This is a genomic window from Streptomyces sp. NPDC111507 (assembly GCF_055638955.1).
The window spans coordinates 774,345-832,015 of the sequence record NZ_JBVKBU010000002.1 but is presented as its reverse complement, the minus strand read 5'-3'; the positions used below and the strand labels follow the sequence as shown (position 1 = coordinate 832,015).

Here is a 57,671-nt window from a genome sequence, read left to right as displayed (position 1 = left end):
ACAACCAGCAGGTACGCGGCCACACACTGGTCTGGCACAGCCAGAACCCGAGCTGGCTGACGAACGGCACCTGGACGTCCGCCCAGCTCGGCTCGCTGCTCCAGGACCACATCACCACCGAGGTCACCCGCTACAAGGGCAAGCTGGCCGCCTGGGACGTGGTGAACGAGCCCTTCAACGAGGACGGCACCTACCGCTCGACCCTCTGGTACAACGGCCTCGGCTCCGACTACATCGCCCAGGCCCTGACCTGGGCGCACGCGGCCGACCCGAGCGCCAAGCTCTACATCAACGACTACAACGTCGAGGGCGTCAACGCCAAGAGCACCGCCCTCTACAACCTGGTCAAGTCGCTGAAGGAGCGCGGCGTCCCGATCGACGGGGTCGGTCTCCAGGCCCACCTCATCCTCGGCCAGGTGCCGTCCACGCTCCAGCAGAACATCCAGCGCTTCGCCGACCTCGGCGTCGACGTGGCGGTCACGGAGCTCGACATCCGTATGCAACTCCCCTCCGACAGCGCGAAGCTGACGCAGCAGGCCGCCGACTACAAGTCCGTGATCGACGCGTGCGTGGCGGTGTTCCGGTGCTACGGCGTCACCGTCTGGGGCTTCACCGACTCCGACTCCTGGATCCCGGACGTCTTCTCCGGCTACGGCGCGGCGACCCCGTACGACGAGAACTACCTGCCGAAACCGGCGTACTACGCGATCGCGGGCTCACTGGGCGGGACCACGACACCACCGCCCACGGGGGCCTGCACGGCGACGTACAGCGTTCAGAGCCAGTGGAACACCGGGTTCACGGGGCAGGTGAGGATCGCCTGTTCCGGGGCCGCGCTGTCGTCGTGGAAGGTGAACTGGACGTACGGCGCGGGCCAGCGGATCACCCAGGCCTGGAACGCCGACTGCACCCAGTCCGGTGCGGCGGTGACGTGCGCGAACGCCTCCTACAACGGAACGGTACCGAACGGCGGATCAGTGACGTTCGGGTTCAACGCGTCATGGAGCGGGAGCAATCCGGTGCCCACGGTGACGCTGGGCTGAGGGCGACGTGAGAAGTCTTAGATTTTCCGAAGGAAACCCCAGAAGAGGTTCCTGCTCGTAATAATTCGGACTTACGTTCCTCCGCGTGACTGCAGAAGAGGAGCGCGGGGGCAGACGTGGGGCCGGGCGCGGGGACGAGGTCGAGAGCGGGGACGGGAACGAGGGCGCCGCGAGACGTGCCGGACGGCGGAGAGGTCTGCTGAAGGCCGCCGGCATCACGCTCGCCGGCGTCCTCGTGCTCTCCGCGGCGGGGGCGGGCTGGGTCTACTGGCATCTGAACCAGAACATCAAGAGCGTGGACATCAACAGCGCGCTGGGCGACGACCGTCCGGCGAAGGCGGTGTCGGCCCCGTCCCCGTCCGCGTCCGCGTCCGCGTCCGCCTCGGCCGCCCCGCTGCCGAGCGGCGCCGTGAACATCCTGGTCCTCGGCTCCGACTCGCGCAGCGGGAAGGCGAACGCCGCGCTCGGCGGCGGTGACAGCTCGGGCGCCCGTTCCGACACGGCGATGGTCGTCCACATCGACGAGGGCCGCACCGAGGCGACGGTGGTGAGCATTCCCCGGGACACCCTGGTGACCCGCCCGTCGTGCCCGACCGCGTCCGGCGGGGCGACCTCGGTGGCGTACAACGCGATGTTCAACAGCGCGTACTCGGTGGGCGGTCCGGTCTGCGCGGTGAAGACCGTCGAGTCCCTCACCGACGTCCGCATGGACCACTACATCGAGATCGACTTCTCCGGCTTCGCGAAGCTGGTGGACGCGCTCGGCGGCGTCACGGTGACGACGGACCAGAACATCGACGACGACAAGAGCCATCTGCACCTGAAGGCGGGCACGCACCACCTGGGCGGCACCCAGGCCCTGGCGCTGGCCCGCACCCGGCACGGCATAGGCGACGGCAGCGACCTCGGCCGCATAGGCCTCCAGCAGAAGCTGGTGAAGGCACTGCTGGAACAGATGGCGTCGACGTCCCTGCTGACCGACCCCACCAAGCTCTACAAAGTCGCCGACGCCGTCACCGGCAGTCTGACGACGGACACGGGGCTCGACTCGCTCGGCGAACTGATGAAGCTCGGCCAGAGCCTGAAGTCCCTCTCCTCCGACAAGGTCAAGACGATCACCATGCCGGTGGTGACGGCTCCGTCGAACCCCAACCGGGTAGTGGCCGACGAGCCGGAGGCGAGCGACTTGTGGGCCTCGCTCAAGTGACCCGGTCGACCCCGCCGACCCGGTACGTCAACAGATAACGCCAGTAGAGGAGTTGGCGGACGCGGGAGCCGGGCAGCAGCCGGTCCGCCTCGCTCCGGACGTCCGCCAGCGACATCCGCGGCTCGCGCACCGGCGCCCGCAGGGGCACGGCCTCCTCTCCGCGCAGCCGCTCACCCATCGCCACCCTCGCCCGTGCCACCGCATGGGCGGGCACGGCGGCTAGATCCCACCAGGTGATCCCCGCGTAGCAGCCCAGCACCAGCAGCACCCCGCCGGGCGCGAGCGCCTCCCGGAACCTGGTCACCGTGCCGAACGGCATGTGGTGCAGGCTCGCCAGACAGGTGATGACGTCGTAGTGCCCCTTCGGCAGCCCGGCGGAGGCCACGTCCGTCCGCCGGAACCGGGGGCCACCGCCGATCCGCCGCGCCGCGGCGATCACCTCGGCGGACGGATCGACGGCGTCGACCTCATAGCCGCGCGCCGCCATCCGTCGCGCGAAACCCCCGGTGCCACATCCGACGTCGAGGGCGATGCGCCCGTGCTCCGGTAACTTCCGCAGCAGCATCCGGTGGTAGTGATCGTTGTGGTCGAAGGGCATAGGAGGACCCTGCCCACACGGAGCCCGGGGCAGCGCCCGGCGAGAAAGTTCAAAGAATTTCGGGGACGGTGTCGAAACAGGTGTCTCCCGTTCGACGCACGGGTGAGAGGCAGGGAGAAGCCCCGCCTCCGAGGCACCACGGACACGAGGAGTCACCATGCCGCGTTATCTGTCGCTGGTCCAGATCGACGAGAGCACCGCGCCCGCCGAGGGCCCGAGCCCGGAGCTGATGCAGCGGATGGGCGAGCTGATCGAGGAGATCACCAAGGCGGGGGTCATGCTCGACACCGCCGGACTGACGCCGTCCGCCCAGGGGAAGCGGGTGCACTGGTCGGGCGGGCAGCTGTCCGTCACCGACGGGCCCTTCACCGAGTCCAAGGAGGTCGTCGGCGGCTACGCGCTCATGCAGTGCAAGGACATGGCCGAGGCCCTGGAGTGGACCAAGCGGTTCCTGAAGGTGCACGAGGAGCACTGGACGGTGACCTGCGAGGTGCGGGAGATCGCCGAGGGCTGAGCGGCTCCTTGGTCTGCGGCCGTCGCGGGTGTCTGATGGTGGGTTGTGGAAGAGCAACAGCCCACCGTCACGCCCGTCACGCAGCCCGTCGCGTCCGGGGCCACCGGAGGTGCCGACGAGGCCGACGAGACCGTCGGAGCCGTCGAAGCCGTCGAAGCCGTCGAGACGATCTTCCGGATCGAGTCGCCCCGCGTCATCGCGGGCGTCTCCCGCATCGTCGGCGACGTCGGCATCGCCGAGGAGCTCGCGCAGGACGCCCTGGTCGCGGCGCTGGAGCAGTGGCCGCGGGAGGGCGTCCCGGACAACCCGGGCGCCTGGCTGACGACCACGGCCAAGCGCCGCGCGATCGATCTCGTACGCCGCCGGGAGAGTTACGCGCGCAAGCTGGCGGAGGTGGGGCGGGACCTCTCTGTGACCGCCCCGCACCACCTCGACGAACCCTCCGACCCGGACGACATCGACGACGACCTGCTGCGGCTCGTCTTCACCGCCTGCCACCCCGTCCTCTCCGCCGAGGCCCGCATCGCCCTCACCCTGCGCCTGGTCGGCGGTCTGACCACCCCCGAGATCGCCCGCGCCTTCCTCGCCCCGGAGGCGACCGTCGCCCAGCGCATCGTGCGCGCCAAGCGGACCCTGGCGACGAAGGGCGTCCCCTTCGAGGTCCCCTACGGCCCGGACCGCGAGGCGCGCCTCGGGTCCGTGCTCGAGGTCATCTACCTGGTCTTCAACGAGGGATACGCGGCCACGGCGGGCGACGACCTGCTGCGCCCCGCCCTGTGCGAGGACGCGCTGCGACTGGCCCGCGTGCTCGCCGAGTTGATGCCCAAAGAGCCCGAATTGCACGGTCTTGTGTCCCTGTTGGAGCTCCAGGAGTCCCGCGCCGCCGCCCGCACCGGCCCCTCGGGCGAGCCCGTCCTCCTCAAGGACCAGAACCGGCGCCGCTGGAACCGCCTGCTGATCCGCCGCGGCTTCGCCGCCCTCGGCCGGGCGAGCGCCGTCACCACCGGACCCCCTGGCCCGTACGCCCTCCAGGCCGCCATCGCCGCCTGTCACGCCCAGGTGTACGCGTACGAGGACACGGACTGGCCGCGGATCGCCACCCTGTACGGGCTGCTGGCGACCCGTTCCCCGTCTCCCGTGGTCGAGCTGAACCGTGCCGTCGCCGTCTCCATGGCCGAGGGCCCCGCCCCGGCGCTGGAGATCGTCGACCGGCTGGTCGGCGAACCGGCCCTGCGCGACTACCACCTGCTGCCCAGCGTCCGAGGCGACCTGCTGGCCCGCCTCGGCCGTACGAAGGAGGCCCGCGCGGAGTTCGAACGAGCCGCGGGCCTGGCCCGCAACGAACGGGAACGCGAGCTGCTGGAGACGAGGGCGCGGGACTGTCGCCGGGCCGGTCCGCCGGACAGGCTCTAGGTCCTGTCGTCAAATTCCCGTCGTCCGCCCGAAGGGCGGGCCCGGCGGCGTCAGGAGTGCTCTCGGCGTGCCGGGCACAGGCCCTCGTACTGGATGTACTCGGGTCTGTGCCCGGTGCGGCGCGAGTGCGTGCATGGCGTCGCAGGGCAGACGGGAATTTGACGACAGGGCCTAGGAGGCGTGCCGCTGGGCCGGGTGGCCGAGCAGCATCGTCGGTGCCCCCGCGACCCTGGTCAGGAAGACGGTGGCCGAGTGGGGGCCGTGCGACTTGGGCAGGGCCTTCTTGCGGAGTTCCTCCGGTTCGACGGCCGACCCCCGCTTCTTCACCGTCAGTACCCCGACCCCCCGCTCCCGCAGCAGCGCCTTCAACTTCTTGACGTTGAAGGGAAGTCGGTCGGTGATCTCGTAGGCGGCGGCGTACGGCGTCGGGCGCAGCTCGTCCGCCGTGATGTACGCGATCGTCTCGTCGACCAGGCCGCCGTCGACTTCCTCGGCGACCTCGGCGACCAGATGGGCGCGGATGACGGCGCCGTCGGGCTCGTACAGGTAGCGCCCGACCTCTCGTACCGCGGGGTCGGGCAGGCCGCGGCCGCGCAGCTCGCGCGGGCCGGGCAGCAGGGTGGCCCGCACCAGCCCCGGCTCGGTGCCGAACCACAGCACCGCTTCCTTCACGTCACCGGCGTCCGAGATCCACTCGGCCTCGGCCTCGGCGGGGACCGCCTCGTGGGGGATGCCAGGGGCGATCTTCAGGGCGGCGAGCGGGGCCTTCAGAGCGGCCGCGATCGCCCAGGAGAGCGGGGGCGAGTACGCCTCCGGGTCGAAGATCCGGCCGCGTCCACCGCGCCGCGCCGGGTCCACGAAGACCGCGTCGTACGTCTCCGTGCCGACCTCGGTGACATCGGCCTCGCGCACCTCGATCAGGTCGGCGAGCCCGAGCGCCTCGGCGTTCGCGCGCGCCACCGCCACCGTCAGCGGGTCGCGGTCGACGGCGAGGACGCGGATCCCGGCACGGGCCAGCGCGATCGCGTCGCCGCCGATGCCGGAGCACAGATCGGCGACCGAGCGCACCCCCAGGGATCGCAGCCGCCGCGCACGATGGGTGGCGACCGTGGTGCGCGTCGACTGCTCGACCCCGTTCGGGGTGAAGTACATCCGCTCCGCGTCCTCGGCGCCGAACTTCGCCGCCGCCCGCTGCCGCAGCCGCGCCTGCCCGAGTGCGGCCGAGACCAGTTCGGCCGGGTGGTCGCGGCGCAGCCGGGTGGCGACGGCCAGCTCCTGGGCCGGTTCGGTGCCGCGCACCTCGTCGAGCAGGGCGTGGCCCTCGGGGGTGAGGAGAGAGGCGAAGGAGACGTCGTTCACCGGCCCATTGTCGGTCAGCGCGGGTGGGTGTGGGCCAGTCGGTGGACGGTGCGCCCCCGGTCGCGGTGTCGGAGCCCTGGACGGGCGGTGGCCTGCGAGGATCCGACACCATGCGATCAGTACGACAAAAGTACAAAAATAACGCAAAGAGGGCGCGCGTATGGGGCGGAGTGGCCGTCCTCGCCGTCGCCGCCCTCGCGTCCGGTTGCGCCGACGACGACACCAACGGCGCCCGTCCCGTCGAGGGACCCCAGCAGGCGCTGCACGCGCCCCCGGCCCGCGCCCTCGACTCCTACGCCGCCAGACTCCGTGCGCAGCAGGCCGCCCGGGCCGTCGCGGCCAGGCACTGGGGGCTCGCGAAGGTCCCGCTCGCCGCACCGCCGGCCCCGGCGAGGAAGCCGGTCATCGGACCCCGCGACGGCTTCGAGGTCACCGATCAGGAAGAGCTCGGCCTGCCGCCGGTCTTCACGACCGTCCCCACCAAGGACAAGGTCGTCTTCCTCACCATCGACGACGGCTCCGAGAAGGACCCGGCGTTCCTCAGGATGATGAGCGACCTGAAGATCCCCTACACCGCCTTCCTGAGCAACTACCTGGTCAAGGACGACTACGGGTACTTCCGGAAGATGCGCGACCGGGGCGTCACCCTCAACAACCACACCCTCACCCACCCCTACCTGCCGGGGCTGTCGTACGAGGAGCAGCGCCACGAGATCTGCGGCATGCAGGACATCATGGAGAAGCAGTTCGGCAAGCGTCCGAAGGTCTTCAGGCCGCCCTACGGCAACTACAACCGGGACACCCTGCGTGCCGCCAAGTCCTGCGGCATCAAGTACGCGCCCATCTGGGACGAGGAGGTCTTCGTCGACCACTGGGAGTACCGCGACTGGGACCGCGACCTGCACCCCGGCGACATCGTCCTCACCCACTTCCGCGGCAGGGAGGACTGGGACGGCACCATGCCCGACATGATCCGCCGCTTCCTGAAGCTGGTCACCGACAAGGGGTACGCGGTGGCACGGCTGGAGGACTACCTGTGAGAACGCGGGCGCTGGTCGCGGGGGCGCTCACCGCGGCGCTCCTGACCGGCTGCACCGGCTGTGCCCAGTCCGTCGACCCGATCGAACGGCTGGGCAAGAAGGCCGCACAGGAGGTGCGCAGGTCCCGGCCGAACGGGCCGACCCCGTCGACGTACCGGCACTGGGGGCTGCCCACCCCGCTCGCCGCCGCGCCGCGGCGGCCCGCCCGGCCCGCCCTCCGCGGCGCGGCGCCGGGGCTGGCCCCCGTCGTGGACCGCGTACCCACCCGCGACAAGGTGGTCTTCCTGACGTACGACGACGGTGCCGAGCGTGATCCGCGGTTCGTCGACATGGTCCGTGACCTGCGGCTTCCGGTCAGCATGTTTCTCACGGACAGTGTCGTCGGGCCGGGGTACGGGCACTTCGCCCAACTGCGGACGGTCGGCGCGAGCGTGCAGAACCACACCCTCCATCACGCCTCGCTGCGCGGACTGCCGTACGCGGGTCAACGGGCCGAGATCTGCGGCCAGCAGGAGAAGCTCAAGGCTCGCTTCGGCGTCCGCCCCCGGCTCTTCCGTCCGCCCTACGGCACCTACGACACCACCACGCTGCGCGTCGCCGCCGACTGCGGGGTCGCGGCCGTCGTCCTCGGCCGGGAGCCCGACGCCCGCCGCCTGCGACGGGGTGACATCCTCTCCGGTTTCGAGGAGCCCAACCTCACGGAGGCGACGGTCAGACTCCTGCGACGCATCCAGGCGGAGGGCCTCACACCGGCGCGTCTTGAGAACTACCTCTGACCATTCGGCTCGGGGGGGGCATCAATCAGCCCGTCCGGCGTTTGAGGACGAGGCCGGCCAGGCCGATAAAGGGGGGTCTGGGGGCGCAGCCCCCAGGGGTGCGCCGACACGCACGCCGGGTGCCCAAAACCCCACGCCACGCCGGAGGCTTTGGCACTCCGCTTGACCGAGTGCTAATCGCGGTCATAGTCTCGGCCCTGGCACTCCCCCCTGGAGAGTGCCAATAGCGACGGGCAGGTCCGGCACCCGCGACGACGGATCCACCTGGTCGCCACCTCAGACAGTTAACCCCGTGAGATCTCCGAAGGGGGAGGTCGGATCGTGACGACCACCAGCTCCAAGGTTGCCATCAAGCCGCTCGAGGACCGTGTTGTGGTCCAGCCGCTGGACGCCGAGCAGACCACGGCTTCCGGCCTGGTCATCCCGGACACCGCGAAGGAGAAGCCCCAGGAGGGCGTCGTCCTCGCTGTGGGCCCGGGCCGCTTCGAGAACGGCGAGCGCCTGCCGCTCGACGTCAGCACCGGCGACATCGTGCTGTACAGCAAGTACGGCGGCACCGAGGTGAAGTACAACGGCGAGGAGTACCTCGTCCTCTCGGCTCGCGACGTGCTCGCGATCATCGAGAAGTAGTTCACCGAGCTTCACCGTTTCACCCAGTTTTGCAGTGAACTGCGCCCCTGGCCCCCGCGACCATCACCAGCCGGGCGTCGGGGGCGCGGTTCGTTCACCCCAGTTTTCCGAGAGGGCTGAATCGCTCCCATGGCGAAGATCCTGAAGTTCGACGAGGACGCCCGTCGCGCCCTCGAGCGCGGCGTCAACAAGCTTGCCGACACGGTCAAGGTGACGATCGGCCCCAAGGGCCGCAACGTCGTCATCGACAAGAAGTTCGGCGCACCCACCATCACCAACGACGGTGTCACCATCGCCCGCGAGGTCGAGCTCGACGACCCGTACGAGAACCTCGGCGCCCAGCTGGTGAAGGAGGTGGCGACCAAGACCAACGACATCGCGGGTGACGGTACGACCACCGCCACCGTGCTGGCCCAGGCGCTCGTCCGCGAGGGCCTGAAGAACGTCGCCGCGGGTGCCTCCCCGGCGCTGCTGAAGAAGGGCATCGACGCGGCCGTCAAGGCGGTCTCGGACGAGCTCCTCGCCACCGCGCGCCCGATCGACGAGAAGTCCGACATCGCCGCCGTCGCCGCGCTGTCCGCCCAGGACCCGCAGGTCGGCGAGCTCATCGCCGAGGCGATGGACAAGGTCGGCAAGGACGGTGTCATCACCGTCGAGGAGTCCAACACCTTCGGCCTGGAGCTCGACTTCACCGAGGGCATGGCCTTCGACAAGGGCTACCTGTCGCCGTACATGGTGTCCGACCAGGAGCGTATGGAGGCCGTCCTCGACGACCCGTACATCCTCATCCACCAGGGCAAGATCAGCTCCATCCAGGACCTGCTGCCGCTGCTGGAGAAGGTCATCCAGTCCAACGCCTCCCGGCCGCTGCTGATCATCGCCGAGGACGTCGAGGGCGAGGCCCTGTCGACCCTGGTCGTGAACAAGATCCGCGGCACGTTCAACGCCGTCGCCGTGAAGGCCCCCGGCTTCGGTGACCGCCGCAAGGCCATGCTCGGCGACATCGCCACCCTCACCGGTGGTCAGGTCATCGCCGAGGAGGTCGGCCTCAAGCTCGACCAGGTCGGTCTGGACGTGCTGGGCACCGCCCGCCGCGTGACCGTCACCAAGGACGACACCACCATCGTCGACGGTGGCGGCAACTCCGAGGAGGTCGTCGGCCGGGTCAACCAGATCAAGGCCGAGATCGAGAACACCGACTCCGACTGGGACCGCGAGAAGCTCCAGGAGCGCCTCGCGAAGCTGGCCGGCGGCGTGTGCGTGATCAAGGTCGGCGCCGCCACCGAGGTCGAGCTCAAGGAGAAGAAGCACCGTCTGGAGGACGCCATCTCCGCGACCCGCGCCGCGGTCGAGGAGGGCATCGTCTCCGGTGGTGGCTCCGCGCTCGTCCACGCCGTGAAGATCCTCGAGGGCAACCTCGACAAGACCGGCGACGAGGCCACGGGTGTCGCGGTCGTCCGCCGCGCCGCCGTGGAGCCGCTGCGCTGGATCGCCGAGAACGCCGGCCTCGAGGGTTACGTCATCACCTCCAAGGTCGCCGAGCTCGACAAGGGCCAGGGCTTCAACGCGGCCACCGGAGAGTACGGCGACCTGGTCAAGTCCGGTGTCATCGACCCGGTCAAGGTCACCCGCTCCGCCCTGGAGAACGCCGCCTCCATCGCCTCCCTGCTCCTCACGACCGAGACCCTGGTCGTCGAGAAGCCGGCCGAGGAGGAGGCCGACGCCGGTCACGGCCACGGCCACGGGCACTCCCACTGAGTCTCGTACTCCCGAAGAAGCCCCCGTTCCGCACGGAACGGGGGCTTCTCCCGTACCCGGCACTACCGACCACCGACTACCGACTGTTCGACGGCCGACTCCGCGCCACCGACCACCGCACTACTGCTCCAGCGCGTCCAGCGCCCCCAGCTGAGCCAACAGCCCCAGCCGGTCGTACTGCCACCAGCCCTCGGCGATCTTCCCGTCCTCCTGACAGCGGAAGACGGTCGTGCCGGTCATGGTGACCTGCTTCCCCGTCGCCGGGATCCCCATGAAGTCGCCTTTGTGGGTGCCGTTCCAGGCCCACCGGGTGCAGACCCGGTCGCCCTGGGTGAGCTGGTCCTCGACGGTGAACGTGAAGTCGAAACCGCCGCGCCACATCTCGATCTCGCGCCGCATCGCGTCGAGGCCGATGGTGTCCTGCTCGTTGGCGGGATCGTGGTCGTGGTAGCTCTCCACCATCAGGCCGTTGAGCGGCGGCAGTTCACCCAGGCCGGCCAACGTCTCGAAGAACCTGCGGATGTTGGCCGCGAACAACTGCTCGTCCCGGACCACGTCCAGGTCGGTGAACGTCGGCAGCCCGTCGCAGAGCGCCACCATCTCCTGGAAGACCCTGTCGGTCTCGGGGAGGTTCGAGTTCCGCATCGCCTCCTCGAACGAGGGGAACTCCACGATCTCTATGAAGTGGGTCGCGTCGGAGCGGTCCTTGCCGATCACACTGTGCGTCGCGGTCCGCTTGCCCCTGGTCTTCTCGACCCATGTGTCCATCAGCTGGTTCATCTCGTCGAACCGGCTGGTCCTGCAATCGATGAGCTGTACGAATGTCATGGCGTCGCCTCCGGCCCCCTGGGTCCGGTTGAACACCCTCAGTTTCCCACCGGAGGGACGACACCACCCACTGCGCGGTGGCCCTTACTGGGGGCCGTACTTCCGGCCCGTCTTCGACGTCACCCCGCCCAGCAGTCCTCGCGGCGCCACCTTCACCAGGCCCATCAGCGCCTTGTAGCGGGGGTCGGGGACGGACAGCGACTTGCCGCGGGCCAGGTCCGCGAGCGCCGCCGCGACCAGCTTGTCCGCATCCAGCCACATCCAGTTCGGGATGTTGTCCGTGCCCATCCCGGCCCGCTGGTGGAACTCGGTGCGGACGAAGCCGGGGGCCAGCGCCATCAGCCGTACGCCGGTGCCCGCCAGATCCCGCGCCGCGCCCTGCGTGAACTGCACGACCCACGCCTTGGACGCCCCGTACGTACCCCGCGGCACGAACGCGGCCACCGACGCGACGTTGACGACTCCGCCCCGGCCGCGCTCCCGCATGCCCTCGGTCGCCGCCGACGTCAACCGCAGCACCGCCTCGCAGTGCACCTTGAGCATCGTCAGCTCGTCGGCCATCGACACCTCGAGATAGCGGCCCTTGTTGCCGAAGCCCGCGTTGTTGATCAGCAGGTCGACCGGGTTCTTGCGGTCGGAGAGGCGGGCGGCCACTGCCTCGATGCCCCCGTCCGTCGCCAGGTCGGCGGTCAGCACCTCCGCCTCGATGCCGTGCCGGTCGTGCAGTTCGGTCGCCTGCTCGCCCAGCCGCTTGGTGTCGCGCGCCACCAGCACGAGGTTGTGCCCGTCAGCCGCCAGCCGCCGCGCGAAGGCGGCGCCGATGCCCGCGGTCGATCCCGTAATCAGAGCCGTTGTCATGGCCCAAGGCTAGTGACCTGACCAGACCCACCGCGCCCCCGCCACCCAACGCCCGAGCTTGCTCCACGAGTCCCTCGCACACTCCGGACGCCCCCGCCCCGCGCCCCGCTCCGAGCGGCTGAGCGGGTCGGGCGAAGTCCGCTGCGGTTCGGCGGCGCCCTGAAGGGGCGCGGGGAACTGCGCGACCGGCCACGATGGAGCCGCAGACGATCGACGGCACCTCCCCGCACTTCCAGCGGAGCGCTTAGTCGCTGTGCCGTGCCACGTACTTCTCCGCCATCTCCAGCAACTCGGGGTGCAGCGCGTCGCCCGCGGCCAACACCCTTGGCAGCAGCGTCCGTTCGGTCGTCCCGGCGCGGAAGGCGAGGGCGACCGTCACCTCGTGGTCGGGCCGGTGCACGACCTCGATCGGGTCGCCCGCCCGGATCTCGCCCGGCTCGATCACCCGCAGATAGGCGCCGGGCGCCCCCTTCTGGGTGAACCGCTTCACCCAGCGCTGCTCACCGACGTGCTCCTGGAACGTACGGCAGGGGATGCGCCCGCAGGTGACTTCGAGGACCACCTCGGAGCCGACGCGCCAGCGCTCGCCGATCCGCGCGCCGGACACGTCGAGCCCCTGGGTCGTCAGGTTCTCGCCGAACGCGCCGCTCGCCAGCGGCCGGCCGAGCTCGCGCCCCCAGCCGTCGAGGTCCTCGCGGGCGACCGCGTACACCGCCTGGTCGTTCCCGCCGTGATGGCGCAGGTCGCACACCGCGTCCCCGGCGAGGCCGCTCGCGCCGACCCCCTTGGGCCCGGGTGCCGCCACCCGCACCGGCCCGTCCACCGGTCGCTTGTCGATGCCGGTCACGCCCTCGGGCTGGTCCGTGTACGGGACGGCCCGAGGGCGGCCGATGTTCAAGGACAGAAGCTTCATGACAGCACGCTAGGCGATGAGAACCAAAGCAGCGACGCGATATTCGCCGCCGCACCCAAGGCTCACTTATGCTCGAGAGGTGATCGAGGCCCGTCATCTCCGTGTTCTGCGCGCCGTCGCCGCCACCGGCTCCTTCTCGGCGGCGGGGCGTGAACTGGGCTGCACCCAGCCCGCCGTCAGCCAGCAGATGAAGGCGCTCGAATCGTCCGTCGGCACCCCGCTGCTCGTCCGCACCGGCCGCGAGATGCGCCTCACCCAGGCGGGCGAGGCGCTGGTCCGGCACGCGGCGGGCATCATCGCGGGCCTGACCGCGGCCGAGGAGGAGGTCGCCGCGATCGCGGGCCTGCGCGCGGGCCGGGTCCGGCTCGTCTCCTTCCCCAGCGGCAGTTCCACGCTCGTCCCCACGGCCCTCGCCGCGCTGCGCGCCGCGCATCCCGGCACCCGGGTCTCCCTGGAGGAGGCCGAGCCGCCGGAGTCCGTCGAGAAGCTCCGGGCCGGGGACTGCGACCTCGCCCTCGCGTTCCGCTACGAGGGAGCCGCGGGTGCCGAGGAGTGGGACGACCTGGTCGTACGGCCCCTGCTGCGGGACCGGCTCGTCGGGCTGGTCCCCGAGAAGCACCGGCTCGCGCGGGCCGGTTCGGTCGCGATCGCCGAACTCGCCGGGGAGCCCTGGATCGCGGGCTGCCCGCGCTGCCGCGGACAACTGGTGGAGGTCTGCCGCGCCGCGGGCTTCGTGCCCCGCATCGACTTCGCCACCGACGACTACCCGGCCGTGGTCGGGCTGGTCGGAGCGGGCCTCGGGGTCGCGGTCCTGCCAGAGCTCGCGATCGAGTCCGTACGCCCCAAGGGTGCACGCACCGTGACGGTGGAGCCGCCGGTGCGGCGCGAGATCGTCGCGCTCACCCTGCCGGACCTGGCACAGGTGCCGGCGGTGGCGGCGACGCTCGACCAACTGGCGCGGGCCGCGAGCCGCTGACGTCGCCCAAAAGCGGCTGACGCCATCAAAAAGCATGGGCACGCGTGCGCGTGCCCGACGGTGGACCAAAAAGCAGAAACGTTCCTTCAGTTGTTCGAAGCGGGATCGCCGCTCCCGGTGGTCGACGCCACCACCAGCCGGTTGCGCGCCCGCCCCATGAGTTCCTCGCGCTCATCCTCGGTCAGGCCGCCCCATACGCCGTACGGTTCGCGCACCGCCAGGGCGTGTGCCGCGCACTGGGCGCGTACCGGGCATCGCATGCAGACCTCTTTGGCCGAGTTCTCGCGAGCGCTCCGTGCCGCACCGCGCTCGCCCTCCGGGTGGAAGAAGAGCGAGCTGTCGACCCCGCGGCAGGCCGCGAGGAGCTGCCAGTCCCAGAGGTCCGCGTTCGGACCGGGAAGGCGGGAGAAATCTGCCATTGCTTGTCCCCTTGTTGCCGTTCTGGGCTGCTCTGTGCCCACCGACCGTACATCTACGATCTAAGGAGATGAAAATATGACTCATTGCGAATCTAGCCGCAGACACCAGCAAAGGGGAAGAAAACAGGCTGAATGGGGCATAGGTTGTGATGAAACGTTGAGGGTCCGTTGCGCATGTCTGCCTCGTGTCCGCGCCCTCACGTAGAGTGCCGAAGGCGACCGACTGCCCCGTAACTCTTTCGAGTGACCATCGTTGAGAGGGCGGAGGCGGTTGAAGGAACAAGCGCTCGGGCAGACGGCAGTTCCGTCGGCGAGTGTCGACCGCACAGATGACGATTCGTACCAGCCTGGAGGCTCAAGGTGACGCGCATCAGCTGCGGAGGGCGGCCATGACATCCGTCCTCGTCTGCGACGACTCCCCGCTTGCCCGAGAGGCGCTCCGCCGAGCGGTGGCGACCGTGCCCGGCGTCGAGCGCGTGACGACGGCAGCCAACGGCGAGGAAGTCCTCCGCCGCTGGGGTGCCGACCGCTCGGACCTGATTCTGATGGACGTACGCATGCCCGGACTGGGTGGCGTCGAGACCGTCCGGCGGCTGCTGTCCGCCGACCCCGGTGCGCGCATCATCATGCTCACCGTGGCCGAGGACCTGGACGGTGTGGCGCTCGCCGTCGCCGCCGGGGCCCGCGGCTATCTGCACAAGGACGCCTCCCGCGCCGAGCTGCGCGCGACCGTGACCCAGGCGCTCGCCGATCCCACCTGGCGGCTCGCCCCGCGCAGACTGCGGTCGGCCGAGATGGGCGCGGCGCCGACGCTCACGGCGCGTGAGATCCAGGTGCTGGAAGGCATGAGCCACGGTCGCTCCAACGCCGAGATCGGCCGCGAGCTGTTCCTCTCCGAGGACACCGTGAAGACGCACGCCCGGCGGCTGTTCAAAAAGCTCGGCGCCTCGGACCGCGCGCACGCCGTGGCGCTTGGTTTCCGGTGGGGTCTGGTCCGTTAGGTGAGCCGTCGCGGGGGTACGACGCACCCCGCCCACCTCAGGGTGGGCGGGGCCGACAACAGCGCCCGCCGAGTGCCCGCTGCTCGTTTCGCCGCGGATGCCGCATGCTTGAGGTGTGGAGTTCCTCGGGGACGAGTCGGTCGAGCGGAAGGGGAGGGCGCAGGAGATGAGTTCCGGCGCACCTGCTCATAACGCTTCGGTGCACAACTATGGACGCGGTGCCACGGACAAGACGACGCCGAGGCACCATGGACCGATGCGCGACGACGAGACGACGGTGATCGGTGCGCTCGTCCATCGCGCGGTCGACGGCGACGAGCAGGCCACGCACGACCTGCTCGCGCATGTACATCCCTTGGCGTTGCGCTACTGCCGCACCCGCCTCTCCCGGCTTCCGGGCGACGCGCGGCACTTCGTCGAGGACCTGGCCCAGGAGGTCTGCGTAGCGGTGCTCCTCGCACTGCCGCGCTACAAGGACACCGGGCGCCCCTTCGAGGCGTTCGTCTTCGCCATCGCCGCGCACAAGGTCGCCGACCTGCAGCGCGCCGCGATGCGCCACCCCGGTTCGACGGCGGTTCCCTCGGACGAGATGCCCGAGCGCCCCGACGACTCCCTCGGCCCGGAGGAGCGCGCTCTCCTCAGCAGTGACGCCGAGTGGGCCAAGAAACTCCTGGCCAACCTCCCCGAGAACCAGCGCGAGCTGCTTCTGCTGCGCATCGCGGTGGGCCTCACGGCCGAGGAGACGGGCCAGATGTTGGGAATGTCACCGGGCGCCGTTCGGGTGGCCCAGCACCGCGCACTGAGCCGGTTGCGGGCGCTGGCGGAGCAGTAGGCGCGTCTCAGGGGCCTTTGACACCCGGGACCTCTGGGGGCGCGTCGGCCGGCGCGACGGGTCCGCCCTCCCAAGGGGCGGACCGGTTTTTTCCCGGGCGTGGGGTGCGCGTCGTTCTCCCGCGGGGACCGGGCCCCGGCCCACAACTGAACGGCATCGCCACCCCGCCCGTACGAACCTACGAAGCCCGAGGGTGATCCGAACCGTGGAATGGGAGCCCCCCGCTTCCCGTTAGCATGGACATCCGCACCGATCAAGGCCATTTGGGGAAGGTGTCATGACTGCCAACGTCGACGGAGTGCCCGCCAAATTCGCGACACTCGGGCTGACCTACGACGACGTGCTGCTGCTGCCGGGCGCCTCAGAGGTGCTGCCCAACGCGGTCGACACCTCGTCGCGTATCTCCCGCAACGTACGTGTGAACATCCCGCTGCTCTCCGCGGCGATGGACAAGGTGACCGAGTCGCGCATGGCGATCGCCATGGCCCGGCAGGGAGGCGTCGGTGTACTGCACCGCAACCTCTCCATCGAGGACCAGGTCAACCAGGTCGACCTGGTGAAGCGCTCCGAGTCCGGCATGGTCACCGACCCGATCACGGTGCACCCGGACGCGACGCTGGCCGAGGCCGACGCGCTGTGTGCCAAGTTCCGCATCAGCGGAGTCCCGGTCACCGACGGTGGCGGCAAGCTGCTCGGAATCGTCACCAACCGTGACATGGCCTTCGAGACCGACCGTTCGCGCCAGGTGCGCGAGGTCATGACGCCGATGCCCCTGGTCACCGGCAAGGTCGGCATCTCCGGTACCGACGCCATGGAACTGCTGCGCCGCCACAAGATCGAGAAGCTTCCGCTGGTCGACGACGCGGGCGTCCTCAAGGGCCTCATCACGGTCAAGGACTTCGTGAAGGCCGAGAAGTACCCGAACGCCGCGAAGGACGCCGAGGGCCGGCTGCTGGTGGGTGCCGCCGTCGGCGCCAGCCCCGAGGCACTGGAGCGCGCTCAGGCGCTGGCCGAGGCAGGGGTGGACTTCCTGATCGTCGACACCTCGCACGGGCACAACAGCAACGCGCTCAACTGGATGGCGAAGATCAAGTCGAGCGTGCACGTCGACGTGATCGGCGGCAACGTCGCCACCCGTGACGGTGCTCAGGCCCTGATCGACGCCGGTGTCGACGGCGTCAAGGTGGGCGTGGGCCCCGGCTCGATCTGTACCACCCGTGTGGTCGCCGGCATCGGCGTCCCGCAGGTCACCGCCATCTACGAAGCGGCCCTCGCGGCCCGTGCCGCGGGTGTCCCGGTGATCGGCGACGGCGGTCTGCAGTACTCCGGCGACATCGGCAAGGCGCTGGCCGCCGGTGCTGACACGGTGATGCTCGGCAGCCTCCTGGCGGGCTGTGAGGAGTCGCCCGGCGAGCTGCTCTTCATCAACGGCAAGCAGTTCAAGTCCTACCGCGGCATGGGCTCCCTCGGCGCCATGCAGTCCCGGGGCCAGGGCAGGTCGTACTCGAAGGACCGCTACTTCCAGGCGGACGTGGCCTCCGACGACAAGCTCGTGCCCGAGGGCATCGAGGGACAGGTGCCCTACCGCGGCCCGCTGGCCAACGTGCTGCACCAGCTCGTCGGCGGTCTGCGCCAGACCATGGGGTACGTGGGCGCCGCCACCATCGACGAGATGGAGTCCAAGGGCCGGTTCGTCCGGATCACCTCGGCGGGTCTCAAGGAGAGCCACCCGCACGACATCCAGATGACGGTCGAGGCGCCGAACTACAGCCGTAACGACTAGCCGTACCTGTACTGACGACCAGCCGTACAGGTACGTGAGGGCGGTCCCGGAGGTTCCGGGGCCGCCCTTGTCGTGGGTGTCGGGGATACTGGGAGGCGCAGAAGCGAAGAGGGAAAGGCCACACACGTGACTGAGATCGAGATCGGGCGCGGCAAGCGCGGCCGCCGGGCGTACGCCTTCGACGACATCGCCGTCGTCCCGAGCCGCCGTACGCGAGACCCGAAGGAGGTCTCGATCGCCTGGCAGATCGACGCCTACCGCTTCGAGCTGCCGTTCCTGGCAGCCCCGATGGACTCGGTCGTCTCCCCGGCCACCGCGATCCGCATCGGCGAGCTCGGCGGCCTGGGCGTACTGAACCTCGAAGGCCTGTGGACGCGGTACGAGGACCCGCAGCCGCTGCTCGACGAGATCGCCGAGCTGGACGCGGAGACCGCGACCCGCCGCCTCCAGGAGATCTACGCCGCTCCCATCAAGGAGGAGCTGATCGGGCAGCGCATCAAGGAGGTGCGCGACTCGGGTGTCGTCACCGCGGCCGCCCTGTCGCCGCAGCGCACGGCCCAGTTCTCCAAGGCCGTCGTCGACGCGGGCGTGGACATCTTCGTCATCCGCGGTACGACGGTCTCCGCGGAGCACGTCTCCGGTGCCGCCGAACCGCTGAACCTGAAGCAGTTCATCTACGAGCTCGACGTCCCCGTGATCGTCGGCGGCTGCGCCACGTACACGGCGGCGCTGCACCTGATGCGCACGGGTGCCGCCGGTGTCCTGGTCGGCTTCGGCGGCGGCGCCGCGCACACCACGCGCAACGTGCTGGGCATCCAGGTCCCGATGGCGACCGCCGTCGCCGACGTGGCCGCGGCCCGCCGCGACTACATGGACGAGTCCGGCGGCCGCTATGTGCACGTGATCGCGGACGGCGGTGTCGGCTGGTCCGGCGACCTCCCCAAGGCGATCGCCTGCGGCGCCGACTCGGTGATGATGGGCTCCCCGCTGGCCCGCGCCACGGACGCGCCCGGCAGGGGCCACCACTGGGGCATGGAAGCGGTCAACGAGGAGCTGCCGCGCGGCAAGAAGGTCGACCTCGGCACCGTCGGGACCATCGAGGAGATCCTCACCGGGCCCTCGCACATCCCCGACGGCTCCATGAACATCTTCGGCGCCCTCCGCCGCGCCATGGCCACCACCGGTTACAGCGAGCTCAAGGAGTTCCAGCGAGTCGAGGTGACGGTCGCGGACTCGCAGCACAAGCGCTAGCGGCAGCGGTACGCCGGCTCGTACGACGCCGAAGGGCCCGTCCACCATGAGGTGGGCGGGCCCTCGCGCATGCCGGGCGGGGTTACTGACCGGCCTTCTTGGCGCCGGAGAAGGCCGCGTACGCGGCGATGGCGAAGAAGAGGAAGGTCAGCGGGTCGGCCGTGGCCTTCCAGGCTTCCTGGACCACGTCGAAGTGGTGGAAGAAGATCTCGTTGAAGCCAACGCCGACCTCCTTGGCGCCGATCATGGCCTCGCCGACCAGCTGGCCGAGGTAGACCGAGGCCACCGAAAGGATCAGGCTGGCGATCGGCAGGATCGGGTTGCGTCCGCCGACGCGGCCCGCGGCGAGGCCGATCAGGAAGCCGACGCCGACGGCCGCCCAGCCGATCTCGTGCTTGGTGAGGCCGATGACGACTCCGTAGACGCCCGCCGCGACCAGGGCGGCACCGACGGCGGCCGCGAGGCCGAGCCCGAGCGAGTCGCGCACCGGCGCGGCCGGGGCGACAGGGGCCATCGGGAAGCCCGGCTGGGGTGCGCCTTGCGGGGCACCCTGCTGCGGGAACCCGGCCTGGGCGGCGTCCTGCTGCGGCGCGGGCGGCTGGCCCGGCTGGCCGGCGTACGGGTTGTCGACCGGTGGACCGGACGGCGGCGGAGACGACTGACTCATGCGGTTCCCCCCAGGGATGTGAGCGCACACCTGGGAGCGCCCGGGACGCGGGCGCACTGGTGTGCGAGAGCTGACGCACAGTAGCAGTCGGCAGTGACATCCCGTCCAGGGGTTTCGCCGGGGTCAGAGTCGGTGCGCGGCTCCGGTCGGGATCGCTCCCCGGGTGTCCAGCAGGAGCTGGGCCTTAACGGAGAGCCCCTGCAGGTCGTACGTGCGGTGCTGCTGGAGCAGGATTGTGAGGTCGGCGTCGGCGGCGGCCTCGTAGAGGGAGTCGGCGCGTGGCACGGGGCGGCCGAGGACGTTCCAGGCCGGGACGTGCGGGTCGTGGTAGCTGACGGACGCGCCGAGTTCCATCAGCCGCAGGGCGATCTCGCGGGCGGGCGAGTTCTGTTGGTCGGCGAGGTCGGGCTTGTAGGTGACGCCGAGGAGGAGCACGCGTGCGGCGCGGGCCGACTTCCCGTGCTCGTTGAGGAGCGTGGCGGCGCGCTGGATGACGTACTGCGGCATGTGGCTGTTGACCTGCTGGGCCAGTTCGACCATCCGGAGGGTGCGGCCCGAGTGGCCCGTGAGGTCCTGGGCGATGCCGTGGCCGCCGACGCCGGGTCCCGGCCGGAACGCCTGGAATCCGAACGGTTTGGTCTCGGCGCAGCGGATGACGTCCCACAGGTCGACGTTCAGATCGTGGCAGAGCACGGCCATCTCGTTGACCAGGGCGATGTTGACGTGCCGGTAGTTGGTCTCCAGGAGCTGCACGGTCTCCGCCTCGCGGGGGCCACGCGCGCGTACGACCTTGTCGGTGAGGCGCCCGTAGAAGGCGGCGGCCGACTCGGTGCAGGCGGAGGTGAGGCCGCCGATGACCTTGGGGGTGTTGGCGGGGGTGAAGTCGCGGTTGCCGGGATCGACGCGGCTGGGCGAGTACGCGAGGTGGAAGTCGCGCCCCGCGCGCAGGCCCGAGCCCTCTTCGAGGAGCGGGCGCAGCAAGTCCTCGGTCGTGCCGGGGTGGACCGGCGACTCCAGGATCACGGTGGTGTGCGGGCGCAGCCGTTCGGCCAGGGTGCGGGCGGCCGAGGCGACTTGGCCGAGGTCGGGGGTGCCGTCCGGGCCGGGTGGGGTCGGGGCGCAGATGACGGCGGTGCGGACGCGGCCGAGTTCGGCGGGGTTGGTGGTCGGCCGGAAGCCCCCCGAGAGCATCCGGCGCAGTTCGGCCGGGGTGAGTGAACCGCCCTCCGGCCCGGTCTTGTAGCCGAGTGTGGGGATGCCGGCGGCGACGGCGGCCTGGGCCAGGGGCAGGCCGAGATGTCCGAGTCCGATGACGGCGAGATCTGCGGGCATGGCGTGGGCCGTCCTTCCCAGTAACCGAAGCGGGACAGGTGCGCAAGCCCTGTGGACAGAACGGGCGAGCGCAATGTCAGACTAGGAGTAAATATGACCGATTTACGGTATTGGGTGGGCGAGTTTCCGGGAGTGTTGTCCACAGGCTGGGGGCGCGTGGTGGCCGATGACGGACATCGCGGTCAGACTTTGGGGCAGGGGGACGTGAGCCGGGCGTCGCCGGACAGGTGCGGCCAGCGCGACAGACAGCGGGAGGCAGCGGTGAGGACAGCGAAACTGGGGCCGGCGGAGCGCGCCGAGTCCCTGGCGGGAATGGCCGAGCGTGAGCTGGATGTGCTGGTGGTGGGCGCGGGCGTGGTCGGCGCGGGGACGGCGCTCGACGCCGTGACACGCGGCCTGTCCACGGGCCTGGTCGAGGCGCGCGACTGGGCGTCGGGCACCTCCAGCAGGTCCAGCAAGCTGATCCACGGCGGACTGCGCTATCTCGAGATGCTCGACTTCGCCCTCGTGCGCGAGGCACTGAAGGAGCGTGGACTCCTGCTGGAGCGCCTCGCACCGCACCTGGTGAAACCGGTGCCCTTCCTCTACCCGCTCCAGCACAAGGGCTGGGAGCGGCTGTACGCGGGATCGGGCGTCGCGCTGTACGACGCCATGTCGATGACGAGCGGACATGGACGCGGACTGCCCACCCACCGCCATCTGACGCGCGGCCACGCCCTGCGCATAGCACCCGCATTGAAGAAGGACGCGCTGGTCGGCGCGTTGCAGTACTACGACGCGCAGGTGGACGACGCCCGCTATGTGGCCACGTTGGTGCGCACGGCGGCGGCGTACGGCGCGAAGGTCGCCAACCGCGCCCGCGTGACCGGATTCCTGCGCGAGGGCGAGCGCGTGGTCGGCGCCAGGGTGCAGGACGTCGAGGGCGGCGGGGAGTACGAGATCCACGCCAGGCAGATCGTCAACGCCACGGGCGTGTGGACCGACGACACCCAGGCCATGGTGGGCGAGAGAGGCCAGTTCCACGTACGGGCCTCCAAGGGCATCCACTTGGTCGTGCCGAAGGACCGGATCAACGCCGCGACGGGTCTGATCCTGCGCACGGAGAAGTCCGTCCTCTTCGTGATCCCCTGGGGGCGGCACTGGATCATCGGCACCACGGACACCGACTGGAACCTCGACAAGGCCCACCCCGCGGCCTCCAGCGCCGACATCGACTATCTGCTGGAGCATGTGAACTCGGTGCTCTCGGTGCCCCTGACCCGCGACGACGTGGAGGGTGTGTACGCGGGACTGCGGCCGCTGCTCGCGGGCGAGTCGGACGCCACCAGCAAGCTCTCGCGCGAGCACACCGTGGCCCATCCGGTGCCGGGACTGGTGGTCGTGGCGGGCGGCAAGTACACGACCTATCGGGTGATGGCCAAGGACGCGGTCGACGAGGCGGTGCACGGCCTGGACCAGCGGGTCGCCGAATGCGTCACCGAGGACGTCCCGCTGCTCGGGGCCGAGGGGTACCGGGCGCTGTGGAACGCGCGGGCGCGCATCGCGCAGCGCACCGGACTCCATGTGGTCCGCGTGGAGCATCTGCTGAACCGGTTCGGAGTGCTGGCCGAGGAGATATTCGAGCTCATCGCAGCCAACCCCGCGCTGGGCGAACCCCTTCCGGCCGCCGAGGACTACCTCAAGGCCGAGATCGTCTACGCCGCCTCGCACGAGGGCGCGCGGCACCTGGACGACGTGCTGACCCGGCGCACCCGTATCTCCATCGAGACCTTCGACCGCGGTACGCGCAGCGCCCGCGAGGCCGCCGAGCTGATGGCGCCGGTCCTCGGCTGGGACAAGGACCAGATCGAGCGCGAGGTGGAGCACTACGAGAAGCGGGTCGAGGCCGAGCGGGAGTCCCAGCGCCAGCCGGACGACCAGACGGCGGACGCGGCGCGGCTGGGGGCGCCGGACATCGTGCCGCGCTGATCGGGCCCCGCTGCCCATGAGGGCCTGCCGGGGAGTTCCCGTGCATGTCACTCGAACGGGTGTCGTGAGCTGGGATCTTTGCTCGAAACCCGGTCGTTCTACTGGGTGCGGGGGCAGAACTCGGCGGCGAGCAGGTCGGGTTCGAGGTCCGGATCCTGGATCTCGTCCGTGTTCACCCGGAAGGTGAGGACACGGCGGCCGTCGACGGTGGCCGCGGTGCGCACGTAGCTGCCGGAGATATGGCCGTCGTGCCCCCACACCGTGGTGCCGCACGACAGCTTCACCGGATACAGACCCATGCCGTACAGGCCTTGTGCGGTGCGGGTGTCGAGCATCTCGTGCAGTTGGCGGGACGGGAGCAGGTCGCCCGCGAGCAGGGCCGCGTAGAAGCGGTTCAGGTCGGCGAGCGTGGTGACCAGTTCACCCGCCGCGCCGGCGACGCGCGGATCGAGGGCGGTCACGTCGGTGCCGTCGGCGGAGTAGGCGCGGCCGTGCGGGGAGGGCAGCGAGGTGCGGGCGCCGGGGAAAGAGGTGCCTGTCAGACGAAGGGGGCTGATGATGCGGCGCTCGGCCTCGGTGGCGTACGAGTGGCCGGTGACCTGGCGGATGACCATGCCGAGCAGGACGTAGTTGGTGTTCGAGTAGGCGAAGCGGCCGCGGGCGGCCGGGGGGTGGGTGAGTGCGATGCGGACGGCCTGGAGCGGGGTGAGGGGGACGGTGCCCTTGGTGTCGTCGGTGAAGTTGTACAGGCCACTGGTGTGGGTGAGCAGGGAGCGCAGGGTCAGACGCCGGCCGTCGTTGCCCGCGCCGCGCACCAGACCCGGAAGGTGAGCGTCCAGGGGGTCGGACAGGGACAGTCGGTGCGCGGCGGCGAGTTGCAGCACCACGGTCGCGATGAACGTCTTGGTGATGCTGCCCGCGCGGAAGTGGTCGCCGCGGGCGATGCCCTCGCCGGCGCGGGCGAAGCGTGCGCCGGAGGCGTCGCCGGCCAGCAGCGCGGCGGCGGGAGCCTTGCCGCGGGTGATGAGAAGGGGGAGCAGACGGCGGAGGGCACGGGTGGCGCTCGTTGCCGGGGCGGCGGCGGGGGAGTGTGAGCCCGTCGGGGCCGCGGACCTGGGGGTGTGACGGGCGGCCGAGCGTGTGGTGGAGTGGGAAGGGCCGGCGGTCGGCATCAGGCGCGGCAGGCCGATCGGAGCCAGGAACAGGACGGCCAGAGACACGGGTATGACCAGGAGTGTCCGAGGTGTCCGGGGCGCAGGCATCGGCGTTCCTTCCTTGTTGCGGCACATCATGGGGGACGGACCTGTGCGCACGAGCAGGTGGTCCGCAGGTGAGGGGCGTGCCGGTCGCCGGAGGCTTGTCGGCCGAAGGGCCCCCTGGGCGCTGAGCGCTTGTCGGGTGAGGGACAATGAAGGCTCTGTCAGGGCGGGTTGCATGAGGGGACGCATGTCGGAGGCGGAGCGGGCGGGAGCATCCCGTCAGGACAAGAGCGAACGTCTCCTCGCCGGGCGCTACCGGCTGGGAGATGTTCTCGGCCGCGGCGGCATGGGCACGGTGTGGCGGGCCCAGGACGAAACGCTGGGCCGCACGGTCGCCGTCAAGGAACTGCGGTTCCCGTCGAGCATCGACGACGACGAGAAGCGGCGGCTGATCACGCGCACCCTGCGTGAGGCCAAGGCGATCGCGCGGATTCGCAACAACGGCGCGGTGACGGTCTTCGACGTGGTCGACGAGGACAACCGGCCGTGGATCGTGATGGAGCTCGTCGAGGGCAAGTCGCTCGCCGAGGTCATCCGCGAGGACGGCCTGCTCACGCCGAAGCGCGCCGCCGAGGTGGGGCTCGCGATACTCGACGTGCTGCGTTCCGCGCACCGCGAGGGCATCCTGCACCGCGATGTGAAGCCGTCGAACGTGCTGATCTCCGTCGACGGCCGGGTCGTGCTGACCGACTTCGGTATCGCGCAGGTCGAGGGCGACCCGTCCATCACCTCGACCGGCATGCTCGTGGGCGCGCCCTCGTACATCTCGCCGGAGCGGGCGCGCGGGCACAAGCCCGGCCCCGCGGCCGACCTGTGGTCGCTGGGCGGGCTGTTGTACGCGTCGGTCGAGGGCGTGCCGCCGTACGACAAGGGTTCCGCGATCGCGACGCTCACCGCGGTGATGACCGAGCCGGTGGAGCAGCCGAAGAACGCGGGCCCGCTGGAGAACGTGATTTACGGGCTGCTCGTGAAGGACCCCGCGCAGCGGCTCGACAACGAACGCGCCCGGGCGATGCTCAGCGAGGTGATCTACGCCCCCGAGCCCAAGAAGACCGTGCCGGAGCCGGCGGACGCGACGAAGGTCGTGGCGCTGCCGCCGGTGCCGGACGAGGGCCGGGGCAAGAAGGGTTCGGGCGGCTCGGGCGGCTCGGGCGACTCGGGCGGTTCCGGGGCCAAGCGCGGTGAGGAGGCCGGGGAGCGGCTGCGCGGGGCGCTGCGTTCCGTGCGGAAGGCCGCCTCGGTCGCCGGTGCGGCCACGGCGGCGGCCACCGCTGCGGCGGCGGCCCGTGCGAAGTCCGGCGCTGCGGGCGGGACGGGCAGCGCGGGCGGTGCGGGCGGTTCCGGCGGTACCGCGGCTTCCGGTTCGGTGGGAGTGGAGGGGGCGGCTCAGGCCGCTCCGAAGGCTCCGGCGGCTCCGCCGGCGCCGCCGCGCGTGGACGTGTCGAAGCCCGCCGCGGCTGCGGGGAAGCCGGGGAAGTCCGGGACGGTCACGCCCGGTCAGGGTGGCAAGGCGGCGGAGGGCTCCCCGAAGCCGGGCGTGCGTGACGGCGCGCCAGTGGGCTCGCCCTCTGGTCCCGTCGACTCGAAGGGGGCTCTCGGCTCGGCGGGTTCGGGGGGTTCCGGTTCGGCCGGTCCGACCGGCGACGCCAGGCCGGCCTCCGGGTGGCCCGTGGCGCCCGAGCGGCCGCCGCGGCCCGTGCCGCGGGCACCGCTCACCGATGTGGTGCCACGGCGGACCCTGATGATCATCGCGGTGGTCGTGGCGCTCGCCGTGATCGGCACCGTGCTGGCCCTGACCCTCGGTGGCGGTGACGACAGCGGGGCGAAGAACGGCAAGAGCGGTGACACCAAGGCGGCCGCGTCCCACGGGGTGACCGCGGGCAGCGGCGGCAAGGGCGCGACCAGCGGCTCTCACACCGACAGCGGCGACAAGACGGACGGTGCCACCGGGTCGGCCGGGGACGGGAGTTCGGGCAGTACACCGAACACCGACGCGTCGGGCAGCGCCACCGCCACGAACGGGACGAGCGGCGACGGCAAGGAGTCGGGCTCCTCGGGCTCCACCGCCGTGTCGACGTACAAGGGCAGCCAGGGGTTCAAGATCGGGCTGCCCAAGGGGTGGAAGTACCAGTCGACGGATGACGCGGGAGCCCGCTTCACCGGTCCCGACGGGCAGAAGCTCCTCGTCGGCTGGACGACCACGCCCAAGAGCGACCCCGTGGCGGACTGGAAGAACCAAGAGGGGTACATGGTGCGCTCGCAGTACAAGCGGGTGCGCATAGAGCAGGTGGACTACCGCGGTTGGAACACGGCCGACTGGGAGTTCACCTATCAGGACGGTGGCACGAAGTACCGGTCGATCGACCGCGGGTTCGTCGTGAATGATCATCTCGGGTACGGGCTGATGTACACGGCGAAGGCATCCGACTGGGACAGCGAGCTGCGCAAGGACACGTGGAAGACACTGACGACGACGTTCCAGCCGAAGTCGTGAGACATGGGCCCGACCCCACGTCGTGAGGCGCGTGCCCATGCCGTGAGGTTCGGGCCGGTTCGCCCGGGGTGTCTGTTGTAGGGGTCGGTCACGGGGCGGTGACATCTCGCATCCCGACATTGCGGGTTGCCTCCGGCACGTATCGTGAGTGGTTGCGGACCGTACGAAGCCGTAACGGGACGCGAGGCGAACGGAATTGACCACCGGGCGGCCGGGGGAGGCATCGTGGACGACTATGCGGGACGGGTACTCGCCGACCGTTACCGCCTGCCGCTGCCGCCCTCCGACGAGTACGAACTCGCCGAGAGCCGGGCCTTCGACACCTACAGCGGTCAGGAAGTCCTCGTCCGGCAGGTGCCGTTGCCGGAGGTCGTCGAGGCGGAGATGCTCGACGCGGACGGGCTGCCCGAGGGGTTCGTGGCGCGGGACGGCGGGGTGCGGCGCGCCTCCGCACGGACCACGCGCAGGCCCACCGAACCCGCCGTACGACGGGCGATCGAGGCGGCGCAGGCCGCCGCGCAGATTCCCGACCATCCTCGGCTGGACCAGGTCTTCGACGTGTTCGCCGAAGGCGGGTCGTTGTGGATAGTGAGTGAGCTGGTGCCCGCGCGGTCGCTGGCCGCGCTGCTCGCCGAGAAGCCGCTGAGCCCCTATCGGGCGGCCGAGGTCGCCGCCGACGTCGTCACCGCGCTGCGGGTGCTGCACGCGCACGGATGGGTCCACCGCAACATCACCGTGCGCACGGTGCTCGTCTGCGACGACGGCCGGGTGATGCTGACCGGCCTGGCCGCCGGCGCCGCGGAGGAGGCACTGTGCGGGTACGACCCGGTGCCGGTACAGGACTTCGAGGGTCTCGGGGGTGAGGGAGGCGTCGGCGTCGGTTCACCCCACGCGGGGCCCGGTGCGGATTCACGAGCGGGTACGGGCGCCGGTGTCCCGCGTGGCGCGGCGGGTGCGCGCGGTGCCGCGCCTGGTGGAGTGGCCGGAGGACTGCCGGGCGGAGGAGCCGGTGGTGCCTCCGGCGGGGGTCCCGGAGCCTCGTTCGGCGCGGTGGTCGCCAGTGCGCAGGGGGCCGACGCCGAGGCCGCGCGGCGGGCCGCGATCGAGGCGCGGGCCGAGAACACCACTCCCGTGGGAGAGCCGCCCGTCGACGGCGGAGCGGCCCTGGCGCGCAGGGCTCTGGAGGCCGGAGGCGACGCCCGGGCGGCCCGGGCCGGAGCCATCGCCGCGTACCGGGCCGGAGCCCGGGCCGCGGCCCGGGTGCACGAGCAGCAGCGGGGCGGTCCGGCGGCACTGCCCGGGCCCCGTCCCGCCCCGCCGGCCGACGGCTCCGCGCCGGGGACCCAGGGTTCCGGGCAGGGTGTGGAGCAGCGGCCCGAGACCCCGCCCCCCGGTCAGATCGCCGACCCGTACGGCGTCGGTGTCGGACGCGCGGGCGCGTGGCCCGGCGCGCAGCCCCGCCCCGGAAGCGGCCCCGGCACCGGTACCGCCCCTGGCGTCAACGGCCCCGGATTCGGTGGCCCCGGCCCCGGTCCCGGTCCCGGTGGCAATGGCGGACAGGGGCGCCCGGCGCTCCCCGGCCCCGCGACCGGTCATGGAAGCGGCCACAGCGGCACCCCGGTTCCCCCAGGAACCCAGGGCCCCCACGGCGCTCAGAGCCACGGCATCCAGAGCCACGGCGCCCAGAACCACGGTCTCCAGAGCCACGGCACCCCCGCCCTTGTGCCCGGACAGCAGTCCACCTCCGCCCCGACGCCCAACGGCCGCTGGGACGAGCTGGTCGCCGGTGCGCCCCCGCGGCGCGGTCCCGCCACCGCGCTCGCCGCGGAGCGGGCCCGGCAGGCGCGGATGGCCGTCGTCGGTCCGGTGACCGAGCGATGGGCGCCGGAGCAGGCGGGGCCGGTGCACGAGAACTGGCAGTTGGCGGCGCCGATCGGCCCCCAGACCGATCTGTGGGCGCTGGGCGCCCTGCTCTTCCGAGCCGTGCAGGGGCACGCGCCCTACCCGGAGGACAACACCGCGGAGCTGGTGCAGCTGGTGTGCGCGGAGCCGCCCGCGTTCGCCGAGGAATGCGGGCCACTGCGGCCTGTCGTGGAGTCACTGCTGCGTCAGGACCCCACCGAGCGGCTGGACTTCGAGGAGCTGAGCGGCTGGCTGCGCTCGCTGGTGCGGTCCGCGCCGGAGCCCGAGGCGGGCGCGCACGTCGTCGCGGCACCGCCCGTCGACCCCAGCCGGCTGCCGATCGTACGGCGCAGGGGCGAGCTCGTCCGCAGGCGCCGGGCCGGACTGCCCGCGACCAGCGCGCACGCCCGCCACAAGCGCGCGAAGCCCGACCGGCAGGCGAGGCCGGCCAGGTCGACGGAGACGGCCAAGCCCCGCAAGCTGGGCCGGAACCTGCTCCTGCTGGTCCTGCTCCTGCTGGTCGCGGCGGTCGCCTACGCGATGGTCTTCATGCCGAAGAAGACCGACCCGAACAGCGACGCGAACGGCGAACGGACCGGCTCCGCGGGCCAGGTGAGCCCGGCACCCGGGAACACCGCGGGTGCGGACGGCAGCGCCAGCAGCCAGCCGCGTCCCGACCAGACCTCTCCCGGCACGGACACGAACCCCTCGGGCGGCGCCAGTTCGACGACCTCGCAGTCCAACGACCCAGCGGTCGGCCAGGGCTTCACCCTGCGCAAGGACTCCGAGGGCTTCCAGGTCGCCGTGGCCAACGGCTGGAACCGCACGCCCAAGAACGGTCGCGGCCAGGTGGTCTACTCCCAGGGCGACTTCGAGCTGATCGTCGTACCCGGACGGGACAGCACCAGCAAGTACGGCGGCGATCCACTGACGTACCAGCGCGAGACCGAGAGCGAGTTGCAGCCGTTCCGCGACTCGACGTGGGCCACGTCCAGCGGGATGCGGCGGATCGACGTAGGCGGACGGACCATGGCCGAGGGGCAGTTCACCTGGCAGAACTCCGCGGGGCAGTCGCTGTACGTCCGCAATCTCGCGATCATCGTCGGCGGCCACTACCACGTGGTGCAGGTGCGTGGCCCAGAGGCCGAACGGGACGAGGTCACGAGGCTGTACGAGCAGGCGTCGGCGACCTACCAAGTCACCGGCTGAGCAATTCCCGTAGTCATGAACCGCTGAACGCCGAATGGTTCCCTCCCGTACACGGAAGGGAGAACCGTCACAGTGCGGTCTCCGTACGACCCCGCCGGTTCCCTGTGCGGGGACCGCTCTTTAGTCTGACCCTGTCAATACCATTGCGGGGAAACGTGAATCAGATGCAGGGCCTGCTCCTCGCGGGCCGCTACCGACTTGTCGAATCCATCGGCAGCGGTGGCATGGGCCGCGTGTGGCGCGCGCACGACGAGGTGCTGCACCGTGCCGTCGCGATCAAGGAGCTGACGGCAGCGCTGTATGTGACGGAGAGCGACCGGGCCGTGCTGTTGGCGCGCACCCACGCCGAGGCGCGGGCCGCCGCCCGGATCAACCACTCGGCCGTTGTCACCGTGCACGACGTCCTGGATCACGACAACCGGCCCTGGATCGTCATGGAGCTGGTCGAGGGCAACTCACTGGCCGACGAGGTCAAGGACAAGGGGCGCGTCGAACCGACCGAGGCGGCGCGGATCGGGCTGTGGGTGCTGCGCGCCCTGCGCGCCGCGCACTCCGCCGGCGTGCTGCACCGTGACGTGAAGCCCGGGAACGTACTGCTGTCCTCCGACCGACGGGTGCTGCTCACCGACTTCGGGATCGCGCAGGTCGAGGGCGACACGACCATCACGCGTACCGGCGAGATCGTCGGCTCGGTCGACTATCTGGCACCCGAGCGGGTGCGCGGGCACGACCCCGGGCCGTCCGCCGACCTGTGGGCGCTCGGCGCGACGCTGTACACGGCGGTGGAGGGGCGGTCGCCGTTCCGGCGGACCTCGCCGCTGACCACCATGCAGGCCGTGGTCGACGAGGAGCCCGCGCCGCCCCAGCACGCCGGTCCGCTCGGGCCCGTCATCACCGCGCTGCTCAACAAGGACCCGGCTGTGCGTCCCGGTGCGGAGGAGGCCGAGCAGATGCTCGCCGAGGCCGCGGAGGGGCGCCGGCCGAGTGCGGCGCAGGCGTATGTGCCGACGCAGCGGCACGCGGACACGAGCACCATGGGGATGGGCGCGCAGCCGGTGGCGCCCTACGGGACGGTGCCCCAGGGGACGGGATCGCACGGCGCCGCGCCCCACGGACCGGGGGCGCACGAGACGGCGTCGCACGGGTCCGTGGCCCACGGGTCGGGCGCGCACGGGGCGACTCCGACGCTTCATGCGCCGGCACCCGGGCCGCTGGGCGAGGGCACCGGCACCGGGGGCGCGTCCGGGAGACGGCGCCGCGGTCGTACGATCGCCCTCGTCGTCGTACTCGCCGCCCTGATCGGCGGTGGCGGCGCCGTGGCCATGCACTATGTGAACGGCGCAGGGACCGACGGCACCCGCAATAGTGCCTCGCCCGGCACCGCGCATCCCGGCACCACCAAGCCCGGGAGCACCCCGAGCGCGACTTCGGGCACCCAGGAGCCGTCCGGCGCCGTGCCCGACACCTGGGTGCAGCGGGACGACGTCGAGGGCTTCACCATCTCCCTGCCCGACAAGACCTGGCAGCGGCAGGCCAACGGCAACCAGGTCGACTACACGCCCGACGGCGGCAAGCACTTCGTCCGCATCGCCATCGACGACTCGCCGGACTTCCCCACCCCGTACGCACACCAGCAGGACCTGGAGGAGCAGTTGACCAAGCTGGTCGACTACCGCCGGGTGAAACTGCAGTCCAACACGTTCCGCGACTGTCCGGGCTCCCTGTGGGACTTCACCTGGACCGCGCTGCCGAAGCAGACGCCGTTCCCCGGCGAGCGGCGGGCGATCGAGCAGACGTACCTCAGCCGCGAGGGTGTCGAGTACGCGATCTACGTGTCCTCGCCCGCCGCGGACTGGGACACGGCGCGCCGGCAGTTCGACGTGATTCTCCGCAGTTGGCTCCCCAAGACCTGACGGGCCGGACGGACACGAACTGGTCGCAACCGGTCTGACGAGGCCGGATAACAACCATCGCGCGGTCCGGAGCCCGGAGCGCGTCCGTCCGGTGCGGCATGATGGGGCGTATGGGGACCGAGGGGGAGAACGTCCGTGTGATCGGCGGCCGTTACCGGCTGGAGGCCAGGATCGGCCGGGGCGGCATGGGCGTCGTCTGGCGCGCCACCGACCAGCTGCTCGCCCGGCAGGTCGCGGTGAAGGAACTCGCCCTCGACGACTCGCTCTCCGACGACGAGGCCAGGACACAGCGCGACCGCACCCTGCGCGAGGCCCGCGCGGTCGCCCAGCTGCACCATCCGCACATCATCGTCGTGCACGACGTGGTCGAGGAGGACGAACGGCCGTACATCGTGATGGAGTTGATCGACGGCGGCTCGCTCGCCGAGCGGATCTCCGCCGACGGTCCTGTCGACGCGCGCGAGGCCGCCCGGATCGGCCTCGCCCTCCTCGGCGCGCTGCGCCGCGCGCACGAGGCGGGTGTCCTGCACCGTGACCTCAAGCCCGCCAACGTCCTGATGGAGGCGGGCACCGACCGTGTCGTGCTCACCGACTTCGGCATCGCCCAGGTCGCGGGCGCCACGACGCTCACCGAGAGCGGGTCGTTCGTCGGCTCGCCCGAGTACACCGCGCCCGAGCGGATGTCCGGGGTCAGGACCGGCCCCGAGTCCGATCTGTGGTCGCTCGGGGCGCTGCTCTGCACGGTCCTGAGCGGTGAATCGCCCTTCCGCCGCGACTCGTTGGGCGGCATCCTGCACGCCGTCGTCATGGACGAGATCCGCCCGCCCGCGCAGGCCGCGCCCCTGCTGCCGGTCGTACGGGGGCTGCTGGAGCGCGATCCGGAGCGGCGGCTCGACGCGGTGGAGGCGGAGCGGCTGCTCAAGGCGTTCCTGGAGACGGGCCGTACGCCGCGGGCCACGTCGGCCGGCTACACGCCCACGCAGCGGGACGTACCGAAGCGGAAGTCCCCCGTCCAGCAGGCCGCGCACCCCTCCCCTCCACCGGTTGCTCCCCCTGCCGCCGGGTCCGACCGTGCCCCGAAGCGGTCGGCGCGCACCATGCTCGTCGTCGCGGCGCTGGTCGCCGCCGTGGCCGGGGCGGGCGTGTCGGCGGTGCTGCTGGTGAACCACGGCGGAGGCAGCGGCGGGGGCGGTACGTCGACTCCGTCCGCCAGTTCGGCGCCGGGCACGTCCGTGAGCGCGTCGCACTCCCCGAGCGCGCCCGCGGCGCCGGGGTCTTCGGCCTCACCGAGCCCCGCCCCCACGGTCACCGTCACCCGGCAGCAGAAGCCGACCGCCTCCTCCGGCACGGCGCCCTCGGGCTACCGGACGGTCCATGACCCGGACGGGTTCTCGCTCGCCGTGCCGGACGGCTTCACCCGCGATCCGGAGGGCGAGCGGATCTTCTACTTGTCGCCGGGCCAGACCTTCCGCCTCGGCATCAAGGCGACCGACCCCGAGGCGGGCGGCCCGCTCGCGGTGATGCGGCGTGCCGACGCCGACGGGTCGTCCACGAACCCGGGCTACCACGACGGCACCGTCACCTCGACCACGCACGACGGACAGCCCGCCGCGCTCTGGGAGTTCACCTGGAACGGCTTCACCCAGGCGGAGGGCGCGCGGCACACGTACGACCTCTGCTGGGAGGAAGGCGGCCGGATGTACGACGTGTGGGTGTCGGCGCCGGTCGGCAAGGTGACGCAGGCGAAGGAGTACTTCGACGTGGCCTTGGACACCTTCGTGGCCCCGTAGACGGGACCGCCTTCGTGGCCCCGCAGACGGGAGATAAACGGGAAATAAGGGACGGCCCGCGTCACGGGTCTGTGACCGGTGCGCGACGGGTCTGGATGCCGGAGAGCGTGCCGCGATAGGGATGGACCCATGAGGAACAACGGGGGAGTCCCTTACGGGTCCGACGAGCCGACGAGTTTCGTTCTGCAACCGCCGACCCGGGTCGCCCCGGAGCCGACGATCGACTCCGCGCCCGGCCCAGTACCCGCGCCCGGCCCAGTACCCGCGCCCGGCCCAGTACCCGCGCCCGGCCCAGTACCCACGCCCGGTCCAGTACCCACGCCTGCGCCCCATCCCGTGACCGCGCCCAACCCCGCCACCGAGCCCGATCCCGACCCCGGCACCGGGCGGCTCATCGCGGGCCGCTACCGGCTGCTCGGCAAGCTCGGTCACGGTGGGATGGGGACGGTCTGGCGGGCCGAGGACGAGACGGTGGGCCGTGAGGTCGCCGTCAAGGAGCCCCGCGTCCCGGACCACCTTCCCGAGCGTGAACGCGCCAATGTCTTCGAGCGGATGCGTCGCGAGGCGCGCGCCGCGGCCCGGCTCGACCACCCGGCGGTGGTGAACGTCCACGACGTCGCGGTCGTGGACGGACAGCCCTGGATCGTCATGGAGCTGGTGCGGGGCCGTTCGCTGGGCGCCGCCCTCCAGGAGGGCACGCTCGGGGTGCGTGAGGCGGCGCGGATCGGTCTCGAGGTGCTCGGCGCGCTGGAGGCGGCGCACGCGGCGGGCATCCTGCACCGGGACGTCAAGCCCGACAACGTGCTGCTCGGCCCGCATGGCCGGGTCGTCCTCACCGACTTCGGCATCGCGCAGATCGAGGGCGAGACGAATCTGACCGCCACGGGCGGCTTCGTCGGGTCGCCCGAGTACATCGCGCCGGAACGGGTGCTCGGCCAGCGTCCGGGCCCGGCCTCCGACCTCTGGTCGCTCGGTGTCGTCCTGTACGCGGCCACGGAGGGCGTGTCGCCCTTCCGCCGCAGCAACACGCCCGCGACGCTGCAGTCGGTCCTCAACTCCACCCCGGCGCCGCCCGCTTCGGCGCGAGGGCCGCTGGCGGAGGCCATCAACGGACTCCTGGACAAGGACCCCTCCCGCCGCCCCGGCGCGGACCGGGTCCGGCGGATGCTGGAGGAGGCCGCCGAGCCACCCGCCCCGGAGCCGACACAGGTGGTGCAGATCGCGGGTCCGGGCGGCAAGGGGCTGCGCGTGCGCCGCACGCCCCTGTTCATCGGCCTCGGCGCGGTGGTCGTCGCGGCGGCGGTGGCGGCGTACCTGCTGTTCGCGAACCCGTTCGCGGGGCCGCTGCCCGACGGCTGGAAGAAGCACCACGAGGCGGACGTCGCCGCGACACTGGCGGCGCCCGCGGGCTACCAGAGATCGACGCCGGAGCGGACGTCGGACAAGGGGCACTGGGTCACGTACACCGACTGGAGCGGCAGCATCTGGATCGGCCTGACCCTGATCAAGAAGTCCGAGGACACGAGCCATCGGATCAAGGACTCCTCGGCCGCCGAGATGTACGCCGACAACGACGACTTCAAGGGCAGCGGCGCATACGAGCTGAGCATGCCCGAGGCTCCGCGGACGGACCCGGAGGAAACGCGGTATCACGGCAGGCAGTCCGCCGAGAACACCGTCGTCTACACGACCACCGACAGCCAGAACCCGCGCCCGCGCGAGGTGAAGATCTTCTACTACAAGACGGCCAAGGGCGACATGTACAAGCTCACGATCAGCTATCCGGGCAAGGGCGACTTCACGGCACGCGGCCGTGAGGTCGCCAGGGCGGCGATCGCGAACCTGGACATCGACCGACTGTGAGGGTCTGACGAGGGCTCGGGCGAGTCTGCTCGCCCGAGCCTTGATGAGCTCGCCCGGAACGCCGTGGTCGACGCCCTCGGCCTCGCCGTTCCGGTCACGCCTTCAGCTTGCCCGCGACCGCCTTGACCAGGTCGGTCTTCGCGACCAGCAGGGCGAAGCGCCCGCCGGAGCCGGAAGCCGACTTCGCGTACCAGGGCAGCCCCCGGCGGCGCCACTTGCTCGCTTCCAGGTCCTTCGGGATCTTCGGCAGGGCGAAAGACCAGCCGGAGAGCCGCAGTTCGCCGGTCCAGGTGCCGGCGGGGAGGTCGAGGACCGGTACGCGGGCGGTGAAGGTGTCGGCGTGGGCGGTGCGTGCGACGGGGAAGGCGGCGGTGGCGCCGCTGTCGTTGCTGAGGGCCAGGGTCAGCGGGCCGTCCGGGTAGGCGCCGAGGGTCCAGCGGCCGGTGATCAGCAGTTCGGTGGGGTTGCTGGCGTTCCAGCGGGACTCCCCGAACGTGAGGTGCGGCAGGACCCGGTTCTTCTTCTCGCCCAGGTCGAGCGTGAAGTTGCCGTGCGGCTTGGTGGTGTAGAGGGTGACGGCGCGAATACCGAGGGCGGTGTCCACGACACGGGTGTCCGCCGTGCCGGAGACGTCCAGGTCCCGCCGGCTGCCGATCCGCACCTCACGGGACAGCCCCTGGGCGCCGACGGCCAGGGAGATGTCCCAGAGCCCGTCGCCGAGCGGCGCGCCGCCCGCGGCGGTGTCGATGTCGACGGTCGTCTCGAATCCGGCCTCTTCGTAGGTGTACGCGCCCTCGTCCTCGTGCGCGCCGAGCCCCGGAGTGGCGGTGTGCCGGACGGGGAGCCGGTACTCCGTCCCGCTGTCGCGCTCGCGCAGGACGAGGCCGGTGGTGACGTCCTCGGTCGCGACGCGGTGGAGGTACCCGTGCCCGGCCAGCCGGAGGGTGGTGCCGTGCAGCTCGGCGCGGGTGACCTGGTGACGCAGGCCGAGCTGGTCGGTGACGTCGTAGCAGCTGTCCGGGACGGAGCGGGCGGGGTCGCGGAGGAAGGGGTAGCGGGCGTAGGCCCGGCCGCCGTCGACCAGCACGGGAGTGGCGACCTTGCTCTTGGCCAGCTGCTTCTCGAACCTGGTCAGTTCGAGCACCTCGTCGAGCATCCGGTGCCGCACGAGGTGGAGCCGGAGCCGGGCCATCGCCGAGAGCTGGTCGTCCATCCCCTCGTGCCACAGCGGTGCGATGGCGTCGGCGAGCCGGTCCAGCTGCTTCTGCTGCAGCTCGCGGGGTTCGCGCGCCACATGACCGAGGAGCTGCTGCACCTCGACGGTCAGATGCCGGTGGGCGAGGTGGTCGCGGCCCGGGCCGGCCGGCACGTTCTCCAGGATCACGTCGACGATGCGCGGCAGGAACCGCAGCCGGGGCTCGGAGCCACCGGTCTGCAGGGTGATGTTGCCGTCGTCGTCCCGCTGCACCCAGTACAGGCAGTCGTACGAGGCCAGCACGGAGATCCCCGAGGCGTGCAGATACGCCGGGCCGACGAACATCTGGTCCTCGCCGATCTTGAGATCGGTCGGGAAGCGGAGGTGGTGGCGTTCCAGGAGTTCGCGGCGGAACAGCTTCATCGGGTTCAGGGTCCAGTAGACCCGCGAGGAGAAGACGTCGGTCTTCGGCTGGTCGCGCCGGAACATGGACGTGGGCGCGCCGCGTCCGCCCACACCGACCATCTTGCCGAGGACGACATCCGTGCCGTTCTCCTCGGCCATCGCCACCATGCGCTCCAGGGCCTCCGGTCCCAGGTAGTCATCGGCGTCGAGGAAGAACACGAACTGTCCCCGCGCGTGGTCGAGTCCGCGGTTGCGCGGGGCGGAGGGGCCACCGGAGTTCTCCTGATGGATCACCCGCATCAGGGCCGGATACGCGTCGGACAGCCGCTCGAGTTCGGCCGCCGTGCCGTCCGTGGAGCCGTCGTTGACGACGATGATCTCCAGCTTGTCCTGCCCGATGCTCTGATCGGCGACGGACGTAATACACCGTGTCAGGTAGGGCATCGCGTTATAAGCAGCGACAATCACCGAAACAGTGGGCACAGCCATCGTCACGTTCTCCTGGCAAGACGGGGCACGCCCCTCGTTTGCTGGCCACTTGGGAAACCGCGTAAGCAAGATCCATATGTGTGGGAGAAGGTGCCGACAGAGATGTGAACATACCGTGAGTCGTCAGTGCGTTCAACATGAATGCTCGGTGAAGTGAAGATCTGGAGTGTGGTTCAGCTCACTTCTTGAATGACCGATTCACTCACGCTTTCTCCCGAAAAAAGCGCTCTGGATAATTAGCGGGGGAAATGGTGGGACGGTAAAAGAGGGTTTTCCTGGGAAATTTCCCTTGCGGTAATCGTGGAACGCGGATGGAACATAAGTGGGGCGTAAAGGGTGCGTCGGACGCCGCGCGCGCCGTCGGGGCACCCCGCTGTCCAGGAGTGCCCGCGCACGCCTCCGCGTCGGCAAGGCGGCGCCGAGCTCCCGAACAACGCCCTGATCAGGGCGTTTACTGCCAGTGCCCACTGGCGCGGTGTGTGCAGTCGGTGAAAGCGAGTTACCAACGGGTACCCAAAGCCCGCGCTCCGTCATACGCTGCGCCTCATGACGGACTCGCAGGCCTCGGAAATCACCGGCACGGTCAAGTCGGAAACGACCGGCACCAACCCCCTCGCCCCCGCACCCGTGGGCGCCCGCACCGCCGCCGACGTGGTCACGCCCGAGCTGGTCGCGCAGCTCACCAAGGGTGTCGTCGGCTCCGGACGGACCGCCAACCACACCCCGTTCACCGGCGAGAAGCTGGCCGACCTGCCCGAGTCCACCCCCGAGGACGTACAGGAGGCCTTCGAGCGGGCCCGAAAGGCGCAGGTCGCCTGGGGTGCCACGCCCGTACGGCAGCGCGCCGCCGTCCTGCTCCGCTTCCACGACCTGGTGCTCGCCCGCCAGGCCGAGGTGCTCGACCTCATCCAGCTGGAGACCGGCAAGGCCCGGCTGCACGCGCACGAAGAGGTGCAGGCCGTCGTCGTGGCCGCCCGCCACTACGGCAGGAAGGCTCCCGCCTACCTCAGCCCCAAGCGGCACGCCGGGGCCATGCCCACCCTCACCAAGGTCACCGAACTGCGCCACCCGCGCGGTGTCGTGGGCCAGATCGCGCCCTGGAACTATCCCCTCGAACTCTCCGTCGGCGACGCGCTCCCGGCCTTCGTCGCGGGCAACGCGGTGGTGATGAAGCCGGACACCGAGACCTGCCTCACCGCCCTGTGGGCGCGCGACCTGCTCGTCGAGGCCGGGTTGCCCGCCGAGGTCTTCCAGGTCGTCATCGGGGACGGTCCGGTCGTCGGTCCTGAGGTCGTCAAGCACGCCGACTATGTCTCCTTCACCGGGTCCACCCGGACCGGCCGCGAGGTCGCCCAGGGCGCCGCGGCCCGGCTCGTCGGCGTCTCCCTCGAGCTCGGCGGCAAGAACGCGATGGTGGTCCTGGAGGACGCCGACATCGACAAGGCCGCCGCGGGCGCCGTCCGCGCCTGCTTCTCCTCCGCCGGGCAGCTCTGCATCTCCATCGAGCGGTTGTACGTCCACGAGTCCGTCGCCGACGCGTTCGCGGAGCGCTTCGCCGCCCGGACCAAGGCCATGCGGCTCGGCACCTCCCTCGCCTACGGCGCCGACATGGGCTCGCTCGTGGGTGAGCGGCAGCTGGAGACCGTGACCCGGCACGTGGAGGAGGCGGTCGCGAAGGGCGCGAAGGTCGTCGCCGGCGGCGTCGCCCGCCCCGACATCGGCCCCTACTTCTACGAGCCCACCATCCTCGACGGCGTGGAAGCCCCCATGGCCGTCTGCAACGAGGAGACCTTCGGGCCCGTCGTCTCCCTCTACCGCTTCAGGACGGACGACGAGGTCGTCGAACTCGCCAACTCCACGCCGTACGGCCTCAACTCCTCCGTCTGGACGAAGGACGGGCGGCGCGGGCGCGCGGTCGCGGCGCGGCTGCGCACCGGCACGGTCAACGTCAACGAGGGATACGCGCCCGCGTACGGCAGTGTCCAGTCGCCGATGGGCGGCATGAAGGACTCCGGTCTCGGCCGCCGGCACGGCTCCGAGGGCATCCTCAAGTACACCGAGGCACAGACCGTCGCCCAGCAGCGGCTGCTGCCGATGGCGCCCTCGCTCGGCATGGACGACGAGAAGTACGCGCAGTTCATGAGCCGCAGCCTGAAGGTGATGAAGGCACTCCGGCTGCGCTAGCGCCCCGCAAGGGGCGCGGGGAACTGCGCGAGCAACCACGGACGACCCGCAGCGAGGAGAACACGTGTCGCAGGAGAACTCTGCCCGACCGCCGGTAGGCGACCCGTACGACTACGACGTCATCGTCGTCGGCTCCGGCTTCGGTGGCTCGGTCACGGCCCTCAGGCTCACCGAAAAGGGCTACCGCGTAGGCGTGCTGGAAGCGGGCCGTCGCTTCACCCGTGACGCGCTGCCCAAGAACTCCTGGGACATCAAGAACTACCTGTGGGCGCCGGCGCTCGGCATGTACGGCATCCAGCGCATCCATCTGCTGGGCAACGTCATGGTGCTGGCGGGGGCCGGAGTCGGCGGCGGCTCCCTGAACTACGCCAACACCCTCTACGTGCCGCCGAAGGCCTTCTTCGACGACCCGCAGTGGAAGGACATCACCGACTGGCAGGCGGAGCTGAAGCCGTACTACGACCAGGCCCGCCGGATGCTCGGCGTGCGGCTCAACCCGACCATGACCCCCTCCGACGTCCATCTCAAGGCGGCCGCGCAGCGGATGGGCGTCGGAGACAGCTTCCACATGGCGCCGGTCGGCGTCTTCTTCGGTGACGGGCAGGACGCGGACGGCACGGCGAAGGCCGGGCCCGGGGGTGAGGTGGAGGACCCCTACTTCGGGGGCGCCGGACCCGCCCGCAAGGCGTGCACCGAGTGCGGCGAGTGCATGACCGGCTGCCGGCACGGCGCGAAGAACACCCTCAACGAGAACTACCTGTACCTGGCGGAGAAGGCGGGCGCGGTCGTGCACCCGATGACCACCGTCGTGTCCGTCACCGACGACTCGCAGGGCGGATACGCCGTCGCCACCCTGCCCACGGACGAGAAACGCAAGGGCGAGGGGCGCACGCTCAAGGCGCGCAGGGTCGTCATCGCCGCCGGTACCTACGGCACGCAGACACTGCTGCACCGGATGAAGGCGGGCGGCCAACTGCCGTACCTCTCCCCGAGGCTGGGCGAGCTGACCCGCACCAACTCGGAGGCGCTGGTGGGCGCGCAGACCGACGACCGCCGCTACCGCCAGGCACACGGCACGCCCAAGGCCGACTTCACCCAGGGTGTCGCCATCACGTCCTCGATCCACCCGGACGCGAACACCCACATCGAGCCCGTCCGCTACGGCAAGGGCTCGAACGCCATGGGCGGCCTGTCCATCCTCCAGGTCCCGTACGCGGAGGGCTCGTCGAGGGTGGCGGGATGGCTGGCGAACGCGGCGAAGCACCCGCTGCTCGTGCTCCGCTCGCTCTCCAACCGCCGCTGGTCCGAGCGGACCATCATCGGTCTGGTGATGCAGTCGCTGGACAACTCCCTGACGACCTACCTGAAGCCGAAGGGCGCGGGCAAGGGCCTGCTGACGGCCCGGCAGGGGCACGGCGCGCCCAACCCCAAGCAGATCAGGGCGGCGTCCGAGGCCGCGTCCGCCGTCGCCGCGGAGATCAACGGGTTCGCGGGCAGCAACGTGGGCGAGCTGATGGGAACGCCACTGACCGCGCACTTCCTGGGCGGCTGCCCGATCGGCGACTCCCGGGAGACCGGCGTGATCGACCCGTACCACCGGCTGTACGGCCACCCGGGCATCTCCGTCGTCGACGGCGCCGCGGTCTCCGCCAACCTCGGGGTGAACCCGTCGCTCACCATCACCGCCCAGGCCGAACGCGCGATGTCGTACTGGCCCAACAAGGGCGAGGCGGACCCGCGTCCGGCGCCGGGAGCGGCGTACGAGCGTCTGGAGCCGGTCGAGCCCCGTGACCCGGCGGTGCCCGCGGACGCCTTCGGCGCGCTGCGGCTGCCGTTCCTGGGGATGCCGACGGTGCCGCCGAAACCGTAACTCCGTCTCCGGATACGAGAAGGACCCGCACCCCCCTCCGAGTGCGGGTCCTTCTTGTAGCTGTAGCTCTGTCCGTACCTACTGGCCCACTGGCTGCTTACGCGGTGGCGTCGCCCGACTTGCGGCGACGCACCACGAACACCGCACCGGCACCGGCGACGACGGCGAGACCGCCGACGAGGGCGATGGTCGGCAGGGCGGAGCTGGAGCCGGTCTCGGCGAGGCTGCCGTTGACCTCAGGAGTGTTGCCCTTGTCGGCCGGCTTGTCCGAGACCGGAACCTTGCCGCCTTCCTGCGGCTTGGTGCCATCGGTGTCGGTGCCCGAGGAGACGATCTGGAACTTGTACGCGACCTCGCCGAAGCCCGTGCACTGGCCGTCCGTGTCGCCGTAGATGCTGGCGCCGAGCGAGAAGCCGGCGCCGACCGGGGCGCTGGACTTCACGTTGATACGGAGCGGGATGTCGACCTCGTAGTCGGGCTTCAGCTCGTCGGTGTAGCCGACGTACCCGACCGCGTAACCCTCGGAGTCGACGTCCTCCCAGGCCTTGGTGTCCTCGTTGTACGCCTGGAGCTGGACCTTCTTGCTCTGGAAGAGGTCGTCGCCCGCCTTGTCGGAGGACGCGCCGGCGAAGAAGCCGAGCTCGTTCAGGGTGGACTTGGAGTTGTTGAGCACGTTCAGGGAGAACTTGTGCCAACCACTGCCCGCCGCGATCTTGCCGGGCAGGCCGGAGATGGAGACGTCGACCTTGGAGTCCTGGCACTCGGACGGCTCGGGCTCCGGCGTGTCGGACGGCTCGGGCGACGTCGACGTGCTCGGCGCGGGAGTCGCGGAGGTCGAGGTGGTGGCGGTGGCGGAGGCGCTCGACGTCGGAGCGGTCTCGGTCGCCGACGCGGACGTGGTCTCGGAGGGCGCGGGAGTGGTCTCGGTCGGGGTCGCCGACGCGGACTCGCTCGCGGACTCGGACACCGTCGCGGTGGGGGAGGGGCTCTCGTCCGCGAACGCGGCCGGCGCCGAAAGCAGCGCCAGAGGGGCTATTGCTGCCGTTGCGGCCGCCAGGGCCATGGCACGGCGAAGCTTCATGAAGACCTCGGAAAGTCCGGTACCGCGTCGTCACGGTACTCGTATGGGATGAGGCCTCCGCGTGTGGGGCGCGGGTGTGGCCGTTGGTTCTGCAGGTGTGACCCGCGAAACCTGTGAACGGTTGTGCGTTCACTCACGGAATTCTTATGTGGGCTGTGTCACACACGGATCTGCACGGATCTGCCTTGTGTACAGCCTTTCGATCCACTTAGAACTGATCCTCGTGTCTGACAAGCAGCCCGAAGGGGCGGGGGAGTCCGGGGAGTTCAAGCAACCCTCGGTCCCCGACGACGTGTGGGAGCGGTTCGCCCGCGACACCGAACGTGACATCCGCAGTTCGGCGCCGAAGGAGCCGTCCGCCCGGGCGCGCATGGTGACCGAACGGCTCCGGCAGAAGGACGCCAAGGGCGCCCAGCCGGAGGGGTGGCGAACGGGTCCGGCCTGGCGGGAGATGGACGGGCGCGCGTCCCGTCGGCGCCGGCTGTGGGCGATCCTCGGCGTGCCCGTCGCGATCGCCGTGGCGCTGGTGGCGGTCAAGCCCTCGCTGCTGCCCGGCGACCCCTTCGGCACGTCGTCCGGTACGCCGTCCGGAGGCGCGTCCGCCGCCGCGCTGCCCGCCGAGACCGCGCCTCCGACCGCCGCTCCTTCCAGCGCCGCGCCCGACACGCCCACCCTCGACAGGCCGTTCGCCGGCTCGCCCGCCGAGGGCTGGGCCGACGGCGCCGCCGCCATCGTCGTACCGAAGGCGAAGCCGGTCGGTACGTTCATGAGCGCGCAGGTGGCCGCGGCCCTGAAGCAGGCGAAGACCCTGCTCGTCGGCGCGAACCTGACTCCGGGGACCCTGCGGGGCGAGCGCCCCGAGAGCGCGCTCGCCGTCCTCGACCCGAAGCAGCCCCGCATGCTCGACGACCTGAACAGCTGGCTGCGCGCGCCGGGCAAGAAGCACGATCCGCTGATGCTCTTCAGCCGGTTCGACCCGGCCGAGGTGCGGCCGGCCGGGGATGTGGTCAAGGTCCGTGGCCGGATGACGTTCAAGGCGGGCGAGCACGGGTCCGTCGCCATCCACATGGACTACACCTTCGTCTACCCCCTGATCCAGGCGGACCAGGCATCGAAGGCGTCGGGGGCGACAGCGGCGTCCGGGGCGCCGACCGAGGGTTTTGGCGGGCGCTCGACCGAGGTGGCTCGCACCATCGTGCGCCGCGTCCTCGACCTCGAACTCCTCGACCCGCGGAAGTACCAGGCCACTCCCGGCAAGCTGTCGGTCATCCGGTACGACCAGGACCTCGGCAACACCGCCTGCGACGTCTACGACGGTTTCCTGCACCCCCAGTTCGACTCGGCCGCCCCCACCGGCGCGCCTCCGACGGGGCCCACGACCGACCCGTACGACCGCAGCCGGGACATCGAGCACTCCGGCAAGGAGACGTGCGGCACGCTGTCCCGCACCTGATGCGATGCGACGGGCGTGCGAAGGGCCCCGCAGGACGGAGACCGCGGGGCCCTTCGTCGTCAGCACCGACGTCAGGGCAGCGCCGGTGCCTGAGGAGCGGCGCCGGGGGCTGCGCCGCGGGTCTTGGTACGGACACGGGGTATGGCTACGGGGGTACTGACATGAGGGGACGGATACGGGGGGTACGGACACGGGATACGGGACTTGGGACCGTGGAACAGACTCCGCCGGACGGCCCCGGGCGTCCCCGGAGCCGACCGTTCTCTTGAGTGACCGGGCCGCTGTCCCCTGCCGTCCGGTCACACCCCTGGGGCGAGGTCCCACGACGTACGGCACGATCCGTACGTCTCATCGCCCCAGTGGAGCCACGCGTGGTTCTTTCGGGCCCGCCCCTGGCTGGCACGGACACCGGGACCAACGAAGTCCGCGGCGCCCCGGTCACGCGCCGTACGGGTGAGAGGGCATGCGTACGTGCGTACGTGAGCCCGTCGCGTACGGGGTCAGACGCGGCCGCGGCACAGCTCCAGCAGCGTCATGGCGAGCGAGGTGCCGGGCTTGCCGAGCGCGTCCCTGAAGTGGGCGAGGATCTCCATCTCGCGCGAGAGGTTCACCCGGCGGCCACCGGACTCGATCCGCGCCTCCTGGATCACCTTCGACACGGCCATCCGTTCCTGGACGAGGCCGATGATCCGGTCGTCGAGGGCGTCGATGCGTTCACGGGCGCCGGTGATCACGTCCGCGGCCTCGTCGGTACGGGCGCCGGTCTTGTCGAGTACGTCGGCCATGGTGGGCTCCTCTTGGGATGAGGTGCCCCGGATCGGCAGGACCCGGAAACGGCAGACGCCCCGGGCCTTGTCGGCCCGGGGCGCCTGGGAAGTCGCTTGTCAGTTGCTCAAGCAGCACGACCATGGCAGCCGGTGGGCCGGTTGCCATAGGTAAACACGAAGGTCGCCTGCGTAAGCATGCAAGCAGTATGCCCACAGGGCACTGCCACGTCCAAGCGGGTTCGGATACTGAGACCCGGACCCGGACCTGGACCTGGACCCGGGCGGGTAGGGCTTCCGACCCGGGTCGCTCGGCCGCGGGCCCGGTGGGGGCCGGCCGCGCAGTTCCCCGCGCCCCTGAAGGAGCGCCGGCGCGCATCTTTCAGCCCGTCCGGCGTTTGAGGACGAGGCCGTTCAGGCCGATCGGGGGTCCGGGGGCGGAGCCCCTGGCGGGGTGGAAGGGGCGGAGCCCCTGGGGAGTGGGACGGGCAGGGGCGGCGGGGGCGGAGAAACCCGGTGCAGGCACGCCCCCACGGACCCCCGGTAGACTCGATACCCCACACCCCCTGCTCACCGCCGGAAGGCAAACCGTGCCAGAAGCGTCCCCCGCCGCCCCCGACACCGTCCTGGTCGTCGACTTCGGTGCGCAGTACGCCCAGCTCATCGCCCGCCGCGTCCGCGAGGCCCGGGTCTACAGCGAGATCGTGCCGAGCACCATGCCGGTCCAGGAGATGCTCGCCAAGAACCCGGCGGCGATCATCCTCTCCGGAGGCCCCTCGTCGGTGTACGCCGAGAGCGCCCCCCGCCTCGACCGAGCGATCTTCGAGTCCGGCGTCCCCGTCTTCGGCATGTGCTACGGCTTCCAGCTGATGGCGACGACCCTCGGCGGCACGGTCGACAACACCGGCGCCCGCGAGTACGGCCGTACGCCCCTGCACGTCTCCAAGCCCGGATCGACCCTCTTCGAAGGCACCCCGGACGAGCAGTCGGTGTGGATGTCGCACGGCGACGCGTGCAGCGCCGCCCCCGAGGGCTTCACGGTCACCGGGTCCACGGACGTCGTCCCGGTCGCGGCCTTCGAGAACGACGAGAAGAAGCTGTACGGCGTCCAGTACCACCCGGAGGTCATGCACTCCACGCACGGCCAGCAGGTGCTCGAGCACTTCCTGTACCGCGGCGCGGGCCTCACGCCGAACTGGACGACCGGCAACGTCATCGACGACCAGGTCGCCCTCATCCGCGAGCAGGTCGGCGACAAGCGCGCCATCTGCGGCCTCTCCGGCGGCGTGGACTCCGCCGTCGCCGCCGCCCTCGTGCAGAAGGCCATCGGCTCCCAGCTGACCTGCGTGTACGTCGACCACGGCCTGATGCGCAAGGGCGAGACCGAGCAGGTCGAGAAGGACTTCGTGGCCGCGACCGGCGTACAGCTGAAGGTCGTGGACGCGCAGGAGCGGTTCCTCACCGCGCTCAAGGGCGTCTCGGACCCCGAGGAGAAGCGGAAGATCATCGGCCGGGAGTTCATCCGGGTCTTCGAGCAGGCCCAGGCGGAGATCATCGCCGAGGCCGCGCAGGGCGAGGACGTCGCCTTCCTGGTCCAGGGCACGCTCTACCCGGACGTGGTCGAGTCCGGTGGCGGCACCGGCACGGCCAACATCAAGTCCCACCACAACGTGGGCGGCCTCCCCGAGGACCTCGAGTTCGAGCTCGTCGAGCCGCTGCGCAAGCTGTTCAAGGACGAGGTCCGGATGGTCGGGCAGGAGCTCGGTCTCCCCGACGAGATCGTCCAGCGCCAGCCCTTCCCGGGCCCGGGCCTCGGCATCCGGATCGTCGGCGAGGTCACCAAGGAGCGCCTGGACCTGCTCCGCGAGGCCGACGCCATCGCGCGCGAGGAGCTCACGGCGGCCGGCCTGGACCGTGACATCTGGCAGTGCCCGGTGGTCCTGCTCGCGGACGTCCGCAGCGTGGGCGTCCAGGGTGACGGCCGCACGTACGGCCACCCGATCGTGCTGCGCCCCGTCTCCTCCGAGGACGCGATGACCGCCGACTGGTCCCGCCTCCCGTACGAGGTCCTCGCCAAGATCTCGACCCGCATCACCAACGAGGTCGCGGACGTCAACCGAGTCGTCCTCGACGTCACGAGCAAGCCCCCGGGCACGATCGAGTGGGAGTAGTCCCACCCGTCAGGTCCGCCTGATCAGGTCCGCCTGAGAGTCCGCACCGGCTCTCCGGGCGTCCAGACCTGGACGACCAGATAGGTGTCGTCCTCGACGCGGGTCCGTACGACCTCCGTCAGCTCGGTGCGGAAGAGGTGGAACGGCTCCGGCGGTTCCACCTCTTTCACGTACGCGGCCTTGACCGCCCCGTCGTCGACCTCGACGGCCCGTCCACTGATCCGGACGTCCCCGCCCCCCATCGCCGTGCCCGGCCCCGGGTTCGCCTGGAGCGCGAAGCGCGGGTCGCGGCGCAGGTCGAGTGCCTTGAGCGAGTCCGGCATCATGCCGAGCCACAGCTCGCCGCGCAGGAAACGCACCTCCAGGCCGGTGGTCCGGGGCGAACCGTCCTTGCGGAGGGTCGCCAGGACGTGGTGCGTGAAGGCCCCGAAACGCTCCTCGACCGACTGCGCGAGTGAGGGTTCGGCGGCGACGAAGGTGCCCCAGCGCGCAGGGTTCGCAGGGTCGGCAGGGCTTTCGGTAGGACCGTTGGCAGCGCTCATATGGTGAGTGTGGCGCCAATACCCGACATCTCCTGTCGGGTATTGGGGGGCGCTCGGCAGGCGCTCTCGGGCAGCTGCCCCGGCCCTCTCGTAACGGTTGCGCACTCTCTTCACCGAACGGCTCTGTTCTCCTGCACCGACCGGAGGTAACTTCCGCTCCGTATCGGACACGCCAGTGCTGGAGGACCTATGCAAGGGCCCACGCCGCCCGTGCCCCTGCCCACCGACCAGCTGCAGTTCGCCATGCCGCCGATGTACGACTCGTTGGACGACGAGCGACGCCATCGCAAGGAACGGTTGGCCGGGGCACTGCGGATCTTCGGGCGGCTCGGCTTCGAGGACGGGGTCTCCGGTCACATCACCGCGCGCGACCCGGAGTACAGCGACTGCTTCTGGGTGAACCCCTTCGGGATGCCCTTCAAGCACGTCACCGTGAGCGACCTGGTCATGGCCAACCAGGACGGGCAGGTGATCGAGGGCCGCTACCACGTCAACCAGGCGGCGTTCACCGTGCACGCCCAGGTCCACGCCGCCCGCCCCGACGTCGTCGCCGTCGCGCACTGCCACTCCGTGCACGGCCGCGCCCTGTCCGCCCTCGGTGACCTGCTCGACCCGATCAGCCAGGAGAGCTGCGCCTTCTACGAGGACCACGCGCTGTACGACTCGTACACCGGTGTCGCCGTGGACACCGAGGAGGGCCGCCGGATCGCCTCCGCGCTCGGCACCCGCAAGGCGCTCGTGCTGCGCAACCACGGGCTGCTGACCGTGGGCGACTCGGTGGACGCGGCGGCCTGGTGGTTCCTGTCGATGGAGCGCTCCAGCCAGGTCCAGCTGACCGCACGGGCCGCGGGCCGCCCCCTCCTCATCGACCACAAGCAGGCGGTCGCGACCCGGGAGCAGCTCGGCGGCGACCTGGTGGCGTGGATCAACTACCAGCCGTTGTGGCAGGACATCAGCCGCAGCGAGCCGGACCTCCTCAGCTGAATCCCGGTGCGCGACGGCTAGAAACCCCGCAGTACGGCCGCCTTGGTCGCCGCGAACTCCTCGTCCGTGAGCACACCGTCGCGGTGCAGCTCACCCAGCTCCCGCAGCCGCCGCAGCAGTACGTCGTGATGGTCGGCCTGAGCCGGTACCGATGCTGCCGGCGGCGCCGATCCTGGTCCCGCCGCGGCGGTGAGTTGCGGCGGGACGTCGACGTGCTCGCCCGCCCGGAGGGACGGATGCGGCAGCCGGGCGGTCACCGCGGCGGCGACGAGCGCCGTGAGCAGGTCGCGGCGGGCGCTGCCCCACAGGTCGAGGGCGAACGGATCCTTCTCCGGCGGCAGCTTGGAGAACACGGTCTCGCGCGTCACGAACCGCAGAAACCCGTCCTCGTAGCCGGAATTGGGCAGCCATTCCACCTGCACCAGGTCCCCGACGGCGATGATCCGCGGCCCCGTCGCCCGCTTGACCCGGTCCGAGGTGTCCGCCCAGTCGATCCGCACCTGCGCGCCGTCGAAGGAGACCGTGCCGTCGCTGGACCGGACGGACACGGGCACGGGCGGCCCCGCGAGGAGGAAGGCCTTCGCCGGCTCCTTGGGGATCTGGTCCAGGAGCAGGGCGTGCCGGATCTCCTCGGCGACGTACTCCGCGACCCCGGTACGGTCGATGTCGACCGTCAGCCGGTACGGGTCCGCCGCGTCGGGCAGCCGCCCGCCGGTCGCCTGGAGCAGCGGATCGGCCCCCTCACGGAGCCTGAGGCGCAGTCTGCCGCGCTTGCGTTCGGGTTCGTAGACGATGCCTGAAACCGCCTCCAGGGGAACGGCGATCTCTCCGTACGTCTGCCGGAACAACGGCACGGAGCGATGGAGTCCCGGCGTGATCCTGACCGTGCTGCCGTCGAAGGCCCAGGTCCCGTCGCGCTGGATGATCTCGGCCATGGGGAAATTCTCGCAGCCGGGTCAACACGGGGTCCCCCGCTTTCACCCGCGCTGACCAGACCTGCCCGACGCGAGCACTGTTTCGTGCGGCACAATGCCCTGTCATCGCAAGGCAGTTGCAAGACTTGCGAGGCAGCTCTCGGCGCGGGGAAGGCGGCAGTGGGCGTGGCGGTGCAGGAGGCGAGACACGGCGCGGAGCGCGGTGGCGGGCTCGGTGCGGGACAGGGGGCGGCGCACACGGGCGGCTGCACCTGCGGGGACTGTCCGCACGGAGCGCGCGAGGGGCACCGGCGCGCCGTCGCCGCGTTCCTCGCCCGGCGCGACGAGCTGGCGTCCGGACAGGGACTGCCCGCCGCCGTCGCGCACTCGGCGTCCGCGTCCCGACAGTGGGTTTCCGACGAACTCACCCAGTCCGCCGACCTGGTCGCCGAGCGCGGACGCGTCGACGGCGAGGCATGGCTGGGACGCCTGTGGCGACGCACGGCGTACGCGGTGTGGGGGGCCGTCCTGGCCCTGCTCATCGTCCAGGCGCTCACGGCGATCGGCGCGGGCTGGACGGCGGCGCGCACGGCGGGCCTGCTGGCCGCTCTGGTGGTGGCCGCCGGGCTGACGGGCGCGGGCTATCTGCACCGGGCGCGCGGCGGGGCCCTCGCGCCGGTGGTCGGCGAGGACAACCGCCTTTCCACCTCACGGGCGATGGCCGCCGGCTGGGTCCTGTTCGTCGTCTACGCGGTACTCGTCCTCGTGGGCCAACTGGCGGCGGCCTCCGCCCACGGCAAGCGCGACGACCTGATCGCCGGCTTCGAACTCGCCCGTGGTGCCGGTGTGGTGACCGTCGTCGCCGTCGTCTGCGCGATCGCGGTGCTGGTACGCCGGGTCGTGGGCCTGCGGGTCCTCGGGCAACGCCTGCAGAAGGTACGGGCGGACCGGCCGCGCGCCGCCGACCTCCTCACGGACGACTCCGGCCGGGGCAGCTTCGCCGACATCCAGTACGTCGTCATCGGCGCCGTCGCCCTGGTCTTCGCGGCGGTACGGCTTGCCAGGCGCCCGGAGCAACTGCCCGACCTCCCCTGGGGCCTGGCGCTCCTGGTCCTCGTCTCGGCGGCGACCTACCTCGCGGGCAAGTACGCCGAGGGCGGCCGCCCCGTCATCCTCTCCGTCGTCCGCTCCCGTGAGGCCGGCGACCTCGACGCGCCGATCCGCACCGGCGACGACATCGAGATCCGGGGCGCCGGTTTCGTCCCACCCGGCGCCCAGAGCGCGGACCGTCTGTCCCGCATGGTCGTCCGCATCGGCGCGGTGCACGTCCATGTCCCCCTGGTGCCGGTCCCCGGCGGCTTCAGCAACCCCACGGACGCGGTCCTGACCGTGCCGGTCCCGGTCGACGTGGAACCGGGCCGGGTGGAGGTCCAGGTGGTAACGGCAGCCGGAGTGGAAACGAACCGCTGCCTGATCGAGGTGACGGACTGAACCCCGCGGACGCGGGCGCGGGTCTCACTACTCCGCGGCTGCGGGCGGGGGTCTCACCGGAGTAAGTTCGAATGCGGGCGGGTGGGCCCACCGGAGTCGTTCGACTGCGGGCCGGTGGGGGCCGTTCGCGCAGTTCTCCGCGCCCTTGGGGGCGCGCCCGCGCCATCAAAAAAACTGGCCCCGAGCATTGAGCGGGAACCCGTTCTCGTACGTATGGTCTGTTGAGGGGTCAACTGCACGTGGCGAGAGGCGGCGGAGAGCGATGACTCACGGTATGCGGTCGGACACCCAAACCCCCTATCTCGACGGCGGCGGACGAGACTGGCGGGACACCGCCACCCGCTATGCCCTGTTGCCCTTGCGCGTCTTCCTCGGCGTCACCTTCATCTACGCCGGTATCGACAAACTCACCAACAGCGCCTTCCTCTCCGACTCCGGCTCCGGCTCGATCGGCGAGCTGATGCGCAATGTGCATGACTCCTCCGCGATCCCGGCCCTTGTCGACCTCGCCCTGAAGAGCCCCGTCGGCTTCGGCTATGCCATCGCCTTCGGTGAACTGGCCGTCGGCATCGGCACCCTCATCGGCCTGCTGGCCCGTCTCGCGGCCCTCGGCGGCGCGCTCATCTCCCTCAGCCTGTGGCTGACGGTGAGCTGGGCCTCCGACCCGTACTACTACGGCAACGACCTCGCCTACCTGATGGCCTGGCTGCCCCTGGTCCTCGCGGGCGCCTCGGTCTTCTCCGTCGACGCGGCCCTGCGCGCGAGGCGCGGCCAACGGTCCGGGAACCTCCGCTACTGAGCAACGCGGGTCAGGGCAGTTCGACGCAGCGCGTCGCACGGCATCGCAGGGCGGCTCGCACGTGCATCGCGGGGCCTTGCAGGCTGGTGGGTGCAGGGGGTGGATCGCCCCGCACCCACCAGCGCTCCGTTCACGCCCCCGCTACCCGGACACTCCCGCCCCCCGTCGCCGCAACCGCCGCCGACGTATGCCATGGGTCAGGAACGCCACCGCGCCCGCCAGGCAGAGCCCACCCGTGACGACGGGGATGATCGCGAACCACGGTGTGTCCCACCAACCGCCCGCGTCGCCCGCGTAGGTGACGCCCGCGGCGGTGAGGAAGAGGCCGGCGACCAGCTTTCCCGGCTGGAACTCATGACGTGGCACGGATCACCTCCGCCTGTCCCACGCCGACCTGGAGGTTCAGGTCGAGCGTGCCGCCGTTCTTGCCGCCGGTCGGGGCCGGCAGGGTCACCTGCTTGTGCTTGCCCGGTTCCACGTCCACGTCCTTCTTGCCGTCGCCCGGCAGTTGGATGTCCCCGACGCCCACTTCGATGTCCAGCTTCACGGTCGCGTCCTTGGGGACGATCACCTTCAACCGGCCCGCGCCCACCTCCGCGGCCGTCGTCACCGTCTGGCCCTTGGTGAGGCCGAGATGGGTGAGATCGAGGGTGCCCACACCCGTGCCGAGGTCGAAACGCTCCGGCACGGCGGCAGCGGTCCTGGGGGTCCACTCGACCCGCATCCAGTGGGTGCTGATGTCCTTCGGCATGGCCACGGAGCCGGCCAGCAGCGCTGCCGTGATCACTGCGAGGAAGATCGACCCCGCGCCCGTACGCCCCACGAACGCGCTGAGTGCGATGCCCAGGCCGAACACGACGAGCGCGCAGGACAGACCGGTCTGCAGGCTGATGGCGAGCGGATGGTCGTGCCAGGTCAGGCCCGTGCCGAGGCCGCCCGCGACCAGCGCGAGCAGGAAGACCCAGCCGCCGATCCAGCGCGGGCCGCGCGGCTGCGGCTCACGGGCCGCGCGGAGGTCCCGTATGTCCGGGCGGGGCATGCCGCGGGCGATGTTGAGCGCCGCCGCGACATCCCGGTCCCGGGTCTCCGGCGGGCCCCAGAGATAACCGGTGCCGCCTACGTGCGAGCCGTCCTTGACGATCGGGTCGCGCCACCAGGAGGGGTAGGAGACGGGGACGGGCGGGGCCTGCGCCTCCGGCGGGGCGTCCGCCACCGCCTGGGCGGCGAGCGGGTCGGGGTCGGGGGCGCCGCGCTGCTGCGACCAGTACCCCGCGCCCGCGAGCAGCAGGGAGAGGACGACGGCGAACGTCAGCACGCTGCCGTTGCTCAACATCGACAGGAACACCCCGCAGCCGACCAGCGCGAAGAGCACGGCCGCCAGCGCGTGGCCGTCGACGCGGCCGGTGAGGAGCTTGCGGACCTCGTTCTCCTCCTCGTCGTCGTAGGGAACGAACAGCCAGACGAAGCCGTAGAAGATGAGACCGATGCCGCCCGTGGCGGAGAGCACGGCGAGCACGATCCGGAAGATCACCGGGTCCATGTCGCACTGCCGCCCCAGCCCGGCGCACACTCCGCCCAGCATCTTCTGCCGCCGGTCGCGCCGGAACCTGCGCGGGCCCTCGGGCGCGGGCGGCTCCCCGTGCGCGCGCGGTTCCTCACCTGTCGCGCCCGGTAGTCCCACGCCCTCCGCGGCTCCCCCGGCTGCCCCGGCGCCCGTGGCGGTGCCCGCGGAGGGCGGCACGGCGTCCCGCGGCCCGGCGCCTGGCGGTGGGGCGCCCGGGCCGGGGCCGGGATCCGGCTCCGCTGCCGCGTGCTGCTGATCTGTCATGTGTCCATGGTGACGGGCGGGAAGGCCCGGCGGCAGTCGGGACGACCCTGGCCGAACCCTGATATCGGCCCTGACGGGGGCGGAGGGAACCGTTCGAGCACCGGTCTCTCGAAGATCAGGGGAGTATCGGGGGTCGACCCTGATGCTCCTGCCCTCCGCCCGTGTGAACATCGATGGCATGCCGGAAGCCGCAGCAGTGCCCCTCGATGACCCGCGGCCCCCGCGCAAGCTCTACCGCAGCAGCGACGGACGCTGGCTCGGGGGCGTGGCGCGAGGGCTCGCCGGGCATCTCGGGCTGCCCGTGATCTGGGTGCGGCTGGTGTTCGTCGGCCTGTTCATGGCGGACGGCCTCGGGGCGCTGCTCTATGCCGCGTTCTGGTTCTTCGTGCCGCTCGGCGTCGGCGGCGTCGACTCCGGGCGCACCCCGGCCTTCACCACCGAGACCGCCCCCGACGGCCGCCGCAGACTCGTGGCCCGCAAGCCGGACCGGGGCCAGATGGTGGCCCTGCTCCTCATGGTCGTCGTGGCCATGGTCTTCGTCGGCAATGTGAATCTCGGCGGTGGGGCAAGGGCGTATCTCTGGCCGACCGTTCTCGTCGGCGCGGGCGTCGCCCTGGTCTGGCGCCAGGCGGACAACGCGCGGCGGGCCCGCTGGGTCGAGGTCGGCCGTCGTCGTCGTACGCTCACGCTGCTGCGCTCCGCGGCCGGTGTCCTGCTCGTCACCGCGGGCGTCTCCGGAATATTCGTACTCCAGGGCTCGGCGGCCCACCTCGGGTCGGTCCTGCAGGCGGCACTCGCGGTCCTGGTCGGCACGGCGCTCCTCGCCGGCCCCTATCTCGTGCGCATGACCCAGGACCTCTCCGAGGAGCGCCTGATGCGCATCCGCGCCCAGGAGCGGGCCGAGGTCGCCGCCCACGTCCACGACTCGGTGCTGCACACCCTGACCTTGATCCAGCGCAACGCGGAGAACGCGAACGAGGTGCGACGGCTCGCCCGCGCGCAGGAGCGCGACCTGCGCGCCTGGCTCTACAAACCGGAGGGCACCGGCAAGGACGAGGCCGACGAGCCGGCGACCCTGGCCGAGGCGGTCCGTCGCAACGCGGCCGAGGTCGAGGACAAGCACGGCGTCCCCATCGAGGTCGTCGTCGTGGGCGACTGTCCGCTCGACGAGGGCCTGACCGCACAGATGCAGGCCGCGCGGGAAGCGATGGTGAACGCCGCCAAGTACGGTGGCGAGGGCGGCGCCGTACAGGTCTACGCCGAAGTCGAGGGCAGGACGGTCTTCGTGTCCGTCCGTGACCGCGGTCCCGGCTTCGACCTCGACGGGATACCCGCCGACCGCATGGGCGTTAGAGAATCGATCATCGGCCGCATGGAGCGCAACGGCGGTACGGCGCGACTGCGCGCGGTGCCGGACGGCGGCACGGAGGTCGAGCTGGAGATGGAAAGGGCGGAGAAGACGTCATGAGCGACGTGAACGGACCGACCGGGCAGACCCCGGCATCGAACGGGCCGGAGGATGCCGCCGTGGGTACGGCCGGGGCGGGGGCCGGGGCTGAGGCCGCGACCGGGTCGGCCACCGGGTCGGCCGCCGAGTCCGTCGCCGGTGTGGGCGTGCCCACGGGCTCGACCGTCGGCGCCCCCCACACGACGGCTGCCGCGGGCGGACGCCGTGTACGGGTCGTGCTCGTCGACGACCACCGCATGTTCCGTACGGGAGTACAGGCCGAGATCGGAGAGACCGAGCGGACCGGCGTCGAGGTGGTCGGCGAGGCCGCGGACGTCGACCAGGCGGTCACGGTCATCACGGCCACCCGGCCCGAGGTCGTCCTGCTCGACGTCCATCTGCCCGGTGGCGGCGGTGTCGAAGTGCTGCGCCGCTGCGCCCCGTTGATGGCCGACGCCCGGCAGCCGGTCCGTTTCCTCGCGCTCTCCGTGTCGGACGCCGCGGAGGACGTCATCGGGGTGATCCGCGGCGGCGCCCGTGGCTACGTCACCAAGACCATCACCGGCACGGACCTGGTGGACTCCGTCTTCCGCGTCCAGGACGGCGACGCGGTCTTCTCGCCCCGCCTGGCCGGATTCGTCCTCGACGCGTTCGCCTCCACCGACGCCCCGCCCGTCGACGAGGACCTCGACCGTCTCACCCAGCGCGAGCGCGAGGTCCTGCGTCTCATCGCCCGCGGCTACGCCTACAAGGAGATCGCCAAGCAGCTGTTCATCTCCGTGAAGACGGTCGAGTCGCACGTCTCGGCGGTCCTCAGGAAGCTCCAGCTGTCGAACCGGCACGAGCTGACCCGGTGGGCCACCGCGCGTCGGCTGGTCTAGCCGATCGCGTCGAGAGGGCTGCCTACCGGTGTTGCGCGTCGGGCGCCGAGCCCAGTATCCGCAGCGCCCAGCGGTAGTGACGTACGGCCTTCACGATGCCGATGAGGCCGGTCAGCCACAGGATCAGGCCGATGCCCATGCCCTGGACGACATCGCTGTACAGGGGGTGGCCGGGCTCGGCCCGCGCGGCTGTCGTGAAGGACGTCCAGGCACCGATCGCGCAGACGCCGAGCGAGGAGAGCAGCCAGAAGAGGCTGAGTCCGGGGGAGCGGAGCCGGGAGTCGGTCGGGGGGTGCCGGTCCAACTCGGACCACGCGTCGAGCAGTTGGTGTATGTGATGGTCCCGGCGGACGGAGAGGGCGACGGCGACGACGGTCGGGGCGAGCGCGGCCAGGCCCAGCAGTGCGAAGAGCGGGCCCAGGACGAAACCGGTGGGGTCGCGCTGCTCGAGTTGCCGCAGCGGCAGCACCAGCAGCGCCCAGCCGACGATCGCCGCGAGCGCCAGCAGCCAGAGCAGCAGCACCCGGTGCACCCCGAGGCTCCGCCTGCGCAGCTCCTCCAGCGCCCGCCCCCGGTCGGCCAGCAGCGCGGCGCGGTCCGGCCAGGTCCTGATGTGCGCGGGCGGCGGCGGAGGCGGCAGCAGAGAGCCGGGCATCAGAACCTCTCGGACGACGGAGCGACGACGTAACGACGACGGGACGACGGAGCGATGACGACGGAAACAGAGTCCGCGCCGACGCTACCGTGATCCACTTCTCCGTCCGCACCACACCGCGGTCGCCCCCGCGCCTTTCACGCCACTCGGGTGGCCCCCGCGAACGGCATCTCGTCGACCGGCGCCAGCCGCACGGGCGCCGACGGGTTCGGGGCGTGGATCATCTGGCCGTTTCCGACGTAGATGCCCACGTGGCTGACTCCCGAGTAGAAGAACACCAGGTCACCGGGGCGGAGTTCGGACCGTGAGACCCGGTGTCCGGCGTTGATCTGCGCGTACGTCGTGCGCGGCAGCGAGATGCCCGCGGCGCGGTACGCGGCCTGGGCCAGGCCCGAGCAGTCGAAGGCGTCGGGCCCGGTGGCGCCCCAGACGTAGGGGCTGCCGAGCTTCCCGTAGGCGTACGCGACGGCCTCCGCCGCACGTGAGTCGGGTGCCGCGACGGAGCCGGGCGACGGCACCGGGCCGAGGTCCCGCGCGGCGGAGCGCGAGGCGCGCTGCCCGGCGCTTCCCGTACCTCCGGCGCCCCCGGCCGCTCCCAGGTCCCCGAGCTGCGCGCGCTGCTCGTCGGTGAGGCGCGACAGCAACTGCCGCGCCGTGTCCAGCTTCCCGGTGATCGTCTTCTTGGCCCGCTTCAGCTCCGCCTGACGCGACTTGAGCGAGGCCAGCTCGACATGCGCGGCCCCGCGCAGCTGCTCGATCTCCCGCAGCTGCTTGCGCACCCGGGCCACGGCCTCCGCCTGCCGGCTGCCGGCCCGCTCGGCGAACGCGGCCCCTTCCAGATACTGGTCGGGGTTGTCGGAGAGCGCGAGTTGCAGCGCGGGGTCCAGGCCTCCGCTGCGGTACTGCGCGGCGGCGATCGAAC

46 protein-coding genes (2 of these 46 cut by a window edge) are annotated in these 57,671 nt (G+C 71.1%); 28 read left to right on the top strand and 18 right to left on the bottom strand.

What is annotated here, in order from left to right; translation table 11 throughout:
* A protein-coding gene (locus tag ACZ7M2_RS11210; RefSeq protein ID WP_471595018.1) for a glycoside hydrolase family 10 protein crosses the window boundary here: on the top strand, positions 1-1,043 show its 3' portion. It extends 313 nt beyond the left edge of the window; the window shows 1,043 of its 1,356 coding nt (coding positions 314-1,356); its start codon lies beyond the left edge, outside the window; the stop codon is at positions 1,041-1,043.
* Positions 1,044-1,239: 196 nt separating this feature from the next.
* Positions 1,240-2,250 carry an LCP family protein gene (locus ACZ7M2_RS11205; RefSeq protein ID WP_471595229.1) on the top strand — a complete coding sequence of 337 codons (1,011 nt, stop codon included), beginning with the start codon at positions 1,240-1,242 and terminating at the stop codon, positions 2,248-2,250.
* Here ACZ7M2_RS11205 and ACZ7M2_RS11200 read toward each other — a convergent pair.
* The gene (locus tag ACZ7M2_RS11200) at positions 2,243-2,848 is read right to left on the bottom strand and encodes a class I SAM-dependent methyltransferase (RefSeq protein ID WP_471595017.1); all 606 of its coding nucleotides are present in this window, start codon (positions 2,846-2,848) and stop codon (positions 2,243-2,245) included. The two genes, ACZ7M2_RS11205 and ACZ7M2_RS11200, sit on opposite strands and share 8 nt — an antisense overlap.
* 157 nt (positions 2,849-3,005) lie before the next feature.
* Between ACZ7M2_RS11200 and ACZ7M2_RS11195 the strand changes: the two genes are divergently transcribed.
* Both ACZ7M2_RS11195 and ACZ7M2_RS11190 read left to right on the top strand, forming a co-directional pair.
* Positions 3,006-3,362, top strand: coding sequence for a YciI family protein (locus tag ACZ7M2_RS11195; RefSeq protein WP_060901481.1), 357 nt, complete (start codon positions 3,006-3,008; stop codon positions 3,360-3,362).
* 45 nt (positions 3,363-3,407) lie between these two features.
* Positions 3,408-4,775, top strand: coding sequence for an RNA polymerase sigma factor (locus tag ACZ7M2_RS11190; protein ID WP_471595016.1), 1,368 nt, complete (start codon positions 3,408-3,410; stop codon positions 4,773-4,775).
* Positions 4,776-4,946: 171 nt separating this feature from the next.
* Here the strand turns inward: ACZ7M2_RS11190 and ACZ7M2_RS11185 are convergent, their stop codons facing one another.
* On the bottom strand, positions 4,947-6,134 hold the full coding sequence (locus ACZ7M2_RS11185) for a class I SAM-dependent methyltransferase (RefSeq protein WP_471595015.1): 1,188 nt from the start codon (positions 6,132-6,134) through the stop codon (positions 4,947-4,949).
* Positions 6,135-6,244: 110 nt separating this feature from the next.
* Here ACZ7M2_RS11185 and ACZ7M2_RS11180 point away from each other — a divergent pair, with 110 nt between their 5' ends.
* The 4 genes from ACZ7M2_RS11180 to groL all read left to right on the top strand — a co-directional run bounded on the left by ACZ7M2_RS11180 (position 6,245) and on the right by groL (position 10,338).
* On the top strand, positions 6,245-7,174 hold the full coding sequence (locus ACZ7M2_RS11180; protein WP_471595014.1) for a polysaccharide deacetylase family protein: 930 nt from the start codon (positions 6,245-6,247) through the stop codon (positions 7,172-7,174).
* On the top strand, positions 7,171-7,950 hold the full coding sequence (locus ACZ7M2_RS11175; RefSeq protein WP_471595013.1) for a polysaccharide deacetylase family protein: 780 nt from the start codon (positions 7,171-7,173) through the stop codon (positions 7,948-7,950). Before ACZ7M2_RS11180 ends, ACZ7M2_RS11175 begins: the two co-directional genes overlap by 4 nt.
* A gap of 321 nt (positions 7,951-8,271) precedes the next feature.
* On the top strand, positions 8,272-8,580 hold the full coding sequence (groES, locus tag ACZ7M2_RS11170) for a co-chaperone GroES (RefSeq protein WP_060901476.1): 309 nt from the start codon (positions 8,272-8,274) through the stop codon (positions 8,578-8,580).
* Between the two features lie 129 nt (positions 8,581-8,709).
* Complete coding sequence (groL, locus tag ACZ7M2_RS11165; RefSeq protein ID WP_470050610.1) at positions 8,710-10,338, top strand: chaperonin GroEL; 1,629 nt, start codon at positions 8,710-8,712, stop codon at positions 10,336-10,338.
* Positions 10,339-10,458: 120 nt separating this feature from the next.
* On the opposite strand, the gene ACZ7M2_RS11160 is transcribed toward groL, so the two are convergent.
* The 3 genes from ACZ7M2_RS11160 to ACZ7M2_RS11150 form a co-directional block, all read right to left on the bottom strand.
* Positions 10,459-11,166, bottom strand: coding sequence for an ester cyclase (locus ACZ7M2_RS11160; RefSeq protein WP_352050543.1), 708 nt, complete (start codon positions 11,164-11,166; stop codon positions 10,459-10,461).
* Between the two features lie 84 nt (positions 11,167-11,250).
* Positions 11,251-12,024: an SDR family NAD(P)-dependent oxidoreductase gene (locus ACZ7M2_RS11155; RefSeq protein WP_352050544.1), complete on the bottom strand. Its 774-nt coding sequence runs from the start codon at positions 12,022-12,024 to the stop codon at positions 11,251-11,253.
* A gap of 244 nt (positions 12,025-12,268) precedes the next feature.
* Entirely contained in the window at positions 12,269-12,937 is a 669-nt protein-coding gene (locus tag ACZ7M2_RS11150) for an MOSC domain-containing protein (RefSeq protein ID WP_471595012.1), read from the bottom strand.
* Positions 12,938-13,016: 79 nt separating this feature from the next.
* Between ACZ7M2_RS11150 and ACZ7M2_RS11145 the strand changes: the two genes are divergently transcribed.
* The gene (locus ACZ7M2_RS11145) at positions 13,017-13,913 is read left to right on the top strand and encodes a LysR family transcriptional regulator (RefSeq protein ID WP_352050546.1); all 897 of its coding nucleotides are present in this window, start codon (positions 13,017-13,019) and stop codon (positions 13,911-13,913) included.
* A gap of 86 nt (positions 13,914-13,999) precedes the next feature.
* Here ACZ7M2_RS11145 and ACZ7M2_RS11140 read toward each other — a convergent pair whose 3' ends face one another.
* Entirely contained in the window at positions 14,000-14,332 is a 333-nt protein-coding gene (locus tag ACZ7M2_RS11140; RefSeq protein WP_099942924.1) for a WhiB family transcriptional regulator, read from the bottom strand.
* 389 nt (positions 14,333-14,721) lie between these two features.
* Between ACZ7M2_RS11140 and ACZ7M2_RS11135 the strand changes: the two genes are divergently transcribed.
* From ACZ7M2_RS11135 to ACZ7M2_RS11120, 4 genes are all read left to right on the top strand, one after another.
* Positions 14,722-15,333: a response regulator transcription factor gene (locus ACZ7M2_RS11135; RefSeq protein WP_003948568.1), complete on the top strand. Its 612-nt coding sequence runs from the start codon at positions 14,722-14,724 to the stop codon at positions 15,331-15,333.
* A 256-nt stretch (positions 15,334-15,589) separates the two neighbouring features.
* The gene (locus ACZ7M2_RS11130) at positions 15,590-16,165 is read left to right on the top strand and encodes a sigma-70 family RNA polymerase sigma factor (RefSeq protein WP_060901477.1); all 576 of its coding nucleotides are present in this window, start codon (positions 15,590-15,592) and stop codon (positions 16,163-16,165) included.
* Between the two features lie 277 nt (positions 16,166-16,442).
* Positions 16,443-17,948, top strand: a complete 1,506-nt coding sequence (gene guaB, locus ACZ7M2_RS11125) for an IMP dehydrogenase (RefSeq protein ID WP_060901470.1) — start codon at positions 16,443-16,445, stop codon at positions 17,946-17,948.
* Positions 17,949-18,074: 126 nt separating this feature from the next.
* Entirely contained in the window at positions 18,075-19,199 is a 1,125-nt protein-coding gene (locus ACZ7M2_RS11120; protein ID WP_470050618.1) for a GuaB3 family IMP dehydrogenase-related protein, read from the top strand.
* 82 nt (positions 19,200-19,281) lie between these two features.
* On the opposite strand, the gene ACZ7M2_RS11115 is transcribed toward ACZ7M2_RS11120, so the two are convergent.
* Positions 19,282-19,866, bottom strand: coding sequence for a hypothetical protein (locus ACZ7M2_RS11115; RefSeq protein ID WP_471595011.1), 585 nt, complete (start codon positions 19,864-19,866; stop codon positions 19,282-19,284).
* A gap of 123 nt (positions 19,867-19,989) precedes the next feature.
* Complete coding sequence (locus ACZ7M2_RS11110) at positions 19,990-21,198, bottom strand: nucleotide sugar dehydrogenase (RefSeq protein WP_471595010.1); 1,209 nt, start codon at positions 21,196-21,198, stop codon at positions 19,990-19,992.
* Positions 21,199-21,459: 261 nt separating this feature from the next.
* On the opposite strand from ACZ7M2_RS11110, the gene ACZ7M2_RS11105 reads away from it, so the two are divergent.
* A complete protein-coding gene (locus ACZ7M2_RS11105) occupies positions 21,460-23,166 on the top strand; it encodes a glycerol-3-phosphate dehydrogenase/oxidase (protein ID WP_471595009.1) in 1,707 nt (568 codons plus the stop codon).
* 98 nt (positions 23,167-23,264) lie between these two features.
* Here the strand turns inward: ACZ7M2_RS11105 and ACZ7M2_RS11100 are convergent, their stop codons facing one another.
* Complete coding sequence (locus ACZ7M2_RS11100) at positions 23,265-24,428, bottom strand: serine hydrolase domain-containing protein (RefSeq protein ID WP_471595008.1); 1,164 nt, start codon at positions 24,426-24,428, stop codon at positions 23,265-23,267.
* Between the two features lie 184 nt (positions 24,429-24,612).
* Here ACZ7M2_RS11100 and ACZ7M2_RS11095 point away from each other — a divergent pair, with 184 nt between their 5' ends.
* From ACZ7M2_RS11095 to ACZ7M2_RS11075, 5 genes are all read left to right on the top strand, one after another.
* A complete protein-coding gene (locus tag ACZ7M2_RS11095; protein WP_471595228.1) occupies positions 24,613-26,919 on the top strand; it encodes a serine/threonine-protein kinase in 2,307 nt (768 codons plus the stop codon).
* Between the two features lie 225 nt (positions 26,920-27,144).
* On the top strand, positions 27,145-30,030 hold the full coding sequence (locus tag ACZ7M2_RS11090) for a protein kinase domain-containing protein (RefSeq protein WP_471595007.1): 2,886 nt from the start codon (positions 27,145-27,147) through the stop codon (positions 30,028-30,030).
* A gap of 164 nt (positions 30,031-30,194) precedes the next feature.
* On the top strand, positions 30,195-31,943 hold the full coding sequence (locus tag ACZ7M2_RS11085) for a serine/threonine-protein kinase (RefSeq protein ID WP_471595227.1): 1,749 nt from the start codon (positions 30,195-30,197) through the stop codon (positions 31,941-31,943).
* 110 nt (positions 31,944-32,053) lie between these two features.
* Entirely contained in the window at positions 32,054-33,733 is a 1,680-nt protein-coding gene (locus tag ACZ7M2_RS11080; protein WP_471595006.1) for a serine/threonine-protein kinase, read from the top strand.
* 129 nt (positions 33,734-33,862) lie between these two features.
* On the top strand, positions 33,863-35,596 hold the full coding sequence (locus tag ACZ7M2_RS11075) for a serine/threonine-protein kinase (protein ID WP_471595005.1): 1,734 nt from the start codon (positions 33,863-33,865) through the stop codon (positions 35,594-35,596).
* Positions 35,597-35,690: 94 nt separating this feature from the next.
* Here ACZ7M2_RS11075 and ACZ7M2_RS11070 read toward each other — a convergent pair whose 3' ends face one another.
* Positions 35,691-37,640 carry a glycosyltransferase family 2 protein gene (locus ACZ7M2_RS11070; protein ID WP_471595004.1) on the bottom strand — a complete coding sequence of 650 codons (1,950 nt, stop codon included), beginning with the start codon at positions 37,638-37,640 and terminating at the stop codon, positions 35,691-35,693.
* Between the two features lie 591 nt (positions 37,641-38,231).
* Here ACZ7M2_RS11070 and ACZ7M2_RS11065 point away from each other — a divergent pair.
* Positions 38,232-39,869, top strand: coding sequence for a succinic semialdehyde dehydrogenase (locus ACZ7M2_RS11065; RefSeq protein WP_471595003.1), 1,638 nt, complete (start codon positions 38,232-38,234; stop codon positions 39,867-39,869).
* A gap of 64 nt (positions 39,870-39,933) precedes the next feature.
* Positions 39,934-41,739 carry a GMC family oxidoreductase N-terminal domain-containing protein gene (locus ACZ7M2_RS11060; protein WP_471595002.1) on the top strand — a complete coding sequence of 602 codons (1,806 nt, stop codon included), beginning with the start codon at positions 39,934-39,936 and terminating at the stop codon, positions 41,737-41,739.
* Positions 41,740-41,836: 97 nt separating this feature from the next.
* On the opposite strand, the gene ACZ7M2_RS11055 is transcribed toward ACZ7M2_RS11060, so the two are convergent.
* Positions 41,837-42,820, bottom strand: a complete 984-nt coding sequence (locus tag ACZ7M2_RS11055) for an LAETG motif-containing sortase-dependent surface protein (protein WP_471595001.1) — start codon at positions 42,818-42,820, stop codon at positions 41,837-41,839.
* A gap of 223 nt (positions 42,821-43,043) precedes the next feature.
* Here ACZ7M2_RS11055 and ACZ7M2_RS11050 point away from each other — a divergent pair, with 223 nt between their 5' ends.
* On the top strand, positions 43,044-44,273 hold the full coding sequence (locus tag ACZ7M2_RS11050) for a hypothetical protein (protein ID WP_471595000.1): 1,230 nt from the start codon (positions 43,044-43,046) through the stop codon (positions 44,271-44,273).
* Positions 44,274-44,773: 500 nt separating this feature from the next.
* Here the strand turns inward: ACZ7M2_RS11050 and ACZ7M2_RS11045 are convergent, their stop codons facing one another.
* Positions 44,774-45,097: a chorismate mutase gene (locus ACZ7M2_RS11045; RefSeq protein ID WP_282459373.1), complete on the bottom strand. Its 324-nt coding sequence runs from the start codon at positions 45,095-45,097 to the stop codon at positions 44,774-44,776.
* A 530-nt stretch (positions 45,098-45,627) separates the two neighbouring features.
* On the opposite strand from ACZ7M2_RS11045, the gene guaA reads away from it, so the two are divergent.
* Positions 45,628-47,208 (top strand): glutamine-hydrolyzing GMP synthase, encoded by a 1,581-nt coding sequence (gene guaA / locus ACZ7M2_RS11040; protein WP_352050559.1) that lies wholly within the window; start codon positions 45,628-45,630, stop codon positions 47,206-47,208.
* 23 nt (positions 47,209-47,231) lie between these two features.
* On the opposite strand, the gene ACZ7M2_RS11035 is transcribed toward guaA, so the two are convergent.
* On the bottom strand, positions 47,232-47,750 hold the full coding sequence (locus tag ACZ7M2_RS11035) for a pyridoxamine 5'-phosphate oxidase family protein (protein WP_471594999.1): 519 nt from the start codon (positions 47,748-47,750) through the stop codon (positions 47,232-47,234).
* A gap of 189 nt (positions 47,751-47,939) precedes the next feature.
* Here ACZ7M2_RS11035 and ACZ7M2_RS11030 point away from each other — a divergent pair, with 189 nt between their 5' ends.
* Positions 47,940-48,734, top strand: a complete 795-nt coding sequence (locus tag ACZ7M2_RS11030) for a class II aldolase/adducin family protein (RefSeq protein WP_351830756.1) — start codon at positions 47,940-47,942, stop codon at positions 48,732-48,734.
* A gap of 17 nt (positions 48,735-48,751) precedes the next feature.
* Here the strand turns inward: ACZ7M2_RS11030 and ACZ7M2_RS11025 are convergent, their stop codons facing one another.
* Positions 48,752-49,669, bottom strand: a complete 918-nt coding sequence (locus tag ACZ7M2_RS11025) for a DUF4429 domain-containing protein (protein WP_471594998.1) — start codon at positions 49,667-49,669, stop codon at positions 48,752-48,754.
* Positions 49,670-49,834: 165 nt separating this feature from the next.
* On the opposite strand from ACZ7M2_RS11025, the gene ACZ7M2_RS11020 reads away from it, so the two are divergent.
* Together ACZ7M2_RS11020 and ACZ7M2_RS11015 are read left to right on the top strand one after the other, a co-directional pair.
* Complete coding sequence (locus ACZ7M2_RS11020) at positions 49,835-51,139, top strand: hypothetical protein (RefSeq protein ID WP_471594997.1); 1,305 nt, start codon at positions 49,835-49,837, stop codon at positions 51,137-51,139.
* 262 nt (positions 51,140-51,401) lie between these two features.
* Positions 51,402-51,938, top strand: a complete 537-nt coding sequence (locus tag ACZ7M2_RS11015; RefSeq protein ID WP_352050563.1) for a DoxX family protein — start codon at positions 51,402-51,404, stop codon at positions 51,936-51,938.
* A gap of 141 nt (positions 51,939-52,079) precedes the next feature.
* On the opposite strand, the gene ACZ7M2_RS11010 is transcribed toward ACZ7M2_RS11015, so the two are convergent.
* Positions 52,080-52,304 (bottom strand): hypothetical protein, encoded by a 225-nt coding sequence (locus tag ACZ7M2_RS11010; protein ID WP_075028455.1) that lies wholly within the window; start codon positions 52,302-52,304, stop codon positions 52,080-52,082.
* The gene (locus ACZ7M2_RS11005; protein ID WP_471594996.1) at positions 52,291-53,766 is read right to left on the bottom strand and encodes a PspC domain-containing protein; all 1,476 of its coding nucleotides are present in this window, start codon (positions 53,764-53,766) and stop codon (positions 52,291-52,293) included. Before ACZ7M2_RS11005 ends, ACZ7M2_RS11010 begins: the two co-directional genes overlap by 14 nt.
* A 178-nt stretch (positions 53,767-53,944) precedes the next feature.
* On the opposite strand from ACZ7M2_RS11005, the gene ACZ7M2_RS11000 reads away from it, so the two are divergent.
* On the top strand, positions 53,945-55,234 hold the full coding sequence (locus tag ACZ7M2_RS11000; protein ID WP_373306448.1) for an ATP-binding protein: 1,290 nt from the start codon (positions 53,945-53,947) through the stop codon (positions 55,232-55,234).
* Positions 55,235-55,374: 140 nt separating this feature from the next.
* Positions 55,375-56,094 (top strand): LuxR C-terminal-related transcriptional regulator, encoded by a 720-nt coding sequence (locus ACZ7M2_RS10995; protein ID WP_471595226.1) that lies wholly within the window; start codon positions 55,375-55,377, stop codon positions 56,092-56,094.
* A 22-nt stretch (positions 56,095-56,116) separates the two neighbouring features.
* On the opposite strand, the gene ACZ7M2_RS10990 is transcribed toward ACZ7M2_RS10995, so the two are convergent.
* Both ACZ7M2_RS10990 and ACZ7M2_RS10985 read right to left on the bottom strand, forming a co-directional pair.
* Positions 56,117-56,749 carry a hypothetical protein gene (locus tag ACZ7M2_RS10990; protein ID WP_471594995.1) on the bottom strand — a complete coding sequence of 211 codons (633 nt, stop codon included), beginning with the start codon at positions 56,747-56,749 and terminating at the stop codon, positions 56,117-56,119.
* Positions 56,750-56,886: 137 nt separating this feature from the next.
* Positions 56,887-57,671, bottom strand: the 3' portion of a protein-coding gene (locus tag ACZ7M2_RS10985; RefSeq protein WP_471594994.1) for a C40 family peptidase. 307 nt of this gene lie beyond the right edge of the window; 785 of the gene's 1,092 nt are visible here — the last part of the coding sequence; its start codon lies beyond the right edge, outside the window; its stop codon occupies positions 56,887-56,889.

Bases quoted from the DNA above. Each gene is read 5' to 3' on its own strand.
- ACZ7M2_RS11115 (WP_471595011.1), bottom strand. From the start codon at position 19,866: ATGAGTCAGTCGTCTCCGCCGCCGTCCGGTCCACCGGTCGACAACCCG.
- ACZ7M2_RS11005 (WP_471594996.1), bottom strand. From the start codon at position 53,766: ATGACAGATCAGCAGCACGCGGCAGCGGAGCCGGATCCCGGCCCCGGC.
- ACZ7M2_RS11070 (WP_471595004.1), bottom strand. From the start codon at position 37,640: ATGCCCTACCTGACACGGTGTATTACGTCCGTCGCCGATCAGAGCATC.
- ACZ7M2_RS11135 (WP_003948568.1), top strand. From the start codon at position 14,722: ATGACATCCGTCCTCGTCTGCGACGACTCCCCGCTTGCCCGAGAGGCG.
- ACZ7M2_RS11085 (WP_471595227.1), top strand. From the start codon at position 30,195: ATGCAGGGCCTGCTCCTCGCGGGCCGCTACCGACTTGTCGAATCCATC.
- ACZ7M2_RS11000 (WP_373306448.1), top strand. From the start codon at position 53,945: ATGCCGGAAGCCGCAGCAGTGCCCCTCGATGACCCGCGGCCCCCGCGC.
- ACZ7M2_RS11160 (WP_352050543.1), bottom strand. From the start codon at position 11,166: ATGACATTCGTACAGCTCATCGATTGCAGGACCAGCCGGTTCGACGAG.
- groL (WP_470050610.1), top strand. From the start codon at position 8,710: ATGGCGAAGATCCTGAAGTTCGACGAGGACGCCCGTCGCGCCCTCGAG.
- ACZ7M2_RS11180 (WP_471595014.1), top strand. From the start codon at position 6,245: ATGCGATCAGTACGACAAAAGTACAAAAATAACGCAAAGAGGGCGCGC.
- ACZ7M2_RS11200 (WP_471595017.1), bottom strand. From the start codon at position 2,848: ATGCCCTTCGACCACAACGATCACTACCACCGGATGCTGCTGCGGAAG.
- guaB (WP_060901470.1), top strand. From the start codon at position 16,443: ATGACTGCCAACGTCGACGGAGTGCCCGCCAAATTCGCGACACTCGGG.
- ACZ7M2_RS11150 (WP_471595012.1), bottom strand. From the start codon at position 12,937: ATGAAGCTTCTGTCCTTGAACATCGGCCGCCCTCGGGCCGTCCCGTAC.
- ACZ7M2_RS11030 (WP_351830756.1), top strand. From the start codon at position 47,940: ATGCAAGGGCCCACGCCGCCCGTGCCCCTGCCCACCGACCAGCTGCAG.
- ACZ7M2_RS11130 (WP_060901477.1), top strand. From the start codon at position 15,590: ATGCGCGACGACGAGACGACGGTGATCGGTGCGCTCGTCCATCGCGCG.
- ACZ7M2_RS10990 (WP_471594995.1), bottom strand. From the start codon at position 56,749: ATGCCCGGCTCTCTGCTGCCGCCTCCGCCGCCGCCCGCGCACATCAGG.
- ACZ7M2_RS11140 (WP_099942924.1), bottom strand. From the start codon at position 14,332: ATGGCAGATTTCTCCCGCCTTCCCGGTCCGAACGCGGACCTCTGGGAC.
- ACZ7M2_RS11100 (WP_471595008.1), bottom strand. From the start codon at position 24,428: ATGCCTGCGCCCCGGACACCTCGGACACTCCTGGTCATACCCGTGTCT.
- ACZ7M2_RS11025 (WP_471594998.1), bottom strand. From the start codon at position 49,669: ATGGCCGAGATCATCCAGCGCGACGGGACCTGGGCCTTCGACGGCAGC.
- ACZ7M2_RS11055 (WP_471595001.1), bottom strand. From the start codon at position 42,820: ATGAAGCTTCGCCGTGCCATGGCCCTGGCGGCCGCAACGGCAGCAATA.
- ACZ7M2_RS11155 (WP_352050544.1), bottom strand. From the start codon at position 12,024: ATGACAACGGCTCTGATTACGGGATCGACCGCGGGCATCGGCGCCGCC.
- ACZ7M2_RS11195 (WP_060901481.1), top strand. From the start codon at position 3,006: ATGCCGCGTTATCTGTCGCTGGTCCAGATCGACGAGAGCACCGCGCCC.
- ACZ7M2_RS11110 (WP_471595010.1), bottom strand. From the start codon at position 21,198: ATGCCCGCAGATCTCGCCGTCATCGGACTCGGACATCTCGGCCTGCCC.
- ACZ7M2_RS11035 (WP_471594999.1), bottom strand. From the start codon at position 47,750: ATGAGCGCTGCCAACGGTCCTACCGAAAGCCCTGCCGACCCTGCGAAC.
- ACZ7M2_RS11075 (WP_471595005.1), top strand. From the start codon at position 33,863: ATGAGGAACAACGGGGGAGTCCCTTACGGGTCCGACGAGCCGACGAGT.
- ACZ7M2_RS11065 (WP_471595003.1), top strand. From the start codon at position 38,232: ATGACGGACTCGCAGGCCTCGGAAATCACCGGCACGGTCAAGTCGGAA.
- ACZ7M2_RS11015 (WP_352050563.1), top strand. From the start codon at position 51,402: ATGACTCACGGTATGCGGTCGGACACCCAAACCCCCTATCTCGACGGC.
- ACZ7M2_RS11095 (WP_471595228.1), top strand. From the start codon at position 24,613: ATGTCGGAGGCGGAGCGGGCGGGAGCATCCCGTCAGGACAAGAGCGAA.
- ACZ7M2_RS11080 (WP_471595006.1), top strand. From the start codon at position 32,054: ATGGGGACCGAGGGGGAGAACGTCCGTGTGATCGGCGGCCGTTACCGG.